This window comes from Nonomuraea sp. NPDC049646 (assembly GCF_044465525.1).
Taxonomy (GTDB): domain Bacteria; phylum Actinomycetota; class Actinomycetes; order Streptosporangiales; family Streptosporangiaceae; genus Nonomuraea.
In genome coordinates this window covers 500,623-555,320 of the sequence record NZ_JBITLU010000005.1, presented here as the reverse complement: position 1 = coordinate 555,320, position 54,698 = coordinate 500,623, and the positions used below count along the sequence as shown (strand labels likewise).

Annotated in this window: 54 protein-coding genes (2 of these 54 only partly in view); 21 read left to right on the top strand and 33 right to left on the bottom strand. The window is 71.9% G+C overall.

What is annotated here, in order from left to right:
- On the top strand, positions 1-1,320 hold the 3' portion of the coding sequence (locus ACIBQ8_RS18215) for a GTPase family protein (protein ID WP_397192493.1). It extends 288 nt beyond the left edge of the window; only the last 1,320 of its 1,608 coding nucleotides appear in the window; its start codon lies beyond the left edge, outside the window; it ends in the stop codon at positions 1,318-1,320.
- Positions 1,321-1,355: 35 nt separating this feature from the next.
- On the opposite strand, the gene ACIBQ8_RS18210 is transcribed toward ACIBQ8_RS18215, so the two are convergent.
- The 3 genes from ACIBQ8_RS18210 to tdh are packed head-to-tail and all read right to left on the bottom strand — an operon-like array spanning position 1,356 to position 4,472.
- Positions 1,356-2,258 carry a LysR family transcriptional regulator gene (locus tag ACIBQ8_RS18210; RefSeq protein ID WP_397179469.1) on the bottom strand — a complete coding sequence of 301 codons (903 nt, stop codon included), beginning with the start codon at positions 2,256-2,258 and terminating at the stop codon, positions 1,356-1,358.
- A gap of 13 nt (positions 2,259-2,271) precedes the next feature.
- Positions 2,272-3,444 (bottom strand): glycine C-acetyltransferase, encoded by a 1,173-nt coding sequence (locus ACIBQ8_RS18205; RefSeq protein ID WP_397179470.1) that lies wholly within the window; start codon positions 3,442-3,444, stop codon positions 2,272-2,274.
- Entirely contained in the window at positions 3,444-4,472 is a 1,029-nt protein-coding gene (tdh, locus tag ACIBQ8_RS18200) for an L-threonine 3-dehydrogenase (protein WP_397192492.1), read from the bottom strand. Before tdh ends, ACIBQ8_RS18205 begins: the two co-directional genes overlap by 1 nt.
- 170 nt (positions 4,473-4,642) lie before the next feature.
- On the opposite strand from tdh, the gene ACIBQ8_RS18195 reads away from it, so the two are divergent.
- The 5 genes from ACIBQ8_RS18195 to ACIBQ8_RS18175 all read left to right on the top strand — a co-directional run bounded on the left by ACIBQ8_RS18195 (position 4,643) and on the right by ACIBQ8_RS18175 (position 10,554).
- Complete coding sequence (locus ACIBQ8_RS18195; RefSeq protein WP_397192491.1) at positions 4,643-5,776, top strand: ROK family protein; 1,134 nt, start codon at positions 4,643-4,645, stop codon at positions 5,774-5,776.
- Between the two features lie 153 nt (positions 5,777-5,929).
- Complete coding sequence (locus ACIBQ8_RS18190; RefSeq protein WP_357976243.1) at positions 5,930-6,841, top strand: ABC transporter permease subunit; 912 nt, start codon at positions 5,930-5,932, stop codon at positions 6,839-6,841.
- Positions 6,838-7,719 (top strand): carbohydrate ABC transporter permease, encoded by an 882-nt coding sequence (locus ACIBQ8_RS18185; RefSeq protein WP_397179473.1) that lies wholly within the window; start codon positions 6,838-6,840, stop codon positions 7,717-7,719. Before ACIBQ8_RS18190 ends, ACIBQ8_RS18185 begins: the two co-directional genes overlap by 4 nt.
- 16 nt (positions 7,720-7,735) lie before the next feature.
- Positions 7,736-9,358 carry a hypothetical protein gene (locus ACIBQ8_RS18180; protein ID WP_397192490.1) on the top strand — a complete coding sequence of 541 codons (1,623 nt, stop codon included), beginning with the start codon at positions 7,736-7,738 and terminating at the stop codon, positions 9,356-9,358.
- A gap of 26 nt (positions 9,359-9,384) precedes the next feature.
- A complete protein-coding gene (locus ACIBQ8_RS18175) occupies positions 9,385-10,554 on the top strand; it encodes a Gfo/Idh/MocA family protein (RefSeq protein WP_397179475.1) in 1,170 nt (389 codons plus the stop codon).
- A gap of 46 nt (positions 10,555-10,600) precedes the next feature.
- On the opposite strand, the gene ACIBQ8_RS18170 is transcribed toward ACIBQ8_RS18175, so the two are convergent.
- The 7 genes from ACIBQ8_RS18170 to ACIBQ8_RS18140 form a co-directional block, all read right to left on the bottom strand.
- The gene (locus ACIBQ8_RS18170) at positions 10,601-11,686 is read right to left on the bottom strand and encodes an SPFH domain-containing protein (RefSeq protein WP_397179476.1); all 1,086 of its coding nucleotides are present in this window, start codon (positions 11,684-11,686) and stop codon (positions 10,601-10,603) included.
- Positions 11,687-11,690: 4 nt separating this feature from the next.
- Entirely contained in the window at positions 11,691-12,122 is a 432-nt protein-coding gene (locus tag ACIBQ8_RS18165; RefSeq protein ID WP_352324976.1) for an NfeD family protein, read from the bottom strand.
- A 90-nt stretch (positions 12,123-12,212) separates the two neighbouring features.
- A complete protein-coding gene (locus ACIBQ8_RS18160) occupies positions 12,213-13,364 on the bottom strand; it encodes an Ig-like domain-containing protein (protein WP_397179477.1) in 1,152 nt (383 codons plus the stop codon).
- A 78-nt stretch (positions 13,365-13,442) separates the two neighbouring features.
- Positions 13,443-14,546, bottom strand: coding sequence for a fumarylacetoacetase (gene fahA, locus ACIBQ8_RS18155; protein ID WP_397179478.1), 1,104 nt, complete (start codon positions 14,544-14,546; stop codon positions 13,443-13,445).
- Positions 14,543-15,316, bottom strand: coding sequence for a hypothetical protein (locus ACIBQ8_RS18150; protein WP_397179479.1), 774 nt, complete (start codon positions 15,314-15,316; stop codon positions 14,543-14,545). Before ACIBQ8_RS18150 ends, fahA begins: the two co-directional genes overlap by 4 nt.
- Positions 15,298-16,467, bottom strand: coding sequence for a homogentisate 1,2-dioxygenase (locus tag ACIBQ8_RS18145; RefSeq protein ID WP_397192489.1), 1,170 nt, complete (start codon positions 16,465-16,467; stop codon positions 15,298-15,300). Before ACIBQ8_RS18145 ends, ACIBQ8_RS18150 begins: the two co-directional genes overlap by 19 nt.
- A gap of 77 nt (positions 16,468-16,544) precedes the next feature.
- Positions 16,545-17,174: a helix-turn-helix domain-containing protein gene (locus tag ACIBQ8_RS18140; RefSeq protein WP_352361631.1), complete on the bottom strand. Its 630-nt coding sequence runs from the start codon at positions 17,172-17,174 to the stop codon at positions 16,545-16,547.
- A gap of 84 nt (positions 17,175-17,258) precedes the next feature.
- On the opposite strand from ACIBQ8_RS18140, the gene ACIBQ8_RS18135 reads away from it, so the two are divergent.
- From ACIBQ8_RS18135 to ACIBQ8_RS18125, 3 genes are read left to right on the top strand one after another with little or no spacing between them, the layout of a single operon-like run.
- Positions 17,259-17,897: a hypothetical protein gene (locus ACIBQ8_RS18135; RefSeq protein ID WP_397179481.1), complete on the top strand. Its 639-nt coding sequence runs from the start codon at positions 17,259-17,261 to the stop codon at positions 17,895-17,897.
- Positions 17,898-17,936: 39 nt separating this feature from the next.
- Entirely contained in the window at positions 17,937-19,091 is a 1,155-nt protein-coding gene (locus tag ACIBQ8_RS18130; RefSeq protein ID WP_397192488.1) for an NAD(P)/FAD-dependent oxidoreductase, read from the top strand.
- A 58-nt stretch (positions 19,092-19,149) separates the two neighbouring features.
- Positions 19,150-19,629 (top strand): hypothetical protein, encoded by a 480-nt coding sequence (locus ACIBQ8_RS18125; protein ID WP_397179483.1) that lies wholly within the window; start codon positions 19,150-19,152, stop codon positions 19,627-19,629.
- On the opposite strand, the gene ACIBQ8_RS18120 is transcribed toward ACIBQ8_RS18125, so the two are convergent.
- Positions 19,621-20,871 (bottom strand): MFS transporter, encoded by a 1,251-nt coding sequence (locus tag ACIBQ8_RS18120; protein ID WP_397179484.1) that lies wholly within the window; start codon positions 20,869-20,871, stop codon positions 19,621-19,623. The two genes, ACIBQ8_RS18125 and ACIBQ8_RS18120, sit on opposite strands and share 9 nt — an antisense overlap.
- A gap of 268 nt (positions 20,872-21,139) precedes the next feature.
- Here ACIBQ8_RS18120 and ACIBQ8_RS18115 point away from each other — a divergent pair, with 268 nt between their 5' ends.
- Entirely contained in the window at positions 21,140-22,426 is a 1,287-nt protein-coding gene (locus ACIBQ8_RS18115; protein WP_397179485.1) for a hypothetical protein, read from the top strand.
- 255 nt (positions 22,427-22,681) lie between these two features.
- Here ACIBQ8_RS18115 and ACIBQ8_RS18110 read toward each other — a convergent pair whose 3' ends face one another.
- A complete protein-coding gene (locus ACIBQ8_RS18110; protein WP_397179486.1) occupies positions 22,682-22,882 on the bottom strand; it encodes an EF-hand domain-containing protein in 201 nt (66 codons plus the stop codon).
- A 112-nt stretch (positions 22,883-22,994) separates the two neighbouring features.
- Complete coding sequence (locus ACIBQ8_RS18105) at positions 22,995-23,873, bottom strand: LysR family transcriptional regulator (protein WP_397192487.1); 879 nt, start codon at positions 23,871-23,873, stop codon at positions 22,995-22,997.
- 62 nt (positions 23,874-23,935) lie between these two features.
- On the opposite strand from ACIBQ8_RS18105, the gene ACIBQ8_RS18100 reads away from it, so the two are divergent.
- Positions 23,936-24,919: an aldo/keto reductase gene (locus tag ACIBQ8_RS18100; RefSeq protein ID WP_397179488.1), complete on the top strand. Its 984-nt coding sequence runs from the start codon at positions 23,936-23,938 to the stop codon at positions 24,917-24,919.
- Here the strand turns inward: ACIBQ8_RS18100 and ACIBQ8_RS18095 are convergent.
- From ACIBQ8_RS18095 to ACIBQ8_RS18085, 3 genes are all read right to left on the bottom strand, one after another.
- Positions 24,885-26,306 carry an MFS transporter gene (locus ACIBQ8_RS18095; RefSeq protein ID WP_397192486.1) on the bottom strand — a complete coding sequence of 474 codons (1,422 nt, stop codon included), beginning with the start codon at positions 26,304-26,306 and terminating at the stop codon, positions 24,885-24,887. The genes ACIBQ8_RS18100 and ACIBQ8_RS18095 overlap by 35 nt on opposite strands.
- Before the next feature lie 61 nt (positions 26,307-26,367).
- Positions 26,368-27,345 carry a sigma-70 family RNA polymerase sigma factor gene (locus tag ACIBQ8_RS18090; RefSeq protein ID WP_397192485.1) on the bottom strand — a complete coding sequence of 326 codons (978 nt, stop codon included), beginning with the start codon at positions 27,343-27,345 and terminating at the stop codon, positions 26,368-26,370.
- Between the two features lie 32 nt (positions 27,346-27,377).
- Positions 27,378-27,785 (bottom strand): SgcJ/EcaC family oxidoreductase, encoded by a 408-nt coding sequence (locus ACIBQ8_RS18085; RefSeq protein ID WP_397179491.1) that lies wholly within the window; start codon positions 27,783-27,785, stop codon positions 27,378-27,380.
- Positions 27,786-28,208: 423 nt separating this feature from the next.
- Here ACIBQ8_RS18085 and ACIBQ8_RS18080 point away from each other — a divergent pair, with 423 nt between their 5' ends.
- On the top strand, positions 28,209-28,406 hold the full coding sequence (locus ACIBQ8_RS18080; RefSeq protein WP_397179492.1) for a hypothetical protein: 198 nt from the start codon (positions 28,209-28,211) through the stop codon (positions 28,404-28,406).
- Between the two features lie 13 nt (positions 28,407-28,419).
- Here the strand turns inward: ACIBQ8_RS18080 and ACIBQ8_RS18075 are convergent, their stop codons facing one another.
- Positions 28,420-28,881, bottom strand: a complete 462-nt coding sequence (locus tag ACIBQ8_RS18075) for a MarR family winged helix-turn-helix transcriptional regulator (RefSeq protein WP_397192484.1) — start codon at positions 28,879-28,881, stop codon at positions 28,420-28,422.
- A 159-nt stretch (positions 28,882-29,040) separates the two neighbouring features.
- On the opposite strand from ACIBQ8_RS18075, the gene ACIBQ8_RS18070 reads away from it, so the two are divergent.
- Complete coding sequence (locus ACIBQ8_RS18070; protein ID WP_397192483.1) at positions 29,041-30,705, top strand: alpha-amylase family protein; 1,665 nt, start codon at positions 29,041-29,043, stop codon at positions 30,703-30,705.
- Positions 30,706-30,713: 8 nt separating this feature from the next.
- Here the strand turns inward: ACIBQ8_RS18070 and ACIBQ8_RS18065 are convergent, their stop codons facing one another.
- Complete coding sequence (locus tag ACIBQ8_RS18065; protein ID WP_397192482.1) at positions 30,714-31,307, bottom strand: TetR/AcrR family transcriptional regulator; 594 nt, start codon at positions 31,305-31,307, stop codon at positions 30,714-30,716.
- Between the two features lie 67 nt (positions 31,308-31,374).
- On the opposite strand from ACIBQ8_RS18065, the gene ACIBQ8_RS18060 reads away from it, so the two are divergent.
- Genes ACIBQ8_RS18060 through ACIBQ8_RS18050 form a run of 3 tightly spaced genes read left to right on the top strand, consistent with a single transcriptional unit; the run spans position 31,375 to position 34,657 of the window.
- The gene (locus tag ACIBQ8_RS18060; RefSeq protein ID WP_397192481.1) at positions 31,375-32,097 is read left to right on the top strand and encodes an SDR family NAD(P)-dependent oxidoreductase; all 723 of its coding nucleotides are present in this window, start codon (positions 31,375-31,377) and stop codon (positions 32,095-32,097) included.
- A 9-nt stretch (positions 32,098-32,106) separates the two neighbouring features.
- Complete coding sequence (locus ACIBQ8_RS18055; RefSeq protein ID WP_397179497.1) at positions 32,107-32,880, top strand: alpha/beta fold hydrolase; 774 nt, start codon at positions 32,107-32,109, stop codon at positions 32,878-32,880.
- 25 nt (positions 32,881-32,905) lie between these two features.
- Positions 32,906-34,657 (top strand): bifunctional metallophosphatase/5'-nucleotidase, encoded by a 1,752-nt coding sequence (locus ACIBQ8_RS18050; RefSeq protein ID WP_397179498.1) that lies wholly within the window; start codon positions 32,906-32,908, stop codon positions 34,655-34,657.
- A 117-nt stretch (positions 34,658-34,774) separates the two neighbouring features.
- Here ACIBQ8_RS18050 and ACIBQ8_RS18045 read toward each other — a convergent pair whose 3' ends face one another.
- From ACIBQ8_RS18045 to ACIBQ8_RS18030, 4 genes are all read right to left on the bottom strand, one after another.
- Entirely contained in the window at positions 34,775-35,515 is a 741-nt protein-coding gene (locus tag ACIBQ8_RS18045) for a cytochrome d ubiquinol oxidase subunit II (RefSeq protein ID WP_397192480.1), read from the bottom strand.
- An 11-nt stretch (positions 35,516-35,526) separates the two neighbouring features.
- Positions 35,527-36,777: a cytochrome ubiquinol oxidase subunit I gene (locus ACIBQ8_RS18040; RefSeq protein ID WP_397179500.1), complete on the bottom strand. Its 1,251-nt coding sequence runs from the start codon at positions 36,775-36,777 to the stop codon at positions 35,527-35,529.
- A gap of 97 nt (positions 36,778-36,874) precedes the next feature.
- On the bottom strand, positions 36,875-37,543 hold the full coding sequence (locus ACIBQ8_RS18035; RefSeq protein WP_397179501.1) for a response regulator: 669 nt from the start codon (positions 37,541-37,543) through the stop codon (positions 36,875-36,877).
- Positions 37,540-38,661 carry a sensor histidine kinase gene (locus ACIBQ8_RS18030; RefSeq protein WP_397192479.1) on the bottom strand — a complete coding sequence of 374 codons (1,122 nt, stop codon included), beginning with the start codon at positions 38,659-38,661 and terminating at the stop codon, positions 37,540-37,542. Before ACIBQ8_RS18030 ends, ACIBQ8_RS18035 begins: the two co-directional genes overlap by 4 nt.
- Before the next feature lie 47 nt (positions 38,662-38,708).
- On the opposite strand from ACIBQ8_RS18030, the gene ACIBQ8_RS18025 reads away from it, so the two are divergent.
- Positions 38,709-38,924, top strand: a complete 216-nt coding sequence (locus tag ACIBQ8_RS18025; protein WP_397179503.1) for a hypothetical protein — start codon at positions 38,709-38,711, stop codon at positions 38,922-38,924.
- A 3-nt stretch (positions 38,925-38,927) separates the two neighbouring features.
- Here ACIBQ8_RS18025 and ACIBQ8_RS18020 read toward each other — a convergent pair whose 3' ends face one another.
- The 7 genes from ACIBQ8_RS18020 to ACIBQ8_RS17990 form a co-directional block, all read right to left on the bottom strand.
- Positions 38,928-39,944 carry a fatty acid desaturase family protein gene (locus ACIBQ8_RS18020; RefSeq protein ID WP_397179504.1) on the bottom strand — a complete coding sequence of 339 codons (1,017 nt, stop codon included), beginning with the start codon at positions 39,942-39,944 and terminating at the stop codon, positions 38,928-38,930.
- 172 nt (positions 39,945-40,116) lie between these two features.
- Positions 40,117-43,053 (bottom strand): AfsR/SARP family transcriptional regulator, encoded by a 2,937-nt coding sequence (locus tag ACIBQ8_RS18015; protein WP_397192478.1) that lies wholly within the window; start codon positions 43,051-43,053, stop codon positions 40,117-40,119.
- Positions 43,054-43,252: 199 nt separating this feature from the next.
- The gene (locus ACIBQ8_RS18010) at positions 43,253-43,465 is read right to left on the bottom strand and encodes a hypothetical protein (RefSeq protein WP_352323140.1); all 213 of its coding nucleotides are present in this window, start codon (positions 43,463-43,465) and stop codon (positions 43,253-43,255) included.
- An 82-nt stretch (positions 43,466-43,547) separates the two neighbouring features.
- Positions 43,548-43,865 carry a DUF3140 domain-containing protein gene (locus ACIBQ8_RS18005; protein ID WP_352323139.1) on the bottom strand — a complete coding sequence of 106 codons (318 nt, stop codon included), beginning with the start codon at positions 43,863-43,865 and terminating at the stop codon, positions 43,548-43,550.
- 29 nt (positions 43,866-43,894) lie between these two features.
- The gene (locus tag ACIBQ8_RS18000) at positions 43,895-44,551 is read right to left on the bottom strand and encodes a response regulator (RefSeq protein ID WP_397179506.1); all 657 of its coding nucleotides are present in this window, start codon (positions 44,549-44,551) and stop codon (positions 43,895-43,897) included.
- Positions 44,548-45,717 carry a sensor histidine kinase gene (locus ACIBQ8_RS17995; RefSeq protein ID WP_397192477.1) on the bottom strand — a complete coding sequence of 390 codons (1,170 nt, stop codon included), beginning with the start codon at positions 45,715-45,717 and terminating at the stop codon, positions 44,548-44,550. The genes ACIBQ8_RS18000 and ACIBQ8_RS17995 overlap by 4 nt, the downstream gene beginning before the upstream one ends.
- Positions 45,718-45,733: 16 nt before the next feature.
- Entirely contained in the window at positions 45,734-46,321 is a 588-nt protein-coding gene (locus ACIBQ8_RS17990) for a hypothetical protein (protein WP_397192476.1), read from the bottom strand.
- A 220-nt stretch (positions 46,322-46,541) separates the two neighbouring features.
- Here ACIBQ8_RS17990 and ACIBQ8_RS17985 point away from each other — a divergent pair, with 220 nt between their 5' ends.
- Entirely contained in the window at positions 46,542-47,288 is a 747-nt protein-coding gene (locus ACIBQ8_RS17985) for an SRPBCC domain-containing protein (RefSeq protein WP_397179509.1), read from the top strand.
- A gap of 51 nt (positions 47,289-47,339) precedes the next feature.
- Here the strand turns inward: ACIBQ8_RS17985 and ACIBQ8_RS17980 are convergent, their stop codons facing one another.
- Both ACIBQ8_RS17980 and ACIBQ8_RS17975 read right to left on the bottom strand, forming a co-directional pair.
- Positions 47,340-48,128 (bottom strand): alpha/beta fold hydrolase, encoded by a 789-nt coding sequence (locus ACIBQ8_RS17980; RefSeq protein WP_397192475.1) that lies wholly within the window; start codon positions 48,126-48,128, stop codon positions 47,340-47,342.
- Positions 48,129-48,402: 274 nt separating this feature from the next.
- Positions 48,403-49,599 carry an MFS transporter gene (locus ACIBQ8_RS17975; protein ID WP_397179511.1) on the bottom strand — a complete coding sequence of 399 codons (1,197 nt, stop codon included), beginning with the start codon at positions 49,597-49,599 and terminating at the stop codon, positions 48,403-48,405.
- Positions 49,600-49,671: 72 nt separating this feature from the next.
- Here ACIBQ8_RS17975 and ACIBQ8_RS17970 point away from each other — a divergent pair, with 72 nt between their 5' ends.
- On the top strand, positions 49,672-50,643 hold the full coding sequence (locus ACIBQ8_RS17970) for a GlxA family transcriptional regulator (RefSeq protein ID WP_397192474.1): 972 nt from the start codon (positions 49,672-49,674) through the stop codon (positions 50,641-50,643).
- 16 nt (positions 50,644-50,659) lie between these two features.
- Here ACIBQ8_RS17970 and ACIBQ8_RS17965 read toward each other — a convergent pair whose 3' ends face one another.
- Positions 50,660-50,935 carry a sulfurtransferase TusA family protein gene (locus tag ACIBQ8_RS17965; RefSeq protein ID WP_357976369.1) on the bottom strand — a complete coding sequence of 92 codons (276 nt, stop codon included), beginning with the start codon at positions 50,933-50,935 and terminating at the stop codon, positions 50,660-50,662.
- Between the two features lie 162 nt (positions 50,936-51,097).
- On the opposite strand from ACIBQ8_RS17965, the gene ACIBQ8_RS17960 reads away from it, so the two are divergent.
- A complete protein-coding gene (locus tag ACIBQ8_RS17960) occupies positions 51,098-53,200 on the top strand; it encodes a histidine kinase (protein ID WP_397192473.1) in 2,103 nt (700 codons plus the stop codon).
- 104 nt (positions 53,201-53,304) lie between these two features.
- On the top strand, positions 53,305-54,111 hold the full coding sequence (locus ACIBQ8_RS17955) for a hypothetical protein (protein WP_397179514.1): 807 nt from the start codon (positions 53,305-53,307) through the stop codon (positions 54,109-54,111).
- Between the two features lie 53 nt (positions 54,112-54,164).
- Here ACIBQ8_RS17955 and ACIBQ8_RS17950 read toward each other — a convergent pair whose 3' ends face one another.
- Positions 54,165-54,698: the 3' end of a hypothetical protein gene (locus ACIBQ8_RS17950; RefSeq protein ID WP_397192472.1), read on the bottom strand. It continues 666 nt past the right edge of the window; only the last 534 of its 1,200 coding nucleotides appear in the window; its start codon lies beyond the right edge, outside the window; it ends in the stop codon at positions 54,165-54,167.

Sequence of the window (54,698 nt, the reverse complement as noted above, 5' to 3'; positions counted from 1 at the left end):
CTGTGGGACGGCGAGGGAGCCGGGCCGCTGCTGGACTGGCTGGACGTCCCGCGCCGCCACTCCGCCGCCGAGGCGCCCGGGATGTCCGGTCTCATCCTCCTCGACCTGCCCGACCACGACTCCATCCGGCTCTCCCACCGTCTGGAGGTGGACCGCCTGGTGGCGCTGGTGGACCTGCTGGTCTGGGTCGTGGACCCGCAGAAGTACGCCGACGCCGCGCTGCACGAACGCTACCTGCGCCCGCTGGCCGGGCACCGCGACGTGATGCTGGTGGTGCTCAACCAGGTGGACCGCCTGCCTCCACAGGCTGTGGACCGCTGCGTGGCCGACCTGCGCCGCCTCCTCGCCGAGGACGGGCTGGCGGGCGTGCCGGTGCTGCCGGTCTCCGCCACGACCGGGGCGGGCCTGCCGGAGCTGCGCTCGGTGCTCGCCGACCGGGTCGCCGAGCGCGAGTCGTGGGCCGCCCGCCTGGCCGCCGACGTCACCGCCGCCGCCGGTCACCTGGCCGCGGACGGCGCGCGGCCGGACCCCGGCGACCGGCGGGCGGCCGGGCTCGACCGGCGGCTCACGGGGGCGCTCTCCCAGGCCGCCGGGGTGCCGCTGGTCCTGGAGGCCGTGGCCAAGGGGCACCGGCACCGGGCCGTGGTCGCCACCGGCTGGCCGGTCACCCGCTGGCTGCGCAGGTTCCGTCCCGACCCGTTGCGCAGGCTCAGGATCGGGGTGGGGAAGCCGGGCAAGGAGATCGTGGGGCGTACGTCGGTGCCGGCTGCGTCGGCCGTACAGCGGGCGCAGGTCGAGACGGCGATCAGGGACGTCGGCGAGGCGGCCGCCGCTGACCTGCCCGGCCCGTGGGCGGCGGCGGTGCGGCAGGCCGCGCGCTCGCGCTCACCGGAGCTGGCCGACGCGGTGGACCGGGCCGTGGGCCGCACCACCGCCGGCACGACCCGCAGGCCGCGGTGGTGGCGGATGGTGAACGTGCTGCAGTGGCTGGTCTTCGCCGTCATGGTGGCGGGCGCCCTGTGGCTGGGCGTGCTGTTCGGGATGGACTACCTGCGCCTGCCGCAGCCGCCGCTCCCGACCGTGGGCGCGGTGCCGTGGCCGACCGTGCTGCTGGCCGGCGGCGCGCTGGCCGGGGTGGTGGTCGCCCTGTTGTCCAGGCTGGCCGCGTGGGCGGGCGGGCGGCGCCGGGCCAGACGTACGGCACGCGCCCTGCGCGCCGCCATCGGCGAGGTCGCCGGGAACTACGTGCTGGAGCCCGTGACGGCCGAGCTCGACCGCTACGCCCGCTTCGCCGAGGCAGTCACCACGGCCCGCTCCTGACCGCCGCCGCCCGCCGTCGGGCGCGGCAGGGGCGGTCAGTCGGAGGTGAGGGAGGCGGCGACCGTGCGCAAGGCCGACAACAGCGGCCGGAGCAGGGGGTGCGCGTCGGCCCCGCGGCGGATCGCGGCGAAGACGCGGCGGTCGGGCCCCGGCGTCTGGCGCACCACGACCCCGGACAGCGCCATGTCCCGCAGCGCGAGCCGCGGCACGAGCGCCACCCCCGCGCCCGCCCCCACCAGCGCCACCACGGCCCGGAAGTCGTCGGAGCAGTGGACGACGTTGGGCGTGAACCCCACCTGCTGGCACGCGAACGTGATGACGTCGTGCACGGGATTGCCCGGATAAGGACCGATCCAGGTGTCGGCGGCGAGCGACACCAGCGTGGCCGAGCCCGCCTCCGGATGCCCCTCGGGCAGGACCAGGTCGAACGGCTCGGCGTACAGCGGGATGCGCGACAGCCGGCGGTCGGCGGCGTCGGGGCCGCCCCGGTACTCGACCGTCACCGCCAGGTCGGCCCCGCCGTCGAGCAGCATGGCCAGGCTGTGGTCGCCCTCGGCGTCGAGCACCCGGACCTTGAGGGCGGGCGCGGTGGCGCGCAGGGCGGCGATGGCGGGGCAGAGCACGGCGCTGATGGCGGTGGCGAAGCAGGCCACGGTCACCTCGCCGGCCTCGCCCGTGGTGTACGCGGCCACCTCGGCCTCGGCGCGTTCGAGCTGGGCCAGGACCTCGTTGGCGTGCCCCAGCATGATCTTGCCCACGGCGGTGAGGTGCACGCCCCGGCCGTCACGCGTGAACAGCCGGTGGCCCACCTCGTGCTCCAGCGCCACGAGCTGCTGGGAGACCGCCGACGGGGTCAGGTGGAGCGCCGCCGCGGCGGCGGTGACCGTGCCGTGGTCGGCCACCGCCCGCAGTGTGCGCAGCCGCCGCGTGTCAATCACGCAGCGAGGATACTCAACCCTGGCGTGCTTGGACGAAAGCCGCCACGGCCCGGTCGACGTCCTCGGCGGAGTGGGCGGCCGAGAGCTGCACCCGGATCCTGGCCTGGCCGTGCGGCACCACCGGGTAGGAGAAGCCGATCACGTAGACGCCCAGGTCGAGGAGGCGTTCGGCCATGGCCCCCGCCTCGGCGGCGTCGCCGATCATCACGGGCACGATCGGGTGCTCGCCCGGCAGGATGTCGAACCCGGCCTTGGTCATCTCGCTGCGGAAGCGCGCGGTGTTCGAGCGCAACTGCTCGCGCGCCTCGCCGGACGTCTCCAGCAGGTCGAGGATGCGCAGCGAGGCCGAGGCGATGACCGGGGCCAGCGAGTTGGAGAACAGGTACGGCCGCGACCGCTGGCGCAGCAGCTCGCAGACCTCCTTGCGGGCCGAGACGTAGCCGCCGCTGGCCCCGCCGAGCGCCTTGCCCAGGGTGCCGGTGATGATGTCGACCCGGTCGGTGACGCCGTGCAGCTCGGGCGTGCCGCGGCCGGTGGGGCCGACGAAGCCGACGGCGTGGGAGTCGTCCACCATGACCATGGCGTCGTAGCGGTCGGCCAGGTCGCAGATCTCGCGCAGCGGGGCGAGGTAGCCGTCCATGGAGAAGACGCCGTCGGTGACGATCAGCCGCCGCCGGGCGTCGGACGCCTCCTTGAGCCTGGCCTCCAGCTCGGCCATGTCGCGGTTGGCGTAGCGGAAGCGCTGGGCCTTGGACAGGCGGATGCCGTCGATGATGCTGGCGTGGTTGAGGGCGTCGGAGATGACCGCGTCCTGGGCGTCGAGCAGGGTCTCGAACACGCCGCCGTTGGCGTCGAAGCACGAGCTGTAGAGGACGGTGTCCTCCATGCCCAGGAAGTCCGACAGGCGGGATTCGAGCTCCTTGTGCACCTCCTGGGTGCCGCAGATGAACCGTACGGAGGCCATGCCGAAGCCCCAGCGGTCGAGCGCCTGCTTGGCCGCCTCGACCACCTCGGGGTGGTCGGCCAGGCCCAGGTAGTTGTTGGCGCAGAAGTTCAGCACCTCGCGCCCGGCCACCCCGACCTGGGAGCTCTGCGGGGTGGTGATCACCCGCTCGGGCTTGAGCAGCCCGGCCTCGGTGATCTCGTCGAGCGTCGCACGCAGCTGCTCGCGCACGTTCGTGAACATCAAGCGCTCCAATCGAGGATGACCTTGCCCGTACGGCCGCTCGCGGCCGTGTCGAAGGCGGCGTCGAAGTCTTGGTACGGGAACCGATCGGTGATCACGGAGGAGAGGTCGAGACCCTTTTCCAGCAGGACTGACATGTTGTACCAGGTCTCGAACATCTCCCGGCCGTAAACGCCCTTGATGGTGAGCATCGAGGTCACCACGGTGGCCCAGTCGACGGCGAACTCCTCGGCGGGAAGACCGAGCATCGCGATCTTCCCTCCGTGCGTCATGTTCGCGATCATGTCTCGCATGGCCCCAGGGTTACCGGACATCTCAAGCCCGACGTCGAAGCCCTCCCGCAGGTGGAGCTGGCGCATGCCTTCGCCGATCGTCGACCTGGAGACGTTGAGCGCGAGCGAGACGCCGAGCTTGCCGGCCAGGTCGAGACGCTCGTCGCTGACGTCGGTGATCATCACGTTGCGCGCGCCGACGTGCGTGGCCACGGCCGCCGCCATCAGCCCGATCGGGCCGGCGCCGGTGATCAGCACGTCCTCGCCGACCAGGGGGAAGGACAGCGCGGTGTGCACGGCGTTGCCGAAGGGGTCGAAGATGGCCGCCACGTCGGGATGAACGGGAACCCGGTGCACCCAGACGTTCGAGGCGGGCAGCGTGACGAACTCGGCGAACGCGCCGTCCCTGTTGACGCCGAGGCCGACCGTGTTGCGGCACAGGTGACGGCGTCCGGCCATGCAGTTGCGGCACTTGCCGCAGACGATGTGGCCCTCGCCGCTCACCAGGTCGCCGACGGCGATGTCCTCCACGCCGGGCGCGACCTCGACCACGTGGCCGCAGAACTCGTGCCCGACGACGAGCGGGAGCTTCAGCGTGTGCCGCGCCCAGTCGTCATATTTGCGGATGTGCAGGTCGGTGCCACAGATGCCGGTACGCAGCACCCGGATCTTCACCTCGCCCGGTCGCACCTCGGGCTCCGGCACGTCCACCAGCCAAAGGCCGGGCTCGGCCTTCTGCTTGACCAGCGCTTTCATCGCTTCACTTCCCCCTGTTCCGAACCTAACGCACTGTGCCCGCTCCCCTCGGAACCTGTCCATCGAGGGATTCTTAAGTGCCCCCACAGCTCAGCTTCACGCGGCAGCGGGACCAGGCACAATTACGAAATAAGCTTGAAGATGACCTGCCCGGCGACTCGGAGGTATCGGTGCGACAGCAGAGCGGCGACGCCTCGCTTCTGCGCAAGCTCAACTCGGCGGCCATCCTGCGCGTGCTGCGCGAGGCCGACGTGGCCACGCTGTCGGAGCTGGCCAGGTCCGCCCGGGTGTCCAGGCCGACGGCCGAGGTCATCGTCGAGGACCTGGTCGCCGAGGGCTGGGCGGAGGAGTGCGAGGAGGAGGCCGGCGACCGCCAGCGGGGGCGTCCGGCCAAACGCTTCAGGTTCCGCGCCTCGGCGGGGCACGTGCTGGGCGTCGGCATCGGCGGTTCCAGCCTGCGCGCCATGCTGGCCGACCTGAACGGCACGATCACCGTCACCCGCCGCGCGCCCAACCACCGCGACATGCCCGCCGCCGAGCGGCTCGACCAGATCGTCGGGCTCGCCACGGACACCGCCGCCCAGGCGGGGCTGGCACTGGCGGACGTCACCGTCGTCGGCGTGGGCACCACCGGCACGGTCGACGGTTCAGGGCGGGTGGTGAAGAGCGTCGCCCTGTCCGACTGGACCGGCCTCGACCTGCAGGGCGAGCTGTCGGCCCGGATCCCCGCGCCGGTGCTCGTCGAGAACGACATGCGCCTGGCCGTCCTGGCCGAGCACTGGCGGGGGGCCGCGCAGGGCCGTGACGACGTCGTCTACCTGTTCACCGGCGACCGCATCGGCATGGGGCTGCTCATCGGCGGCCGGCCGTACCGGGGGGCGCACGCGGCGGGCGGCGAGATCGGGGCACAGCCGCACAACAACTGGACCGCCTTCCGGTACGTCCTCGACTACGCGATGGCCGTCGAGCCGGGCGAGCTGCGCTCCAGCCGGCAGTGCGCCGAGTTCGCGATCGCCAGGGCCCGCGCCGGCGACGAGCGGGCGGGCCAGGCGGTCAGGGAGTTCGCGCGCGGCCTGGCCGCCGGGCTCGTCACGGTGGTCAACCCGCTCGACCCGGACATGGTGGTCATCGGCGGGAGCCTGTCCTCGGCCGGAGACCTGCTGGTCGAGCCGGTACGCGAGCTGTTCGAGGAGTACTGCCTCTACCCGCCGGAGGTGGTGGCGTCGGGGCTGGGCAGCGAGTGCATCACGCTGGGCGCTGTCCGGTTTGCCCTCGATCAGGCAGATCGCCTGCTCTTTACGTAGCCAATTTGGGTAATTAGATAACCGTTCTGTCACGAGCATGTCGCTGTGCGACATCGATCCCACCGTCATGCTCAGATCTGCTCGGTTTAACCTAGTTATTTGCATAAATCGGTACTAGCCTCCAGCCATCCCGACCCGACTGGAGGTGAGCGTGTGGCCGCTGTCACCCTGCTTGAGCGGCTGAAGCGCGACTGGACGCTGCTGGCCCTGTGCCTGCCCGGCGTCCTGTACTTCGTGGCCTTCTTCTACGTGCCGCTGCTCGGCAACGTCATCGCCTTCAAGGACTACGCGCCGTTCCTCGGCATCGCGGGCAGCCCCTGGGTGGGCCTGGACAACTTCGTGATGCTGCTGGAGGAGCCGGAGTTCTGGAGCGCGGTCGGCAACACCCTGCAGATCACGGCGCTCCAGCTCGTCCTGTACTTCCCGGCCCCGATCGCGCTCGCGCTCCTGCTGAACTCCCTGATCGGCCACCGCGTCAAGCGGTTCATCCAGACCGTCGTCTACCTGCCGCACTTCCTGTCGTGGGTGGTCGTGGTGGCGATGTTCCAGCAGGTCATCGGCGGCGCCGGCACGGTCAGCTCGTTCCTGAACTCGCACGGCATCACCATCGGCAACCTGATGTCGAACGCGGACACGTTCAAGCTGCTCGTGACGGCCCAGGTCATCTGGAAGGACTGCGGCTGGGGCACGATCATCTTCCTGGCCGCGATCACCGCGATCGACATGAGCCAGTACGAGGCCGCCGCCATCGACGGCGCCGACTGGAAGCGCCGCCTGTGGCACGTCACGCTGCCCGGCATCCGCTCGGTCATCCTCATGATGCTCATCCTGCGCCTGGGCGACATCCTCTCCGTCGGCTTCGAGCAGATGGTCCTGCAACGGGAGGCCGTGGGCGCCGGAGCGGCCGAGGTCATCGACACCTACGTCTACTACCACGGCATCCGTGACGGCGACTGGGGCATGAGCACCGCCGCCGGCCTCATGAAGGGCCTCATCGGCGCGGCGCTCATCTACGCGGCCAACAAGCTCGCGCACCGCTTCGGAGAGCAAGGGATCTATCGATGAGGCCGCCGTGGATGGAACGCCCGACCATCGCCGGGCGCACGCTCAAGTTCGTCGTGCTGACCGCGATCACCGTGGCCGTGCTGTACCCGTTCGGGCTGGCCGTCGGCACGAGCCTGATGGGCCGCGCCGAGAGCATCGCCAACGGCGGCAGCTACGTTCTCTGGCCCTCGCACCCGACCTTCGAGGCGTACTCGCTCATCCTGTCCGGCGGCGCGGTCACCCGGTCGGTGCTGATCAGCATCGGCATCACGCTCACCGGCACCGCGCTCAGCCTGATCTGCACGGTCTTCCTCGGCTACGCGCTGTCTCGGCGCGGCATGCTCGGCGGCAAGCCGATCCTGCTCATGGTGCTGGCCACGTTCCTGTTCACGCCCGGCATGATCCCGAGCTACCTCATGGTCAAGGAACTCGGCATGATCGACACCTACCAGTCGCTCATCGTGCCGGTGCTGGTCAACGCGTTCAACGTGGTCGTGGTCAGGTCGTTCTTCCAGAACCTGCCCGAGGAGCTGTTCGAGGCGGCCCGCATGGACGGGTGCGGCGAGTTCCGGATGATGTGGCGGATCGCGATCCCGCTGTCCAAGGCGGTGATCGCCGTCGTCGGCCTGTTCTACGCGGTCTCGTACTGGAACACGTTCTTCACCGCGATCCTCTACATCAACGACCAGACCAAGCACCCCATCCAGGTCGTGCTGCGGCAGTTCATCTTCCGCGGCACCTCGGCCACGGGCTCAGACGTCGCGATCGTGCGTGACCTGCCCGCCTCGTCGGTGCAGATGGCGGTGCTCATCATCGCGCTCGTGCCGATCCTGCTCGCCTACCCCTTCCTCCAGAAGTACTTCACCAAGGGCGTCCTCACCGGCGCCATCAAGGGCTGAGAACCCGGGAGCAACCATGTCATCCATCATGTCCCGTCGTGGATTCCTCGGACTCGCGCTCGCCGGCGCCACGGTCGCCGGGCTCGCGGCCTGCGGAGGCGAGAGCGGCCCCGCAGGCGTGAAGAAGGGCGGCGCGGATCTGTCCAAGAAGCTGACGCTGCCGACGTACACCGCCGCCAAGATCCCCACGCCCGACCTGCCGATCGACGCCGGCCAGGACCCCGCGTACCTGAAGTACCCGACCGAGCTGGTCAAGTCGGTCGCCACCGCGCCGGGCGACGGCCAGAAGATCACTTCGCTCACCCAGACGTGGGACGTCGCGCCGCCCGCCCCCGGCCAGAACACCTACCTGCAGGAGCTGAGCAAGGCCCTGGGCTCCGAGTGGAGCATGAACATCGTCGTGGGCGACGGCTACCCCGACAAGTTCAACGCCATCATCGCCAGCGACGACCTGCCCGACCTGGTCTGGTTCCCGCCGAACCAGGGCCTGCAGCGGGTGCCCGAGCTGCTGGCGGCCAAGTTCCACGACCTGACGTCGTACCTGAGCGGCGACGCGATCAAGAAGTACCCGAACCTGGCCAACCTGGGCGACGTGACCTGGAAGTCCGCCGTCACCGACGGGAAGCTGTACGGCGTGGCGGTCGCCTACAGCCGCTTCGGCCAGGTGTTCCTGGTCAACCAGGACTACTGGCAGCCGGTCGGCGGCACCGGCTTCACCAGCGCCGACGACTTCCTGGCCAAGGCCAAGCAGCTCCTCGACGTGAAGAAGAACAAGTACCCGCTCGAACCGAGCTACTACAACCACGTGCACATGTTCAGCCACTGGTACGGCGCCCCCAACACCTGGAAGCTGACCGGCGGCAAGCTGATCCACCAGTTCGAGACGCCCGAGTACCAGGCGGCGCTGGAGCTGGCGGTCAAGTGCTTCAAGGCCAACCTGTTCTGGCCCGACCCCGCCCTGGCCACCATCAAGGACAAGGTCGCCAACGGCCAGATCGGCGCGTACGTCGAGTCCTTCCCCGGCTTCCTCAACGACGCCAAGACCCAGAAGTACAACCTGGGCGCGATCGTGCCGTTCGCGGCCACGCCGTCGTCCAAGCCGGTCTACAACGCCGGGCTGGGCTCGGTGGGCTTCACCTCGATCAGCAAGAAGGTGGACGCCAAGCGCATCGAGACCCTGCTCGGCGTGCTCAACTACCTGGCCGCCCCGTTCGGCACGGAGGAGTACGAGCGCGTCAACTTCGGCGTCGAGGGCACCCACTTCACCAAGAAGGACGGCGACCTCGCCTTCACCGACAAGGGCACGGCCGAGGTGCCCACCACGCAGCAGCCGCTCTCGTTCGTGATCGGCTCGCCGTCGGCGCTGTTCCTGCCCGGCCAGCCCGAGCGCACCAAGCTCATCCACGACTTCGAGACCAAGATCGCTCCTATGCTTCAGGAGCGCGTCACCACCGGCCACTTCTCCGACACCTACACCCAGAAGAACGGCGAGCTGAGCACCATGGGCAAGGACATGGTCGACGACATCGTCACCGGGCGTAAGTCGATGTCGGACTGGCCGGCCTTCGTCAAGAAGTGGCTGGGCCGGGGTGGCGAGGCGATGCGGGCCGAGTACGAGGCCTCCATCGCCAAGGGCTGATCGTTCTACCGTTTGAAAGGACACTTGTGGAAGACCTGCGCATCGGAGTCATCGGGCTCGGCCTGCGGACGAGTCTCGCCCTGGCCGCCCACCGGCCGGGCGAGGGCTCGGTCGTGGCGGCGCTGTGCGACTCCGACCCGGCAGTGCTCAAGAAGCAGTCGGAGCGGTTCGAGGCGGAGTTCCTGACCGGGGAGTACCGCGAGCTGCTCGACCGGCCGGATCTCGACGCGATCGTCGTCAACACCCCCGACGACACGCACGAGCGCATCGCCATCGACGCTCTCCAGGCCGGCAAGGCCGTCTACCTGGAGAAGCCGATGGCCATCACCGTCGAGGGCTGCGACAACATCCTGCGGGCCGCCCGCGAGACGGGCAGCCGCCTGTACGTGGGGCACAACATGCGCCACATGGGCGTGGTGCGCCTGATGCGGGACATCATCCGCAAGGGTGTGATCGGTGAGCCCAAGACCGTGTGGGTACGCCACTTCGTGTCCTACGGCGGCGACTACTACTTCAAGGACTGGCACGCCGACCGCACCCGCACCACGGGCCTGCTGCTGCAGAAGGCGGCGCACGACCTCGACGTGATCCACTGGCTGGCCGGTGGCTACGCCACCCGCGTGAACGCCCTCGGCGACCTGATGGTCTACGGCGACCTGCCGCGCCGCGAGCCCGGGACGCCCCGGCCGGAGGGCTGGCTGCGGGAGTTCGAGTGGCCGCCCACCGAGCGGCGCGACCTGAACCACGTGATCGACGTCGAGGACGTGTCGGTCATGAACATGCGCCTGGACAACGGCGTCATCGCCGCCTACCAGCAGTGCCACTTCAGCCCCGACTACGTGCGCAACTACACGGTCATCGGGACCGAGGGCCGGCTGGAGAACTTCGGCGACGGCCCGGGGGACACGGTCAAGGTGTGGAACACCGGCCCCACCTCCTACCGGGACGACTGCGACATCGCCTACCGGGTGCCGGCCGCGCAGGGCTCGCACGGCGGGGCCGACCCGCAGATCATGGCCGAGTTCTGCCGGTTCGTCCGGGAGGGCGGGGCGACCGACACCTCACCCGTGGCGGCCAGGATGAGCGTCGCCGCCGGGTACATGGCCACGATGTCGCTGCGCGACGGCGGCATGCCGTACGACGTGCCGCCGCTGGACCCGGAGCTGGCCGCGTACTTCGACAACGGCCAGCGCTGAGCGGCGCCGGGGCCGGGCGGAGGAACCCGCGCGGCCCCGGCGCACGTCAGCGGCCGGCGTCCTTGGGGTCGCGCTCGCGCTCCAGGTCGGGGAACGGTGACGGCTCGTTGACGGCCTGGGCGATCTGGCGGGGCCCCTTGGGGCTCTCGGCCTCCTGCGCGTCGGCGACCGCCTCGGCCGCCGCCTCGGAAGCCGCCGCGATCTCCCGGTCCAGCTCCTCCGACGGCCGGGGCTGCTCCTCGCGGGTGGCGGCCGACTTCGGCAGCGCCTCGGTGAACGCCTTCGAGACGCCCTGCAACGCCGAGGTGACCTCGCTCGGGATGACCCAGAACGTGTTGCCGCTGCCCTGGGCGAGCTGCGGCAGCACCTGAAGGTACTGGTAGGCCAGCAGCTTGGGGTCGGGGTCGTTGCGGTGGACGGCCTGGAAGACCTGGTCGATGGCGCGCGACTGGCCCTCGGCCTCCAGGATCGCGGCCGAGCGCTGGCCCTCGGCTCGCAGGATGCGGCTCTGCTTGTCACCCTCGGCCGTGAGGATCTGCGACTGGCGCTGGCCCTCGGCGTTGAGGATCGCGGCCCGCTTGTCGCGCTCGGCCCGCATCTGCTTCTCCATCGCGTCCTTGATGGTCTTGGGCGGGTCGATGGCCTTGACCTCGACCCGGTTGACCCGGATGCCCCACTTGCCGGTGGCCTCGTCGAGCACGCCGCGCAGCTGGCTGTTGATGGTGTCGCGCGAGGTGAGCGTCTTCTCCAGGTCCATCGAGCCGATCACGTTACGCATGGTCGTGACGGTGAGCTGCTCTATGGCCGTGATGTAGTTGGCGATCTCGTACGCCGCCGCCCGCGGGTCGGTGACCTGGAAGTACAGGACGTTGTCGATCTCGACGACCAGGTTGTCCTCGGTGATGACCGGCTGCGGGCGGAAGGTCACCACCTGCTCGCGCAGGTCGATCATCGGATAGACGCGGTCGACGTAGGGGATGACGAAGTTGAGACCCGGCTTGAGCGTGCGGTGGTAGCGGCCGAGCCGCTCGACGTTGCGGGCCCGCGCCTGTGGCACGATCCGCACGGCCTTGAGCACGGTGAACGCGGCGAAAAGGATGATCAGCAGTCCGGCTATCAGCAACGGGTCCATGTGGTCACTCCCGTGGATACACGAGGGCCGTGGCGCCCTCGATCTCGATGATGTCGACGGTTGCCCCGGTGGGGATCACCAGGGTCTCGTCATAAGCGCGTGCGGACCACTCCTCACCCCCGATGCGGACCCGCCCGTCGCGGCCCGTGACCTCGGAGACCACGTACGCGGGCTTGCCGACCAGCGCCTCCACGCCGAAACGCTGCAACGGCGGCTGCTGAAGATGGCGGACGGCCAGCGGCCGGATGACCACCATCCCCGCCGCGGACGACAGGGCGAACACGAGAATCTGCAAGGGGACGGGCAGCCCGACGGCGGCCGTCACGGCGGTCAGGAGAGCGGCCACGCCCAGGAGCCCGAGGGCCGCCGTGAGAGTGAACAGTTCGGCCACACCGAGGACGACTGCGAGGATTATCCAGATGACCCATTCATCCATGCTCCGGCCCTCCTGAACCTATAACGGGCCTGTGTGTGTGACTGGTTCCCCCTTACCACCGTAATCCCCCGTTCGTCCGCAGGGCACCCGTCACCGGCCGGTCGCCGGAGCGGCCAGAGCGCTTCCCAGGACCCACTTCTCCCACGGAAGTTGCCAGAAACCCCACCCGTTGTCCCATTCGAGCTGGCGGGCGGTGCCCGTGATCAGCACGGGGTCGCCGCGCAGCGAACCGGAATAGAACCAGGCAGCCTGGTCGGGGCGGGCGTTGATGCAGCCGTGGCTGACGTTTGCCCTTCCCTGGGCCCAGACGTTGTCCTTCGCGTGCACGTACTCGCCGCTGTTGGAGATGCGCACGGCGTGCTCGATGAGCAGGTCGTAGTAGCCGGGGTCGCCCTTGGCGCGGCCGGGGGAGATCATGCGGACCGGGTTGCCCTTGTCCATGGTCAGGTGCATGCCGCTGGTGGTGGTGTATTCGCGCGTGGTGGCCATGCCGGCGCTGATGGCCATCTGCTGCACCACCCTGCCGTCGCGGCGCACGACCATCTGGTGGGTGCGGGCGTCGACCGTGCTGGTCTGCCTGCGGCCCACCGTGAAGGCGAAGGTGGAGTCGAGGGTGCCGTAGACGCCCGGGGCCGGGCGCACCCCGGCCAGGTGGGCGCTGACCATCACCTGCTGCCCCGAGGCCCAGAAGCGGTGGGTGCGGTAGACCACCTGCGTGTCGCTGGTCCAGCGCCAGGCGCCCTCGGCCGGGGACTTCGTGGTGACCTCAAGCGACCGCTCGACGGCCGCCTTGTCCTGGATCGGGGTGTCGAAGTCGATGACGACCGGCATGCCCACGCCGACGGTCTCGCCGGGCAGCGGCGCGGTGGCGGCCACCCCGAACGTGTGCTCGGCGGCCCGGGTGCGGAAGCGGCCCATGGAGACCGTGGACGGGCCGTTCTCGCCCGCGGCCGTGGCGGTCACGGTGTACTCGGTCGCGGGCTTGAGCGTCCAGTCGGATCGCCACCTGGTGTGCGAGGCGTCGAGCCGGCCCGGGACGTGCTCGCCTCCCTCGTAGACCAGGACCTGGGTCAGCCGGCCGCCCTGCGCCGTGATGACCAGCCCCTTGTCGGGACGGGCCCGCTTGGAGTCGAAGGCGGGGGAGACGCGCACGACCGCGGGCGCGGCCGGGGAGTCGCCGACGGGACCGCAGCCGCAGCAGGCCAGGAGGAAGGCGACACACAGGATCGCGGCACGCCGCACGTCACTCTCCGAGGGCTTTCCGAGGGAAGGGGAGTTCCCAGGTTAGCGGTGAGTGACGGTCGAAGCACCTTGAGTTACTTATCCGATGGTTCCGGACACCTCGCCCAATGTCAGGCCGCCCGCGGTGGCCCGGATCGTCACCGTGTCGCCGTCCTGGAGGAAGGTGCGGGTGTCGCCGCCGGACAGCTTGATCGGTTCGGCGCCGTTCCAGGTCAGCTCGATGAGCGAGCCGCGCTCGTCGCGTTCGGGGCCGGAGATCGTGCCGCTGGCGAACAGGTCCCCGGTGCGCAGGGAGGCGCCGTTCACGGTCATGTGGGCGAGCATCTGGTCGGGCGTCCAGTACATGCTCGGGTACGGCGGGCGCGAGATCACGTCGCCGTTGAGCACGACCTCGACGGCGATGTCCAGGCCCCAGTCGCCCTGCCTGCGCAGGTAGTCCAGCGGCTCGGGGTCCTGCGGGCGGCCCGGGATCCTGGGCAGCGCCTCCAGCGGCGTGACCCACGGCGAGACCGACGTCGCGAACGACTTGCCGAGGAACGGCCCGAGCGGCACGTACTCCCACGCCTGGATGTCGCGCGCGCTCCAGTCGTTGACCAGCGTCACCCCGAACACGTGGTCCTCGAACGCCCCGGCCGGGGAGCCCAGCTCCGACGGCACGCCGACCACGAACCCCAGCTCCGCCTCGATGTCCAGCTTGGCGCACGGCCCGTAGACCCCGGCCCTGAGCTGGCCGTGCGGACGCCGGACCGGCGTGCCGGACACGACGACCGTGCCCGACCTGCCGTGGTAGCCGACCGGCAGGTGACGCCAGTTGGGCAGCAGCGGCTCGGCGTCGGGACGGAAGATCCGGCCGATGTTGCCGGCGTGGTCGAGCGAGCAGTAGAAGTCGACGTAGTCGGCCACCTCGAACGGCATGTGCAGCCGCACCTGGTCGAGCGGGATCAGGTGGCTCTCGGTGACCGAGGAGTCGCCGGTCAGCTTGTTCTGGATGAGGGTCCTGGTGTCGTGCCAGGCCGAGCGGCCCCTCGCCATGAACGGGTTGAGCGAGGGGGCGGCGAACACCTCGTCGTGCAGCGCGGCGGCCAGGTCGAGCACCTTGTCGCCGTACCTGACGCCCACTCTGGGCGATTCGCCCTGACGGGAGAACACGCCGTAGGGCAGGTTGTCCACTCCCCAGCTCACTGAATCACTCCTAGCGTCTGCAGGTCCTCGATGGGCGTGCCGGTGCTGCACGAGCCGTAGCTGACCAGCAGCCGCCGCGCCCGCTTCGCCGTCTCCTCCGTCACGGCCCCGGCCAGCCGCACGAGGTGGCCGACGTCGGTGGTGCGCAGCACGGGCGCGGGGTCGCGGCCCTCCACAGCCTCGCAGACCGACAGCAGCAGGTTGAGGAAGCCGTGCCGGTCGACGCCGAGGCTCGGGTCGAAGTGCCGTACCGCGTGGTGCAGCCCGGCCGTGGCCTTGAACGGGACGTCGGCCGCGGCGCAGGCCCGGACGAACGCCGCGAGGTGCTCCACCGACGGGAACGCCTCGGCCTTCAGCCCGCCGCAGCGCACCTTCAGCCCCACCCCGTCGGGCACGCCGGCGACGTTCCGGTCCGGCGGGACCTCGACGAACAGCCGCACGTGCGCGGGCAGGCCGAGGCGCCGGGCCAGCCCGGCGACGGACTCGTCGGCCCCGAGCGGGATCTCGACGAAGTCCACCGGCAGATCGCCGAAGCCGGGCAGCTCGGGCGTGTCCACGATCAGCCCGATGCGCCGCGGCCGGTAGGCGTGCCCGCGCAGCCGGTCGAGCCGGCTGGCCGGGCAGAGGAAGCGGTGGGTGAGCACGCTGTTGCCGCGCTCCAGGTCGCGCTGGTTGCGGGCCAGCGCCTCGTCCATGTGCAGCGACGTCGGCGGGAACAGGCCCGCGTCGTCGACCAGTTCGGCGTAGAGGTTCATCGTGCCCAGGTCCATGCGTAGCCGGGATCCTCACAGGACAGCGCGCCCGGCCCGAGGTCGAGCGGGCGGAAGGTGTCGACCATCACGGCCATCTCGCTCGTGGTGGTGACGCCGCGGGCGACCGCGTCGATCACCGCCTCGACCGCGCCGGGCTGCGGGCCGTGCGTGAACCCGGCCGGGTGCAGCGAGACCGAGCCGACGTCGATGCCCGAGCCCTTGCGCGCGGTGTAGTCGCCGCCCACGTAGAACATGAACTCGTCGGAGTCCACGTTGTGGTGGTTGTACGGGATCGGGATGGCCTCGGGGTGGTAGTCGAGCGGCCGCGGGCAGAACGAGCAGACCACGAACCCGGGCCCCTCGAACGTCTGGTGCACCGGCGGCGGCGCGTGCGTCTTCTTCACGATCGGCTCGAAGTCGTCGATGTTGAAGGCGTACGGATAGAGGTAGCCGTCCCAGCCGACCACGTCGAAGGGGTGGTTGCGGTAGACCAGCCGGGTCAGGCCGCCCCGCGTGCGGACCAGGACGGGCACCTCCTCGCCCTCGGCCAGCAGGGTCTGCGTGGGGGCGCGCAGGTCGCGTTCGCAGTACGGCGCGTGCTCCAGGAACTGCCCGTACTGCGACAGGTAGCGCTTGGGCGGCCTGATGTGCCCGGACGCCTCGATGGCCAGCACGTTGACCTGCCCGTCGGGCACCCAGCGGTGGATCGTGCCGGTCGGGACGACGACGTAGTCGCCCTCGCCGGCCTCGATGACGCCGTAGGTGGACTCGAAGCGGACCGAGCCGCGCTGCACGTAGACGCACTCGTCGCCCATGGAGTTGCGGTACAGCTCGCTGGGGCGGTCGCTGGTGGCGTACGACAACCGGACGTCGGCGTTGCCGGCGAGCAGGATGCGGCCGTTCACCAGGTCGCCCGCGCTGGACAGCTCCTGGGTGCGGAAATGGCGGGGGGAGAGCGGCAGGTTGGGCTCCAGCCGCGTCGCGGACGCGGGCGTGGCCGCCTCGGCCTTGATGATGGCGGTGGGCAGGTGGCGGTGGTAGAGCAGCGAGGAGTCGGACGAGAAGCCCTCCTCGCCCATCAGCTCCTCGGCGTAGAGGCCGCCGTCCGGCCGCCTGAACTGCGTGTGCCGTTTGCGCGGCACTTCCCCAACGACGCGGTAGTACGGCATCCGCCCTCCATGTTGTCCGCTTACCGGACGCATGTGTCCTCTATGTGTGACTACCGTCCGACATCGGTGTGGAGATGTCAACCCAGCGCGGCGGCCAGCTCGGCGGCCGCCGCCACCACGCGCGGCCCCGTCTCCTCCTCCAGCGGGCCGAACGTCACCACCCCCACCGAAGCCTCCAGCCACGGCAGCCCGGTCACGGGCGCGGCGATGCCCCGCGCCCCCACCTGCAACTGCCCCTCCGTCACGAGGTATTCGTCGCGCCCCTCGCGCAGGGCCAGGATCGCCCGGCCCGCCGCGCCTTTCGCCAGCGGATGGCGCGACCCCTCCCGGTAGGCCACGTGCAGGTCGGTCCAGGACGGCTCCACCACCGCCACCGCCAGCCCGTCGTCGCCCTCGGCCACGGTCAGGTGGGCCGTCGCGCCCACCTGCTCGGCCAGCCGCCGCAGCGTCGGCACCGCCGCCGCCCGCAGCAGCGGCTGCACGGCCTGGGCCAGCACCAGCACCCCGAACCCGAGATGCACCCGCCCTTCGGCGTCGCGGCGGACGAACCCCTCGTTCAGCAGCGTCGTGAGCAGCCGGTAGACCACCGGCCGGCTCAGCGACAGCTCGGTGCTCAGCTCGGTCGGGGTGCGCCCGCCCTTCCCGTCGGCGAGAAGTCGCAGCAGGCGCAGCCCGCGTTCGAGCGTCTGGGCGGATTCGGCGGCCATGACTTCGATTATGGAGTGGCGGCTGACCAGTGAAAGAGCACGGTGAGGGGGTACGTAGGGACGGGGGGCGTCGGGGGGGTGGAGATGCGGCAGAGGTGGCTGTTCCTGGTCGCCGGGCTGGCTCTGTGCGCCCTGCCGCCTGCCGTGCCGTCGCTCACCACGCCGATCGCGTACATGGCCAGGGAGACCCTGATCGACCCGCCGCCGCGGACGGAGGGCGACCGGCTGGTCGAGAACACCTTCTACCTCACCCAGGGCATCACGGTGAGCCAGTGGCTGCTGCCGGTCGCCAAGGGCGTGACCTTCCGCCCCGGCTACGTCGCCGTGGGGGTCAGCGTCGACGCGAGCGGGCGGCTGTCCGGCACGCCCTCGCGCGTGGGCACGTTCATCGCCCCGGTCGGGATCTGCGCCGGGCACTCGTGCGAGGAGCAGCTCCTCACCCTCGTCGTGCTCGGGAACGTTCCATGGGAGCCGCGCGAGCTGACCTTCCCGGGCCGGGTCGGCGTCCCGCTCGCCGGGGAGATCGGCATCAACGGCGGCCCCCAGGGCGTCATCCCCACCTTCAGCGTGACCGACCACGCCAAGCTGCCCGCGGGCGTGACGATCGGCCCCGACGGGCACGTGGGCGGGGTGCCCCGGGCGGCCGGCATCTCCGAGGTCCCGGTGCGGGTCTGCGTGGCGGGCAACTGCGCGGGCGTCGTGGTCCGGTTGATCATCGTCTGAGCCCTTGCGCGGGGCGGCTCCTGCGGTCACGGTGGTTCCATGAAATCGGTCATTGTGGTCGGAGCCGGTATATGGGGGTCGTCGCTGGCGTTGCGGCTGGCCGAAACCGGCTGGCAGGTGACCCTGGTCGAACAGCACAAGCCCGGACACGTCCGGCAGGCCAGCGCGGGGGAGACGCGGCTCCTGCGCTGCGCGCACGGCGCCGACGACTGGTACGCGCGCCTGGCCTGGGAGGCGCGCGAGGGCTGGCGGCGGCTGGGCGAGCGGGCCGGCGAGGAGCTGTTCCTGGAGTCGGGCATGGTGTGGTTCGCGGCCCGGCCGGACGGGTGGGAGCACGCCAGCGCCCAAGTACTGAAAAATCTGGATATCCCGGTTGAGGTGCTCGACCCGGCGGACGGGCGGCGCTTCTTCCCCGACTACCGCGGCGACGACCTGAGCTTCCTGCTCCACGAGCCGCACGCGGGCGTGCTCAGGGCGCGGCGGGCGACGCAGGTGACCGCCCGGCTGGCCCTGGCGGCCGGCGTCCGGCTGGTCAGGGGACGGGCGGCGCCCGTGCCGGGGCTGAGCGCGGTCGAGGTGGACGGCGAGGTGCGGCGGGCCGACCGCGTCGTGTGGGCGTGCGGCGCCTGGCTGCCCCGCCTGTTCTCCGTGCCGGTCACGGTGACCAGGCAGGACACGGTGCACTTCGCCGCGCCCGCCGCGTGGTCGTCCCCCGAGACGCCCGCCTGGGTGGACTACGGCTCCTCGGCCTACGGGCACGGCGACGTGGACGGGGTCGGCATGAAGGCCACCTCCGACGCCGAAGGCGAGCCGTACGAGCCGGAGGGAGGCAGCCGGGCGGTGGCCCCGGCCGCGGTCGAGCAGGCCCGCGACTACCTGCGGCGCAGGTTCCCCTCGCTGGCGGCCGCGCCGGTGCTGTTCAGCCAGGTCTGCCAGTACGCGCTCACCCCCGACGCCGAGTGGATCATCGCCGAGGACGCGCCCGGCGTGTGGCTGCTCGGCGGCGACTCGGGCCACGGGTTCAAGCACGCCCCGGCCCTGGCCGCGTACGTGGCCGCGATCCTGGACGGCGAGCGCGCCCCCGAGCCGCGCTTCGGGCTCGGCCACGAGCGCGCGGCCGCCCGCGGCCTGCGCACGAGCGGAGACCTCGGGGTAGGGCCCGCCTCACCGGGATTCGGGGGACGACGGGCATGATCGGGGCGGGCGCGCGGATCAGACTTTCCCTGTAACCGACACGAACAGGGAGCCCGCCATGACCGCCGCCCTCACCGCGCAGACCGCCGAGCCTCGCACCCCCCAGCCGCCGCCCGTCGTGCACGCCGCCGCGCTGCTGTGGATGTCCGCGGTCGCGGCGGGGGCGTTCGAGACCGTGCTCGCCGTCGGCAGGGAGCTCTACGAGGGCACCTCGGGCGTCCTGGACCTGCTGCCCGGCGCGGGGCTGCGGCTGGCCGTCTTCGCCGCGGCGGTCTTCCTGGCGCTGCGGATGCGCGCGGGGCAGAACTGGGCCCGGCTCACGCTGGCCGTCGGGCTCGGCGTGTTCGGCACGTTGTCGCTGGTCGTGGGGCCGATCCAGTGGCTGCTGCACGGCGGCTCGATCGCCGGGGCCGCCGCCGGGGCCGACGTGGTGACCTGGCTCTTCACGATCAGCCGGGTGCTGCACGTGACGGCCGTGCTCGGGGCCGTCACGCTGATGTTCCAGCCGCGGGCCAACGCCTGGTTCCGCTCAGAGTGAGACCGGTTCCGGCTCCGGCTCGGGGGCGCGCAGGTTGCGCACCCCCGGCGCGGCCAGCGCGGCGAGCGTGGACAGCACGACGAGGGCGGCGCAGCCGAGCAGCGCCCCCTCGGTGCCGAAGGCCACCGCCGCCGGCGCGGCCAGCATCAGCCCGATCGGCCCGAACATCAGTGACCCGAGGGCGTCGTACGAGCTGACCCGGGACAACGACTCCGCCGGGATCTCGCGCTGCATCGTCGTCTGCCACAGCACGCCGAAGACGTCGAAGCACACGCCCAGCACGAACGCCCCCGCCACGATCGCCCACAGCGGCGCGTCCAGCCCGAGCAGCACGTACGGCAGCGCGGTCGGCAGGCACAGCAGCGTGCCGAGCAGGATCGGCCGGCGCGGGCGCAGCCGCAACGACACCAGCACCCCGGCGATCGTCCCGACGGCCTCGCCGGCGAGGAACGCCGACCAGGCCGCCGGCCCGCCCAGCGTCTCCTTGGCCAGCAGCGGCCCCAGCACGCCGTGCCCGGCCTGGATCGCCATCACCAGTACCGAGAACTGGGCCACCACCACCCAGATCCACTGCCGCGAGCTGAACTCCCGCCACCCGTGGCGCAGGTCGGCCAGCACCGAGTGCCGCTCGGCCGCCACGCGCTCGGCGGGGGTCGGGCGCAGCAGCGCGATCAGCACGCCGGCCAGCGCGAACATCGCGCCGCTGACCAGCAGGGCCCAGCCGCCGCCGAACAGCAGCACCGTGCCGCCGCTCAGCACCACCCCGGCCACGCGCGAGGCGTTCGCGCCGAGGCCGAGCAGCGCGTTGCCGGCCTGCAGCCGCTCGGCGGGCACGATCTCGGGGATGATGCCGGTCAGCGCCGGGAACATGATCGCCGTGCCCACGCCGCAGGCCGCGGCCGCGACGCTCATCACGGGCAGCGGCGCCCAGCCGGTCAGCATCATCGCCGCCAGCGCGAAGTAGCCCAGCGCCATGAGCAGCTCGCCGGCCATCATCACCCGCTGCCGCGGCAGCCGGTCCGCGATCACCCCGCCGATCAGCATGAACACGATCATGGGCAGCGACTCGGCGGTGAGCACCACCGACAACGTCGTGGCGGTCGCGCCGGGCAGTTCCAGGATGCCGAAGGCGAGCGCCACGGGCGCGAAGGCGCTGCCGAGCATGGAGATGGTCCGCGCGGACAACAACAGGGCGAACTTGCGGTCGCGGAGCAGCCCGAGGTCGCGGAGGTAGCTGTGCACTGGGCCGGTCCCCTCGAAAACGTTCAAATCCGTCCCAGTCTGCCGTTCGTGGCGGCGCGTTGTCGTCCCAATATTCGCCAGGGGGCGGAGACCTGCCGGGGTGGAGAAGGCGGGTGATCTACCCCGGCGCCTCGACCGGGCTCGACTGCGATGCCTACTGTCCGTCGAGAGCCGCGTGAGGACTGCCGTGGATCTCATTGAAGGTTGTTGATCGTCCCGATATTGTGCTATCTGCCCACGATCGCCCCCCCATGGGAGTAAAGGCGCCATGCGACTGCGGAAGATCTTCGTCATCGGACTGGCCCTGTCGTTGCTCGGCGTCGGAGTTCCCGCCTGGTCGGAGGACGATCCACGGGGCTGCAACGACCTGATGTCCGCCGACACCCCGGCGTACGTCGTCTGCCGCTGGCTGGCCACTCCCGAGGAGGCCGCCGACATCGCCCGGTTCTGGCTGGACAACGACGGCAAGAACATGATCGACTCCGGCCCGATGCACGAGATCGTGGTCGACTGCACCGAAGCGGGCAACGAGTGCGCGACCGACTCCGAGGGCGACGGCGAGATGCACGACGTCGGCTCCCCGGACGTCGACGGCGCCGAGGACGGCGGCACCCCCGACCAGTGCCCGGACGGCCAGAAATGCCACGTCGACCCCGACGGCATCTCGGCCGCCGCCAGGACGGCCGCCGCCGAGAGCCCGGCGGGCCAGGCCGTGAAGAGCGCGGTCGGGGCCGGCCTGCGCACCTGGATCGAGACCGAGCTGGCCGACGACTACAAGGCGGGCAAGCTGGCCGAGGCCGCCAAGAAGGTCGCCGCCCTGGCGGCGCAGCCGGGGGTCGCCGGGATCAGGTTCACCTCGCAGCTCGGCTACAACCAGACCTTCGCCACGGCCGAGGAGCTGGACAAGTTCGTCACCGAGGCCACGACCGCGCTGCGCAACCTCGTGCCGGGCAAGAAGCTGGCGGCGCACACGGTGGTCCCGCTGTTCGGCTGCGGCGCCAACGACGCCTGCAAGGCCGAGATGACCAAGAAGTACCCGCTGCTCGACCCCGCCCGCATCGGCGCCTGGCTCTCCGGCGGCCAGATCGACCAGCTCACCCTGGACACCGGCCACCTGGCCACCGAGTACGCCACCTGGAAGATCGACGCCGCCGAGGCCCAGCGCAACCAGTGGATCCAGGTCCGCGCCCGCGCCTGGGACGCCTACGCCCAGATCGCCGCCGAGGACGCCGGGTTCACCGCCGCCGGCACCTCCAAGCTCACCGCCGAGCAGGCCACCCAGGCCATCACCGACCGCATCGCCGCCCCGCTCCAGGCCGACGCCGCCGAGACGGTCGTCCTGTGGAGCCGCTGGCAGGACGCGCAGGGCCAGGTCAACCGCGTGTACGGCGAGAAGTGGGCGGCCAACGCCACCTGGGACCAGCTCAAGAAGCTCGGCACCGTGCGCCCGAGGCTGGCCACCGTCTACGACTACAGCACCCCCGAGGCCGACGTCGCCACCGACATCAAGAACCTGTCCGAGGTCTTCGGCCAGGTCTACCTGCACACCGCCTGACGGGAGCCGGCCGGTCCCGGCCGGTCCCCGCCGCACGGGGGTCCGTCAGCCGCCGCCGGCAGACGCGGGCGCCGAGCCGCATGGCTGTCTGCGGCGGCTCCAGGTTGCGGCCCTCGGCCGCCTCGCCCTTGCCGATCATGCGGAACGGCTCGGGGTCGAAGGGGGCGGCCGGATATCACTCTTGATGGCCGTCGTCCCTCCTGTCGCCATTGTGGATCAGGCGACAAGAGTTGGCCTAGCAAGAGCTTGTTCCTGTCATTTCTGCAGGAATGCGCCGAACTCGTCCACGTCAATCAGGCCGTCGCCGTCCTTGTCCAGTTTCCGCACGCCTGCCTGGGCCGCGTCCAGGGTGATGGGCTGGCCGAGGATCTCCATCAGGCGGACGAGTTCGACGGCGGAGATGCGGCCGTCCTTGTCGACGTCGATGAGGTCGAAGGTGATGGCGTGGTCGTTCATAGGGGGTGCCTTCCTGTGTTACCGGTGCGTCGGGTTCAGACCTTAGTGGCGACTTCCCGAAACGCACCGATGAATTCGGGCGGCTCGCCGGAAATGCGAGCCTTTCCTGGAGTCAGACCGTGGCGGCGGCTTGTTTCAGGGCCTCGACGAAGGCGGTGACGTGGGGACGGGCGTCCTCGCGGCGCCAGGCGATGGCGAGCCGGCCCGGCTGGAGACCCGTCACCGGGCGGTAGACCATGCCGGGACGCTTGTAGAGCGCCGCGTTCCCCTCGGCCACGAGGACGACGCCCAGCCCGCTGATCACGGCCTCGAACACCTCCTCGGGCGTGTTCGCCGTGACGCCGACGACCGGGTCGTCGTCCCGGGCGTCGCGGGCGAGCCAGAAGTCGCGCAGCGGGCCGGCCGCGGCGGGCAGCGCGATGAACGGCTCGTCCCGCAGCTCGGCGAACGGGACCTCGGCCATCCCGGCCAGCCGGTGACCGGCCGGCATCGCCACCCCCCGCTCCTCGGTGACCAGCACGTACGTCGCCAGCCCCGGCGGCACCGGCAGCCAGATGAACGCCACGTCGGAGGAGCCGTCGGCGAGGCCGCCGCTCGGGTCGTCCCAGCCGACGAGCCGGAGCGACACCTCCCACCCGGGCCGGGCCTGCCGGAACAGGCGCAGCGCCTCCTGCTGCAACCCGCGGCCGACGGCCGTCTGCATGCCGATGACCAGCGTCCCGGCGGGGGCGGCGGCGCGGGCCGTCTCCACGCCGGCGGCCCAGCGTGCGAGCAGGTCGCGGGCCACCGGCAGCAGCGCCGCGCCCTGCCGGGTCAGCGTCACGCCGCCGTGCACGCGTTCCACCAGCGCGAACCCGAGCTGCCGCTCCAGCACCCTGAGCTGCTTGGACAGGGCCGGCTGCGAGACGAAGAGCCGCTCGGCGGCGCGCGTCACGTTCAGCTCCTCGGCCACCGCGACGAAGTAGCGGAACTCCCGCAGGTGCACGTCCATAACCGATGGTTATAGCAAAGGGTCTTGGACGCCGGGCGAGCCCCGGCGGCACGATCATCGTCATGAAGACACGCGAACTCGGAACACTGCAGGTCCCCGCGCTCGGCTTCGGCGCGATGGTGCTCTCGCCCGGTGTGTACGGCGACGTCGACGACACCCGTGCCGAGAAGGCGTTGCAGGCCGCCCTCGACGGCGGCGCCACCCACATCGACACCAGCGACGCCTACGGGGTGGACGGCCACAACGAGCGACTGGTCGGCCGCGCGCTCAAGGGACGCCCCCGCGACGAGGTCGTGGTGGCCACCAAGTTCGGCCTGGCGATCCCCGAAGGCGAGCCCAGCCGCCCGTACCCGGTCGGGTACGCGTTCAACGAGCTGCGCGTGAACGCCGACCCGCGCCTGGTCCGCCGCTACGCCGAACGCAGTCTGCGCAACCTCGGCACCGACGTGATCGACCTGTACTACCTGCACTACCCGGACCCCGGCGTCCCGGTGGAGGAGACGGTGGGCGCGATGGCGGACCTGGTGCGCGACGGCCTGATCAGGCACATCGGCCTGTCCAACGTGACGGCGGCCCAGCTCAGGGCCGCGCACGCGGTCCATCCGGTGACGGCCGTGCAGAACGAGTGGTCGATGTGGCGGCCGGTGGAGCCGGACCTGCTGGCCGCGGCCCGCGAGCTCGGCGTCGGCCTGGTGGCCTGGAGCCCGCTGGGCAACGGCTTCCTGACCGGCACGGTCCAGCGGCTGGAGGAAGGCGACTTCCGCCACAACGCGCCCCGGTTCTCGGCGGAGAACCTGGCCGGCAACAACGACAGGTACGCCCCCATCCGCGCCCTGGCCGCCAGCCTCGGCATCACCCCGGCCCAGCTCGCCCTGTCCTGGCTGCTGCACCAGGACGAGCACGTGGTGGCGATCCCGGGCAGCCGGACCCCCGCCCACATCGAGGAGAACCTGGCCGCCGCCGACCTCACCCTGCACCCGGACACCCTGCACAGGATCGACGAGGCGCTGGTCAGGTTCGACGTGTCGGGCGGCACCCTCCTGTGACCGCCGGGCCGTCGCCCCGCCAGGTCGCCCGGACGGCGCACAGGGTCGCGCCCCCGAGCAGGACGGCGACCGCGGCGGCGACCCGCAGGAGCCCGTCGGCCGAGGACGGCGCGGCGAAGTAGACGCTGCCGAGCCCGGCGACGGCGGTCACCCCGGCCAGCACCGGCCCGGTGGCGTTCAGCGCCGAGATCGCCGACGCCAGCCGCGGCTCGACCAGCGTGGTGACGCGCGCGATCAGCGGGCTGTACCCGGCGGCGTGCCCGGCCCCGGCCAGGAGCAGCAGCGGCACGGCCACGACCGGCCGCCACTCGTCCCGGCACAGCAGGGCCAGCAGGCCCGCCCCGGCCGCGAAGGCGACCGGGCCAGCGACCGGCAGAGCCCGCTGGAGTCCCCGCGGGTACCGGGTCCAGCTCAGGCTGAGCGCGCCGAACCCCAGCGCGTACGGGACGAAGGCCAGCCCCGCCCACAGCGGCGAGAACCCCAGCGCGGTCTGGAGGTGCAGCGTGAGGGTGAGCAGGAAGACGGTGTAGCAGCCCATGACGATCCAGCACGCCGCCAGCCCCGGCCGCACCCCGCGCGGCCGTACCGACGCCAGGTCCAGCAGGGGGTGCCGGGCCCTGGTCTCGTGCCGGACGAACACCACCGACAGCGCCGCGCCGCAGGCCAGCGAGATCCACGTCCAGAGCGGCCGGCCGAGGTCGCGGCCGAAGATCAGCGGGACGGTGATCGCGGCCATGGCCGCGGTCAGGATCGCCACGCCGCCCGGGTCGAGGCGCGCCCGGGAGTCCACGGGCGAGGGCGGCAGCAGGCGCGGCCCCACGGCCAGCGAGATCACGCCGATCGGGATGTTGAGCAGGAACACCGGCCGCCAGGACAGGCCCAGGAGGTCGGCGCTGACGACCAGCCCGCCGACGACCTGCCCCAGCGCGACGCCCAGGGCGAGCACCATGCTGTACAGGCCGATCGCCCGGCGGCGGGCGTCGCCCTGCCAGTGCGTCTGGATGAGCGCGAAGATCTGCGGCGTGAGCAGCGCCGCCCCGACGGCCTGCGCGACCCGCGCGAGCACCAGGACGCCCACGTCGGGGGCCAGCCCGCACAGCAGCGAGGCGCCGGTGAACCAGCCCAGCCCGACCAGGAACGCGCGCCGCTGCCCGACGAGGTCGCCGATCCGCGCGCAGGTGACCAGGAGCACGCCGACGGTCAGGAGGTAGCCCGACACGACGAGCTGGATCGCCGTGCCGCCGGCGTGCAGGTCCTGGCGGATGGTCTGCGCGGCGACCGACACGATCGAGCCGTCCATGGAGGCCATGACCTGACCGGTGAGCAGCACGGCGAGCATCGGGCCACGGCGCACGCCGGTCACCGGGGGAGAAACGGGAGGAATCACCCGCCCAGCATCGGCCGTCCGCATCCGTCCGGTCTTGAAGATCCTTGCGGGGGCGCCGGGGTCATCGGGGCGCGTCGAACCCGGCCGCCAGGCCGAAGGCCGCGAAGATCTCGGTCCCCTGGAACACCGAGTTCCGGCTGATGCCCCCGGCGGTGACGGTGAAGATCTGGAGCGTGTGGGGCTCGTAACGGTCGCCGGCGCGCCGGAAGGCGGCGAACCCGGGCTGGCCGTTGGCCGTGACCGCCGCCAGCCGCCAGTCGGTGCCGGCCGCCTCGAAGACCCAGTCCATGAACAGGCCGTAGTTGCCGCGCCCGGCGAACCAGTTGAGCATCGGCGGCATCTCCATGACGACGTCCTCGGTGAGCAGCCGTTTGAGCTCCTCGACGTCGGCACGCTCGAAGGCCCGCATGTAGCGGTCGACCCGGGCGCGCTGCTCGGCCAGCGGCGGCTCGCCGAGGGGTTCCCGCCGGACGCCGGCCTCCTTCACCCGGGCGCGCGCCCGCTGCAGGGAGCTGTTCACCGACACGACGGTGGTGCCGAGGATCTCCGCCGACTCCGACGCGGAGAAGCTCAGCACGTCCCGCAGGATCAGCGCGCCGCGCTGGCGCGCCGACAGGTGTTGCAGGGCGGCGGCGAACGCCAGGCGCAGGCCGCTGCGCTCGACCACGGCGCCGGCCGGGTCGCCGCCGTCCAGCATCGAGTCCGGCAGGGGCTGGAGCCAGGCCAGGTTCTCCCCCTGGACGAGCGGCGCCAGCGGGTCGGACGCGGCCACCAGCCCCGACGGCAGCGGCCGGCGCCCCCGGACCTCCAAGGCCGTCAGGCAGGCGTTGGTCGCGATCCGGTAGAGCCAGGTGCGCAGGGAGCTGCGCGTCCCGTCGTACTGCTCCCGGGCCCGCCATGCCCGCAGGTACGTGTCCTGGACCAGGTCCTCGGCGTCGTGGGGCGAGCCGAGCATCCGGTAGCAGTACGCCATCAGCTCCTTGCGGAACGGCTCGATCCGGCGATCGAAGCCCTCCTCCACCGGCGTCACCGTGTCCACGCCCCTGCCCTGCCTTCCGCCTTACGGGTACGTCAGCCTGCCACGACGGCCGGGCTGTTGTGGTAGGCCGCGAGCAGCCAGGCGCCGTCCCGCTTCTCCAGCACCCAGGTCGCGTACACCATACGCTCGGCGGGGACCTCGGTCTCGCCGGGGAAGAGGACGCCGGTCTCGCTCACCGCGATCGCGGCGCTCTCGCCCAGGAAACGGATGTTCTCCAGCTTGTCGACGGTCGTGCTGCCCTTGAGGTAGGACGCGAAGCCCTCGGCCATCTTCCCGCGGACCTCCTCCCTCGACCGGCGCACGCTGCCGGGCAGGATCGAGGTGGCGTCCTCGGTGTAGTCGGTGACGAAGGCGTCGGCGTCGCCGTCGGCCCATGCCTGGTAGAGGCGCTCAAGGACGCTCTTGATGGCGGCCACGTCGTGCGCTCGGGTCTCGGTCATGGCTGTCTCTCCTCATCGCTGGTGACAGGTTCACGGATACGTACCGGCGGGGCCGCCGGAACTCATCGCGCCGGGGCGGAGAACTTTCGGGCCGTTGCGGTTCGGGTTACGCGAGCACGCGGACGTCGCGCTCGTCGAGCCCGAGGACGCCTTCGTCCAGAACGCCGCGTCCATGCGGGCCCTCGCCCGGCCGGAATGGGCCGGGAGGATGTTCTTCCCCTATGACAGGTTGATGCGGCGTGGCCGGATCGTCCGGGAGCGGGCCGTTCGCGGTCGGGTCCACGGCGGGGGAGCTGTCGGCCGACATCTGGTTCCGCGCGTACGGCGTGCGCGTGCAGACCGGCTACCTCGGCGGTGACCTCGGTGACGCGCGCACGCCCCGCGGCCACGTACGGGTGACCGAACGGCGAGGCGCCCTCGTCGGTGTACCGGCCGTCGCCGCTGCCGTTCGTGCTGCTGCCGCTGGGGGCCGAAGGAGGCGTCGGCCAGCTGCCCTCGCCCGAGGGGCCGATCGTGCTGCCGGCCGAGTCGGTGGCCGACTACAAGGGCAGGGACCTGTTCACCGGACGCTTCGCGGAGCTGTTCGGGGTCGCCGCCGAGCCGGCGCCGGCCGGGGTGTGACGCCGGGTCGCGGTCAGGGAGTGTCGGCGCGCTCGATGAAGACGGTCGGGGCGTTGTTGTCCCGCACCAGGCGGGAGAGCAGGTCGGCGAGCGTGGCGCGCTCGGCCTCGTCGAGCCCCGACGGAAGCTCGTCGATGCGCCGGCACGCCTCGGTGTAGAACTCGTCGGCGAGCTTGGCGCCCTCCTCGGTCAGGGTGACCTGGACGGCGCGCCGGTCGGCCGGGTCGGGCTCGCGGCGCACCATGCCGCGCTGCGCGGTGCGATCGACCAGCTCGGTGAGGCTCGACTTGGCCAGGCGCAACATCGCGCCGAGCTCGCTCATCCCGTACGGCTGGGCCATCAGCACGCACAGGAGCTGGCCCTGCTGGGAGGTCAGCCCGTACGCGCGGGCGGACTCGGCGTAGACGGCGTTGACCAGGAAGGTCGAGCGCACCAGGGCGGAGACGACTCCTAGCTGCTCCTCGGGCTTGGCCATGAGATCAGGTTACCATCAGTTCGGCTACCGAACTATTGACCGCGCACGGACACCGCTCGGGGTTCGGCGATGCCCTGGTGGCCCCAGGTCACGGGATTAGAACCGGACGCAAACCACCAAAAGGACATTTCTTCTGGCCGGGTGGGTAGCAGGGCCGCCATGCGACTGACGTACACCTCCGACGTCTGGTGGAAAAATGCCGTCGTGTACTGCCTGGACGTGGAGACGTTCAAGGACGGTAACGGCGACGGCGTGGGCGACTTCCGCGGCTTGACCCAGCAGATCGACTACCTCGCGGGTCTCGGCGTGACCTGCCTCTGGCTGATGCCGTTCTTCCCCACCCCCAACCGGGACGACGGTTACGACATCACCGACTTCTACAGCATCGATCCCCGCCTGGGGACCCTGGGCGACTTCGTGGAGTTCATGCGGACCGCCAACGACCGGGGCCTGCGGGTGATCGCGGACCTGGTCGTCAACCACACCTCTGACCAGCACCCCTGGTTCAAGGAGTCGCGCAAGAGCAAGGACTCGCCGATGCGCGACTGGTACGTCTGGTCCGACACCCCCGAGCCCGACGACCCGAAACAGGTGGTCTTCCCCGACAAGGAGGACTCCATCTGGCAGTACGACAAGGGCAGCGGCCAGTACTACCTGCACAGCTTCTACCGTCACCAGCCGGACCTGAACGTCGGCAACCCCGAGGTCAGGGACGAGATCACCCGCATCCTCGGCTTCTGGATGGAGCTCGGCCTGTCGGGCTTCCGGGTGGACGCGGTGCCGTTCCTCATCGAGAACGTCAACCCCAAGCTGGCCAACCCGCACGAGTTCCTGGCCGACCTGCGGGCCTTCATGACCAGGCGCAAGGGCGGCTCGATCCTGCTGGGCGAGGTCAACCTGCCCTACAAGGAATTACTGCGGTACTTCGGTGAAGGGCTCGGTGACCAGATCACCATGTGCTTCGACTTCATCGGCATGCAGAACAGCTGGCTCTCCTTCGCCCGCAACAACGCCCGCCCCCTGATGAACGCCCTGCAGGAACGCCCCCGGGCCCCCAAGGACTGCCAATGGGCGATGTTCCTCCGCAACCACGACGAACTGACCCTCGACAAGCTCACCGACGAGGAACGTCAGGAGATCTTCGAGGCGTTCGGCCCCCGTAAGGACATGCAGATCTTCGGCCGCGGGCTGCGGCGGCGGCTGCCCACGATGTTCGGCGGCGACCTGCGGCGCATCAAGATGGCCTACAGCCTGCTGTTCTCCCTTCCCGGCACCCCCGTGATCTTCTACGGCGAGGAGATCGGCATGGGGGAGAACCTGGACGAAGAGGGCCGGATGGCCGTCCGCATCCCCATGCAGTGGTCCGAGGACGGCGGCTTCAGCCAGACGGAGGAGACGGTCCGCGAGATCCCCGAGGGCGCCTTCGCGCCCGACCGGGTCAACGTGGCCGACCAGAAACGCGACACCGACTCGCTGCTGCGCTGGTTCCAGCTCCTCATCGAGCGGTACCGCGAGTGCCCTGAGCTGGCGTGGGGGCAGTACACGGTGCTGGACGCCGGCGACGACGCGATCTTCTCCCACCGCTGCGACGCCGACGGCGCGACGGTCGTGGTCGCCCACAACCTGTGCGACACGGCCAAGGACGTCGAGCTGCGGCTGGACGGCCTGGAGAACTGCGACCTCACGGACCTGCTGGTGGACGGCACGATCAAGGTGTCGGCCGACGGCACGGCCAAGCTCGCGCTGGGACCGCACGGCTGCCGCTGGCTGCGCGCCTCGCCCCCCGAGCTGCCCCCGGAGGACGCGGGCGTCATGTCGCAGTAGTTCGGACGTCAGGACGGTGGAGGCGGGTAGGCCGTCATGGCGAGTTCGGCGACGCTCAGCAGGCCGGCGTAGGAGGCGCCGTCGCGGGACTGCGTGGACATGCCCTGGATCACCGACGCGAAGAAGGTGGCCAGGGCTTCCGTGTCGGTGCCGGGGGCCAGGCGGCCGGCCGCGACGTCGTCGTCCACCCGCTTCCTGATCGCCGCCTTCGCCGCCTGCCTGAACCCCCGCAGCAACTCCTCCACGTCGGCGGACTCCGGCCCGCAGTTGACCGCGGCGGTGATGATCAGGCAGCCGGGCGGGTGGTCGGCGTTCGTGTACTCGGCGGCCGACTCGCGCAGCACGCGTTCGACGGCCTGGCGGCCGGTGGGCTCCTCGGCGAGCGCCCGGGTGGTGAACGCGCCGTGGGTGAGCTGGTAGCGGCGCACCGCCTCCTCGAACAGCCGCCGCTTGTCGCCGAAGGCCGCGTACAGGCTGGGCGGTCTGATGCCCATGGCGGCGGTCAGCGCGGCGATCGAGGTCGCCTCGTAGCCGTGCTCCCAGAACGCGCGCAGCGCGCTCTCCAGCGCCGCGTCCCTGTCGAATGCCCGTTGCCTCGCCATGCCCTCATTCTATAGCGATCGCTATGTTATGGTTTCTGTATCGATCGCTAAAGAAAGGATTCGAGCGATGAGGACTGCCCTGGTGACGGGCGCCGGAAGGGGCATCGGCCGGGCCGTCGCGCTGCGCCTGGCCAAGGACGGGTTCCGCGTGATCGTGAACTACGCCCGGGACGCCGCCGCGGCCGAGGAGGTCGTCCGGCTGATCGGGGCGGACGCCGTGGCCGTGCGGGCCGACCTGGGCGTGCCGGAGGAGGCCGAGCGGCTCGCCCGCCGGGTCGCCGAGGAGACCGACGTGCTGGACGTGCTGGTCAACAACGCCGGCATCGGCCTGTCCAAGCCCCTCGCGCAGGAGACGGAGGAGGGCTACGACCGGCTGTTCGCGGTCAACGTCAAGGGCCTGTTCTTCCTCACCCGGCAGGTGCTGCCGTTGATCCCCGACGGCGGCCGCATCGTGAACATCACCTCCGGGGTGACCCGCATCGCCTACCCCGAGGGCATCGCGTACGCGATGACCAAGGGCGCGGTGCAGGTGTTCACGCTGGCTCTGGCCAAGGAGCTGGGGCCGCGCGGCATCACGGTCAACAACGTCGCGCCCGGCATCGTCGACACCGACGTCAACGCGGGCTGGCTGGGCGACCCCGGGGCCCGCGCGTACGCCGCGAGCAGGCACGCGCTCAACCGCATCGGCGAGCCCGGCGAGATCGCGGACGTGGTCGCGTTCGCCGCCTCGCCCGCGGCGAGCTTCGTCACCGGCACCACCCTCGACGCCACCGGCGGCGGAAACCTCTAGGAGACACCCATGCCCACGGTCATCCACGACGGCGGACCCGTGCACTTCAACCGGGCGGGCAGCGGCCCCGGCCTGGTCATGGTGCACGGCACCGGCGGCGACGCCGCCACCAACTACGGCCACCTCGTCCAGAACTTCACCGACATCCGCACGGTGATCACCCCCGACTACGCGGGCAGCGGCCAGACCGCCGACCCCGGCGGCGACCTCACCCTCGACCTGCTGATCGAGCAGGTCGCGGCGACCTTCCCGGACGGCGGCCCGTCCGACCTGGTCGGCTTCTCGCTGGGCGCGGTGGTGGCGGCGGGGGTCGCCGCCCGGCATCCCGAGCTGGTCAGGCGGCTGGTGCTGATCGCGGGCTGGACGCACGCCGGCGACCCCCGGCTCCGGCTCGGCCTGCGCACCTGGGCCCGGCTGGCGGCCACCGACCCCGAGAGCTTCGCGGCGTACGGCCCGCTGGTCGGCTTCAGCCCGGCCTTCGTGAGCGGCCTGGGCGAGGACGGCCTGAAGGCCATGACGGCCGGCGACCCGCCCCCCGGCACGGTACGCCAGATCGAGCTGGACCTCAGGACCGACATCAGGGACCTGCTCCCGAGCATCACCGCGCCCACGCTGGTCGTCGGCTGCACGCAGGACCACCTCGTCCCGGTCGGGCACGCCCGCGCCCTGCACGCCGCGCTGCCCGGCAGCCGTTACGCCGAGCTGGACAGCGGGCATGTGGTGCTACACGAACGTCCCGAAGAGGTGACAGCCTTGATCCGCGATTTCGTAACCAACGAGTAATTTGTCCTGGTTACCCTCCAGGCACATGCAGACCAAGAAGCTCGCCGCCACAGGGGCCGCCGCGCTGACCGCGCTGGCCCTGGTGGCGCTCCCCGCCCACGCGAGCGGGGACAAGAGCGTCACCGTCACCGTGATGGGGACGTCGGACATCCACAGCAACGCCCTCAACTGGGACTACTTCAAGGACGCCGCCTACGCCGACAAGCAGGGCAACACCATCGGCCTGGCCCAGGTGTCGTCGCTGGTCAACAAGGTCAGGGCCGAGCGCGGGGCGGACCACACGCTGCTGTTCGACTCGGGTGACACGATCCAGGGCACGCCCCTGGCCTACTACTACGCCAAGGTCGAGCCGATCACCGAGACCGGGCAGACCCACCCGATGGCCAAGGCCATGAACGCCATCGGCTACGACGCCGTCACCCTCGGGAACCACGAGTTCAACTACGGTCTGCCGCTGCTGGCCACCTGGATCAGGCAGATGCGGGCGCCGGTGCTGGGCGCCAACGCCGTGCACGCCGGGAGCGGGCTGCCGGCGTACCGGCCGTTCGTGATCAAGACCATGAAGGTCAAGGGCGACAAGCCGATCAAGGTCGGCGTGCTCGGCCTGACCAACCCCGGGGTGGCCATCTGGGACAAGGCGAACGTCGAGGGCAAGCTGCGCTTCACCGACCTGGTCGAGTCGGCCAGGAAGTGGGTGCCGGTCATCCGCGGCCTCGGCGCGGACGTGGTCGTGGTGACCGCGCACGCCGGCGACAGCGGCATGTCCTCCTACGGCACCGACCTGCCCGTGGAGAACGCCTCGGCGATGGTCGCCGAGCAGGTGCCGGGCATCGACGCGGTGCTGTTCGGGCACGCCCACAACGAGGTCGCCCAGCGCTTCGTGACCAACAGGACCACCGGGCAGCAGGTGCTGCTCACCGAGCCGGGCAAGTGGGGCCAGCGCCTGTCGCGGCTCGACTTCACCCTCACCAAGCAGCGCGGGAAGTGGGTCGTGACCGGCAAGAGCTCGGCCACGCTCAACACCAACACGGTGACGGAGGACCCGAAGATCGTCTCGCTGCTCAAGCCGCAGCACGACACCACGGTCGGCTACGTCAACAAGGTCGTCGCCAAGTCGGCCGAGGAGCTGTCGGCGGCCGAGTCGCCGTACAAGGACACGCCGATCCTGGACTACATCCAGCAGGTGCAGACCGAGACCGTGAAGGCCGCCCTGCCGGGCAACACGCTGCCGGTGCTGTCGATCGCCGCGCCGTTCAGCCGCACCGCCGTCTTCCCCGCCGGTGACGTGCGGGTCAGGGACGTGGCCGGGCTCTACGTCTACGACAACACGCTGCTGGCGATCAAGCTGACCGGCGCCCAGATCAAGGACTACCTGGAGTACTCGGCCCGGTACTTCAACCAGCTCAACCCGGGCGACCCGGTGGACGTCGCCAAGCTGACCAACGCCGGCAACACCCCGGACTACAACTACGACCAGCTCTCGGGCGTCTCCTACGACATCGACGTGGCCAAGCCCGCCGGGCAGCGCATCGCCAACCTCACCTTCGAGGGCGCGCCGATCCCGGCTGGCAAGGAGTTCGTGGTCGCGATCAACAACTACCGCCAGTCGGGCGGCGGCGGCTTCCCGCACGTCACCACCGCTCCCGTGCTGTACAACGCGCAGGTGGAGATCCGCCAGGCGCTGATCGAGTACGCCACCGCCAAGGGCACGATCAACCCCGCCGACTTCGCCTCCGCCAACTGGCGGCTGACCCGAGACGGCGCCCCGCTGTTCTGACCCCGACGCCAGGCGGGTGCCCGCCCCGGCCACCCGCCTGGCCCCAGGCCGGACGGGCCCGCGCTGCTCACAGGTACGAGGGCCCGCCTGGCCCCAGGCCGGACGGACCCGCGCTGCTCACAGGTACGAGGGCCCGCTCACCCGGTGCCGGAACGTCCACCACACCCATCCCTGCGAGGCGACCAGCAGCGGGATCAGGGCGAGGATCACCGGCGTCAGCAGCGCCCCCGACGACCCCGCCACCAGCGGCAGCCGCAGCCCGGCCAGCACCCCGACCACCAGCAGCGCCCCGGCCGTCAGCGCGTACGTGCGGCCCTCGCCCGCCTCGCCGGACAACACCCCGGCCCGCTCCCGCAGCGATCCGCGCAGCCGCAGCGCCGCGAACGCCAGCCCGTGCACCGCGAACAGCGCCGCCACCACCAGCGCGGCCAGCAGCACGAGCGGCCCCTGGATGCCGAGCAGCACCTCGGCGAGCAGCAGCCCCCAGCTCAGCGCCAGCCCCCAGCTCCCGGCCACGATCCCGCCGTCCCAGAACGCCTGCCAGCGCGCCCCGGGCACCCGCCCCCGCAGCCACAGGCCCATGTCCCTGACCACCCACGTGACGAGCAGCGCGACGATCACCGCGTAGTTGTCGCTCAGCAGGTGGCCCTCCAGGTCGGGGAAGAGCCCCGCGAGCACCCCGGCCGAGGCCACCAGCCACACTTCGTTGCCGAGGAAGAACGGCGCGATCGCGGCGATCACCTCGCGCCGCTCGCCCGCCGACCGCCCGAGGTACGGCAGCGCCATGCCGACCCCGATGTCGGCCCCGCCCAGCACGAGGTAGCCGAGGGCGAAGAAGGCCAGGACGAAGATCTCCATGATCGGCTCCCTCAGAACGCCGGGACGGGGACGGGGGTCTCGGCCGGAAGGGCGCCGAGCGCGACCGCGCCGGGCCCGCGCCGGGCCGTCCGGGCCAGCAGCCAGTAGTTGACCGCGATCAGCACCGTGAACACCGACACGAACGCCGTCAGCGACAGCCGCATCTGGCCCGCCGTCACCGGCGACATGGCCTCGGACGTCCGCAGCAGCCCGTAGACCACCCACGGCTGGCGGCCCATCTCGCGGAAGGTCCACCCGGCGAGCATGGTGACGAACGGCACGGGGATCATCAGCGTCAGCAGCAGGTGCCAGGCCCGGAAGCCGCGCACGACCGGCCGGAAGAACGTCAGCGGCAGGCTCAGCCCCGCCACGACGGTCATCACCACCCAGAGGATCATCATCGTGATGCCGGCTCCCTGCACCCAGCCGGTCGCAGGCAGGTAGTCGCCCGGCCCGAACCTGGCCGCCATGTCCGCCTGCACGGCGGCCAGCCGCTCGGCCTTCCCCGTCCAGGCCGCCGCCTTGGACGGCTGGAGGGTCTGGAACCCGAGCCCGCCGAACGTCACCGTGAAGAACGAGGCCGGCAGCGCGACGCCGACGCCGATCCGCAGCGACTTCCTGAACAGGTCGTGCTCGGCGGTGCGTCTGCGCAGGTGGTAGGCGCTCACCCCGGCCATGAAGAACCCGCCGACGATCATCGCGCCGCCCATGACGTGCCCGAACGCGATCTGCGCGGCCGGATTGGCGATCATCGCCCCGAAGTCGGTGAGCCGCAGCCGGCCGCCCTCGACGGCATGGCCCACCGGGTTCTGCAGGAAGCCGTTGGAGATCATGATCCAGAACGCCGACGCGTACGCGGTGAGCGTGACGACCCAGATCAGCGCCAGGTGCGCCCAGCGGTTCAGCCGGTGCCAGCCGAAGATCCACAGGCCCAGGAACGTGGCCTCGACGAAGAAGGCCACCAGCGTCTCGATCGCCAGCGAGGCGCCGAAGACGTTGCCCGCGTAGTCGGTCAGCCCGCTCCACGACAGGCCGAGCTGGAACTCCATGACCAGCCCGGTGACGATGCCCATGGCGTAGTTGATGATGTAGAGCTGCCCCCAGAACCTCGTCATCCGCAGGTGGACGGGGTCGCCGCTGAACGTGGCCCGGGTCTGGACGACGGCCACCAGCGTCGCCAGGCCGAGCGTCAGCGCGACGAAGAGGAAGTGCGCGCCCGCGGTGAACGCGAACTGCAGCCGGGCGAGGTCGACGGTGTCCATGCCGAGAGCCTGGCGGCACGGCATGATCCACCGCGTCATGCCCGGGTCTGCAATCGGGCGTACAACCACGGGCCGAAGATCACCGCAGACGTACGACTCAGGTTGTAAGCCAGCCCGGCGTGATCATCCCGGCCTCGTAGGCGACCACCACGAGCTGGGCCCTGTCGCGCACGCCGAGCTTGGTCATGATGCGGCTGACGTGCGTCTTCGCCGTGGCGGGGCTGAGCACCAGCCGGGCGGCGATCTCGTCGTTGGACAGCCCGGCCGCCACCAGCCCCATCACCTCGCGCTCGCGCTCGGTGAGCGCGTTGAGCGCGGGACCCGGCTCCGGCCGCTTGACCCGGCCGGCGAACTCGGCGATCAGCCGCCGCGTCACCGACGGCGAGATCAGCGCGTCGCCCCTGGCCACGACCCGGACCGCGTGGATCAGCTCGGCCGGCTCGGTGTCCTTGACCAGGAACCCGCCCGCCCCCGCGCGCAGCGCGCCGTAGACGTAGTCGTCCAGGTCGAAGGTGGTCAGGATGATGACCTTGACGCCATCGAGCCGCGGGTCGCCCGCGATGCGCCGGGTGGCCTCCAGGCCGTCGAGCTCGGGCATGCGGATGTCCATGAGCACGACGTCGGGCCGGTGCTCGTGGGCGCCCGCCACGGCCGCCGCGCCGGTGCCGGCCTCGCCGACGACCTCGATGTCGTCCTCGTCGGAGAGAATCGACCGGAACCCGGCGCGGACCAGGGTCTGGTCGTCGGCGAGCAGTACGCGGATCATCGGACTCCGTTCAGTGGCAGGCGGGCGACGACGCGGAAGCCGCCCTCGGGGCGCGGGCCGGCCTCCAGGTCGCCGCCGAGCGCGGCGGCGCGCTCGCGCATGCCCTGCAGGCCGAAGCCGCTGCCTTCGGTGTACGTGGCGCCCGGGCCGTCGTCCTCGACCCGGATCAGGAGGTTCCCGGACGCGTTGCTGACGGAGAGGGTGGCCTTCGTCGTGCCGGAATGGCGGGCGACGTTGGTCAGCGACTCCTTGATGATGCGGGCGGCGGCCAGGTCGACCTCGGTCGGCACGGCGTCCAGCGGCCCGGACGGCTCGACGGCCACCTCCAGCCCCGACGCCGCGACCAGGTCCGGCAGCCGCGCCAGGCTGTCAGCGGGCCTGGTCGGCGCGTCCTCGTCCACCTGGCGCAGCACCCCCAGCGTGGTGCGCAGCTCGCGCAGCGTGTCCTTGCTGGTCTCCTTGATGGTCCGCAGCGCGGCCTCGGCCTTCTCGGGACGCCTGGCCAGCCCGTGCAGCGCGGCCGACGCCTGCACGTTGATCATGGAGATGTTGTGCCCGAGCACGTCGTGCAGCTCCCTGGCGATGCGCAGGCGTTCCTCGCTCGCGCGCCGCCTGGCCTCCTCCTCCTTGGAGTGCTCGGCGTCCAGCGCGCGCCGCTGCGCCTCCTGAAGGTACGCCCGGCGGTTCCTGGTGACCCCGCCGAACGCGATCGCGGCCACCACCCAGCCGGTGATCGCGCCGAACGTGCCGTTGTCCACGTGCCTGGACCCGTGGGCCTCGCCGAACCCCATCGCCAGCAGCACGGCGGCCCCAGTGGCGATCGCGGCGGCCAGCCGTCCCTGGTCGGCGGCGGTGTAGAGGGCCACGAACAGCAGCACGACCAGCGGCCCGTCGAACCGGGCGAGCGGATAGTAGGCGGACACCGCCACGACGATCACGATCAGCGACGTGACGGGAAGGCGCCGCCGCAGCAGCAGCGCGCCGCACGACACGATCGGCAGCACCACGTCCAGCACGCCGGAGGACTGCTCGCTCCTGAGCCCGGCGACCAGAGTGCCGGCGAGCGTGACGGCGACCACCGCGAGGGACACCGCGGTGCTCGCCGACAATCTACGCATGTGCTCCATTTTGTATGGTCTTGCGAGTGCCGGGGTAGTTGACCGAGATGAGTACCAAGGATGAGCTCCGGCAGGTCGAAGAGGACCTGGCCCGGCTGAAGGCGGAGAACCAGGACCTGCGCGACCAGGTGGGCACCATGGGCGCGACCGACCAGATCGAGACCTCGGCCATGATCGCCCAGGCCGACGAGCAGTCCGAGCTGATCGCCGACCTCGAACGACGCCGTGCCGACCTGGAGAGGCGGGCGCAGGAGGAGGGCTGAGGCTCAGCGGCGCAGCGGAGCGCCCACCTCGTGCAGGTGGCGCAGGGCCTGGCCGTAGGAGGCGAGAAGCCCGGTCTGCAGGTAGCTGACGCCGACCTCGGCGCAGTAGCTCTCGACGATGGGCTGCGCCTTGCGCAGGTTGGGCGCGGGCATGTTCGGGAACAGGTGGTGCTCGATCTGGTAGTTGAGCTGGCCGAGCGCCACGTCGGTGAACAGGCCGCCCCTGACGTTGCGGGAGGTCAGCACCTGCTTGCGGAGGAAGTCCAGCTTGTCGTTCTTGGTCAGGACGGGCATGCCCTTGTGGTTGGGCGCGAACGTGGAGCCCAGGTAGAGGCCGAACAGCCCCTGATGCACGATCAGGAACACCAGCGCCTTGCCGAACGGCAGCACGGCGAAGACCGCGCCGAAGTAGAGCACGACGTGGGCGGTCAGCAGCGCCAGCTCCGCCCACGGCCGCTTGGCCGACGGCGCGAGCAGCGCCTTGAAACTGGCGATGTGCAGGTGCCAGGCCTCAAGGGTGAGCAGCGGGAAGAACAGGAACGCCTGGTACTTCGCGACGGCACGCGGCAGGCCCGCGCTGCGCGCCACCTGGTCGTCCGACCAGACGATGACCGCGGGTGAGACGTCGGGGTCGTGGTCCTCGTGGTTGGGGTTGGAGTGGTGGCGGTTGTGCTTGCTGGTCCACCATCCCCAGCCCAGGCCGATGCCGAGGTTCCCCAGCAGGAGACCCGTCACGTCGCTCGGCCGCCGCTTCCTGAACACCTGGCGGTGGCCGAGGTCGTGGGAGACGAAGCCGATCTGCGCGAAGACCACGGCCAGCGCGACCGCGACGAGCAGTTGCCACCACGAGTCGCCCACCCAGGCGAACAACGCCCAGCAGCCGAGGTACGCGGCGACCACGATGGTCAGCCGCACCGCGTAATAGACCGGACGCCGGTCGAGGAGACCGGCGTCAGAGATTCGGCGGGCTAGCCGGGCGAAGTCACTGCCCCGGGTGTCGACCACACTTGGACTGGCCACAGATCTCCTCACATTGCGGTGGAAAGTTGCCACAACCCTCGCGTATCCGCCGCGAAACCGGAAGGTTTTCCATGGTCGTCCCGGGAGCGGCGGAGAAGGGGTTCGTCGTCGGTTTCCGTGGCCTCTTCCCCGACCATATGGCCCGGCGGCGGATGCCGCGTACGCGACGGGCTCAGCCGAGCAGCGACAATGCGTGCCGCTCCGGGTTCGGCAGGGCCGCGCCGCTGGTCAGAGCCTCGTGGAAGGCGTCGGTGCCGAGGGCGGAGCGGCACCGTCCGTCCAGGGCGACCAGGGCGGGGTCGGCTGAGCCGGCGACGCCGCGCAGCGCGCGGGCCGCGCCCAGCAGCTCGGCCGCCGGCCGGGGCGGCAGGTGCTCGGCCGCGCCCTCCAGCACGGTCGCGCGGGCCGTCCGGTCGCCGCAGGTCTCCATCAGCTCCAGCGCCGTGCGCAGCGGCGGGCCGGGCTCCGCCACGCGGGCCAGCTCGACCTGCATGAACGCCCTGAACTGCGCGGGCCCCTCCCCGTTGTCGAGCGTCAGCGCGCGGTCGAGCAGCCGGGCCGCCTCCGGCCGGTCGCCGCTGCGCCGGGCCAGCTCGGCGCGGGCGTGCAGGACCCTGGCCTGGGTCACCGCGTCCTCGGCCCGCAGCGCCGACCGCCACGCCTGCGCCAGCGTGGCGGCGGCCCCCTCGTGGTCGCCCGCCCGCGCCTTGAGCTGCCCGAGCCGGAGCAGGAACGTCATCGGGCCGAACGGCGCGTCCAGCCCCGACAGCTCCGCGGCCAGCCGTCCCGGCTCCTCGGCGCGGGCGAGCGCGGCGGCGAAGTCGCCCCGGTTCTCGGCGACCAGCGACAACCAGTAGAGGCAGGCCCACTGGCCCCAGCGGTCGCCGGTGCGGCGGAAGCCGTCGAGGGCCGGGCCGAGCAGGTCCTGCGCGCCCGCGACCGTGCCGTACTCGAACCGGACGATGCCGCCGACCAGCAGCGCGGCCGAGCGCGTCCACAGGTCGGGGGAGTCGCGCAGGCGCTCGACGACGTCCTCGGTGAGCTCGACGACGTCGGCGGGCGGGCGCTGCGCGCCGCTCATGGCCCAGAAGTTCAGCGCGGCGGGATGGTCGGAGCCGAGCACCGCCGGGGTCGGCTCGCCGCCCGTGAGCACCCGGCACAGCCCGTGCGCCAGCTCGCGTCCCGGCGGCGGCACGTCCCCGACCCGGCGCAGCACGGCCGCCGCCCGCTCGCTCATCTCGCGCCGCCGTCCGCGCATGATCCAGGGCCAGAACCGGGGCAGGATCAGCCTGAGCGGGTCGTCGGAGTGGCGCAGGGCGGCGTCGAGGTTGTCCTGCTCGGCGTCCAGCACCGCCAGCCAGGCGAGCTGCTCGCCGGTACGCAGGAGCGGGTCGGCGGTCTCGGCCAGCCGGGTGTAGTAGCGGGCGTGGGCCTGCCGGAGGGCGGGCAGGTCGGCGGCGGCGTACTGCCTGATGGTGGCCAGCATCGAGTAGCGGTCGCCGGAGACCGAGACGAGCGACTTGTCCACGAGCGAGGCGAGATCGTCCGGGTCGCCGCCGCACACCTCCGCGACGGCCTCGTACGTCGCGCCGCCGGAGAAGACGGTCAGCCCGCGCAGCAGCTCCCGCTCCGGCGCCGACAGCAGGTTCCAGCTCCAGTCGATGACGTCGCGCAACGTACGATGACGCGGCTCGGACGTACGTCCCCCGCGAAAGGCCAGCCGGTCGCCGAGCTGCCGGACCAGCACGGACACCGGCATCGTGCGCAGCCGGGCGGCGGCCAGCTCGATCGCCAGCGGGATGCCGTCGAGCTCCCGGCAGATGCGCCCGGCCTCGGCCGCGCTCACCGCCAGGCCGGGCCTGGCCGCCGCGGCCCGCGCCAGGAACAGCTCCGCGGCCTCGGGCAGCGGCAGGACGGGATGCAGCACCTCGCCGGGGATGTCGAGCGGCTCCCTGCTGGTGGCCAGGAGGCGCAGCCCGGCGACCTCCGACAGCAGCCACCGCGCGACCGTGGCGGCCTCCTCCACGACGTGCTCGCAGTTGTCCAGCACGATGAGCGGCGACGTGCCGCGCAGCGCCCGGACCACGTCGGTCGTCCGCAGGACGCTCTCGACCGCGGCCCGCACCCCGGTGGCGGAGGCCAGCTCGACCAGCCACACGCCGTCGGGCACGTCGAGGCCGCCGGCCGCCTCCAGCGCCAGGCGGGTCTTGCCCACGCCGCCGGGGCCGACCAGCGTGACCAGCCGCTCGTCCGGGCCGCCCAGCAGGGCGTGCAGCCGGGCGACGTCGCCGGCCCGGCCGACGAAACCGGTGAGCCGGGCGGGCAGGTTGCCCCTCGGCGCGGGAGCCGGGTCGCGCAACGCCGCCATGTGGGCCGCGCGCAGCTCGGGGCCGGGATCGACGCCCAGCTCGTCGGCGAGGTCGGCCCTGATCCGCTCGAAGACCTCCAGCGCCTCGCCGCGCCGTCCGCGCGCCACCAGCGCGCGCATGAGCAGGGCGTGGAACGGCTCCCGCAGCCGGTGCGCCGCGACCAGCTCCTCCAGCTCGGCCACGACCCCCGGCCCGCCCCCACGTCCGCCCCGCGCCTGCTCGGACGCCGGCTCGGGCGCGAGGACGGAGTCGGGCGCGGAGTCGGGCGCGGAGGCGGGGGCGGGCGCCGGCTCGGACGCCAGGTCGGCGGTGATCGCGGCGGCCAGGGCCGTGAGGCGCAGTTCCTCCAGCCGGGCCGCGGGCGCGGCGGCGAACGCCAGCCCGGCCGCGTCCGCCAGCGCGGGCCCGCGCCACAACGCCAGCGCGCCGCGCGGGTCACCGGCCCGCACCAGCAGCTCGAACGCCGACGCGTCCACCTCGCCGGGCGGCACGTCCAGCAGGTAGCCGGCCGGGTGCGAGGAGATCAGCCCGGGCGCCTGCCTGCGGGCCCGCGAGACCAGCGACTGGAGCGCCGCGGCCGGGTGGGCGGGCGGCTCGCCGGGCCACAGGTCGTCGATCAGCCGCTCGGCGGTCACCACCCGGCCCGGGTCGAGCGCCAGACGGACGAGCAGGGCGCGCACCCGGGCGCCGCCGATCTCGGCCCCAGCCACCTGGAGCGGCCCGAGGACCCCGATCCGCATGCCCCCACCGTACGGGCAGACGGCCGGTGCCGAGCGCCCGACGGCCCGCCCGCCGTCACCCGGTCCAAGCAGATCACCCGGCTTCGCCCGGTCCGAGCGGATCGCCCGCCCTCACCCGGTCCGAGCGGATCGCCAGGCTTCACCCGGTCCGAGCGGATCGCCAGGCTTCACCCGGTCCGAGCGGTCCCGAACGGTGAGGTCAGCTCTCCGAGAGGCGGTCGAACAGGGTGAGCGCCGCCTGGCGCACCTCCTCCGGGGTCAACCCGTCGAGGGCCTGCCGCGCGTCGGCGATGTCACGCGTCGTGGCCAGCGTGATGGCCACGGACGAGGCGGCGGCGCGGTCGATCGATCCCGTCGGGGCGGCGTCGGCCAGCTGCTGGGCGCTCGCGGCGAGGTCGAGGTTGTCTCTCAACGGATCTCCTCGGACGAAGTCGGCTTCGCACATTTCATCACTTTGCGTCGCCCCACATCCACCATTTGTTGAATTCGGGACGTTATGCCCTGAGAGGGTCGTGCCCGACGGACATGAGCTCGCGCCGCGAGTCGTCGTCCGTCCGGTCGCCCATGGTCTCGACCAGCTCGACGACCTGACGCATCACGTCCAGGTCGGCCTTGGTCAGGTCGCCCTTCCGCTTGCTCAGGACGTGCAGCACGCCCCTGCCCAGCTCGTCGATGCCCATGTCGGGATCGGGAGGGAAGCCCTCCTCGTCCGAGGCGTCGGCGAGCAGGTAGCCGCGCAGCTCCTCCGAGTTCATGTTGACCGCCCGGTGGAACTCGTTCCAGAGCGTGTCCGTGTCGAAACCCTCAGTCATATGGGCCGCCTACCCGCCCGGACCTCGCGTTACGCCCCGGGAACGGTCAGCCCCGACTCGTAGGCCGCGATCACCGCCTGCACGCGGTCCCGCAGGCCCAGTTTGCTCAGCACGTTGCTGACGTGCGTCTTCACGGTGTGCTCGCTGACCACCATGGCCTGGGCGATCTCCGCGTTGGACAGGCCGCGCGCGATGAGCTGCAACGTCTCGCGCTCCCTGGCGGTCAGCGACTCCAGCGTGTGCGCGGGGGCGGCGGTCGTCGCGGGGCGTGAGGTGAACTCGGCGATCAGCCTCCTGGTCACCGTGGGCGCGAGCAGCGACTCGCCCGCGGCCACGACGCGCACCGCGGTCACCAGGTCGTCCCGCCGCACGTCCTTCAGCAGGAACCCGCTCGCGCCCGCGCGCAGCGCGTCGAACACGTAGTCGTCCAGGTCGAACGTGGTCAGCATCAGCACCCGGCAGGCGGTCTCGGCGCACACGATCCTGGCCGCCTCGATGCCGTCCATCCTGGGCATGCGGATGTCGAGCAGCAGCACGTCCGGCTCGTGGGCCCGTACGGCGGCCACGGCCTCGACCCCGTCGCCCGCCTCGGCCACCACCGAGATGTCGGGCTGGGCGTCGAGGATCATCGCGAACCCGCCTCTGACCAGCTCCTGGTCGTCGGCCACCACGACGCGCACGCTCATCGTCCGGCCTCCAGCGGCAGCCGCGCCGACACGGCGAAGCCGGGCCCGTCCGCGCGCGGGCCGACGGTCGCGCTGCCGCCGCAGGCCGCGGCCCGTTCGCGCATGCCGATCAGGCCGTTGCCGCCCGAGGGCAGCGCGGGGCCGCCGCCGCGCCCGTTGTCCGTGACGTCGATCATCAGGTGGTCGTCCTCCCAGGTGAGCCGGATCTCGGCGCGGTCGGCGCCGGAGTGCTTGACGATGTTGGTGAGCGCTTCCTGCGTGATCCGGTAGGCGGCCAGCGCGCTGTCGGGGCCGATCGGGCCGGGCTCGCCGGACTCGGCGAAGCTCACGTCCAGGCCGGTGCCCGCCACCTGGCGGGCCAGCGCGGGCAGGTCCGCGAGGGTCGGCTGCGGCGCCCGCGGCGCCTGCGGCTCGTCCTCCTTCAGTACGCCGAGCATGCGGCGCAGCTGCACCATCGCGTCCCGGCCCGCGGCGGCGATGGCGTCGAAGGCGGCCTCGGCCCTGGCCGGGTTGCTGCGCACCACGACGGGCCCCGCCTCGGCCTGGACCACCATGAGGCTGACCGCGTGGGCCAGGATGTCGTGCATGTCGCGGGCGATCCTGGCCCGCTCGCGTTCGGCCGCGCGCTCGGCTTCCAACTGACGCTCCCTTTCGAGCCGGGCCGCGCGCTCGGCCAGCTCGGCGGCGTGGGCGCGGGACGTGGCCGCCGCGCGGCCGATGGCGTAGGCGGCGGTGAACAGGGCGACCCCGCGCATCGCGGTCTCCCACGAGCCGACGGAGGTCAGGCCGCCGACGAGCGTCACGACGAGCATGACGACCCTGGGCAGGCGGGGCGAGTACGCGGCGACCGTGTAGAAGACGACGAGCGCGCCGTACCAGATGGGCTGGCGGGCGACGTTGTCGGCGAAGTCGTAGAGCGCGCCCACGGCCAGGCTGACGATCAGCATGGTCACCGGCCACCGGCGCCGCCAGACGACGGGCAGCGAGGCGCCGATCGCGATCACGTACCCCCACCAGTCCCATCGGCCGCCGTACGGGTCATGGCTGGAGATCAGCGGCCAGGTCTGGACGAGGGCGATCAACAGGGCGAGCGCCCCGTCCACCCAGAGGTGGGGGAGCGCTCGGAGCCGGCGACGAAAGACGTCGACAAGCGTCAGATCGGACACGGGGTCCCATTGTTCCTCACGCATGGACGAGCGCATGCCGGGCGCCGGCCTGGTCCTGGCGGCGGGCCAGCGGCCAGAACGACACCAGCATGCACACGGCGCCGAGCGGGATCAGGTCCTTCTCCAGGATCGGGAGGGCGAAGTCGAGCAGGACGAGGACGGGGGTCCAGAGCTTGACCTGCCGCCGCGCGGCGAGCTGGACGACCAGGGCCAGCTGGGCGAGGTAGAACAGGACCGGACCGGCGGCGTAGACCGCGAGCGACACCCCCGGCACCGCCTGGACCTGGTCGAACAGCGGGGACATCGCGTCGTGGTCGGCGGCCATGAACCCGACGACGATGTCGATCAGGAACTGCGCGGCCGCGCACGCGATGCCCACCAGGCCGACCACGAGGCTGGTGGTGGCGATGCGGTTGCGACCCAGCATCCGCCACATTTCCCGAAATATCACGACGAACAGGGCGAGAGCGGCAAGAAAGGCGAGATGGCCGGCCGTCCAGGCCAACCCCGGCCCTCGGCTCCCGTCCAGGCCGTCGACGATCCGGATCACGCCGTACGACAGGACGAGCAGCGGGGCGGCCACGAAGGCGGCGCGGGTGTTCATCAGGGGTTCTCCTCAAGCGGCGGGGCGATGCACTTATCCTGCGGTTTTCCGCTCCGGATGTGATCGCCGGGACGGGCGATCCCGCGCCTCGCTCTCAAGAGGGATGCCCCTCGCTCGCACGCCCCAGAGGCATGCCGACAACAGTAGTCGGCTTGACAAGCGATATTGTCGGTGCGATCGTCGGCCGCACACCGCGCCGGGTCGTGACAGGGAGACCGCCATGCCGCACGAGTTCGAGATCCGCCACGAGATCCCGCTGGACGCCGCCCCCGACGTCGTCTGGCAGGCCATCGCGGAGGGCCCGGGCATCGACTCGTGGTTCATGGGCCGTACCGAACTGGAACCGCGCGAAGGCGGCCGGGGCACGCAGACCTTCGGCGCCGACGTCGCCACCGAGTCGGTGGTGACCGCCTGGGAGCCGGGCAGGCGCCTGGCCCACCGCGGCGTGGAGAACCCCGACGGCACGTTCATGGCCTTCGAGTACCTGCTGGAGGCCCGCGGCTCGGGCAGCACGGTGCTCCGCTTCGTCCACAGCGGCTTCCTCGGCGACGACTGGGAGTCGGAGTACGACGACCTTGAGCGCGGCGACCTCCAGTACCTGTACAAGCTGGCCGTATACCTCAGGCACTTCCCCGGCAGGATCTCCACCCACAACCTGTTCCTGGCCGGGCCGTGCGCGTCGGAGGAGCGGTTCTGGGCCGAGCTCGGGGCCGCGCTCGGCGTCGCCGGACGTCCGGTGGCGGGGGAGAAGGTGACGGTCGCGGTCGAGGGGCGGGCGCCGGAGCGGGGCGTCGTGGAGTGGGTGACCGTCCCTGGCACGTTCGTGGCGGTCCGTACGGACGACGGCCTGTACATGTTCGTCCAGGGACGCGGCATGGCGGTGGTGGAGCACCACGCCTACGCCCCGGTGGACGGCGAGGCCCTGGAAACCGCCTGGACCCGCTGGCTCGACGCCGTCTCGGCCTGACCGGCGGCCCTCAGGCGAAGAACCCGACCGTCTCCGCCTGACCGGCGGCCCTCAGGCGAAGAACTCCCGCAACACCGGCGCGAGGGCCGCCGGCTTGACGATGTGGGTCTGCCCGTCGAGCGTGCGGTGGTCGGCCGCGGGCAGCGCCTCGGCCAGCGCGGCGACGGAGTCGCGCATCCACCGCGGGCTCTTCCCGCCGTCGGCGACGAGCGTCGGGACGGTCACCGACGCCCACGCGCCCGCCGGGTACGCCACCCCCCGCTGGTACGGGAAGACGATCGCGGTGTCGTACGGCAGGGTGTGCGCCACGGCCTTGAGCGTGGCCCACGCGGGCATGAACCGCATCATCGCCACCACGATCGCCGGCAGGCCGACCCCCTCGCGCATGAACAGCCTGACCGCCTCGGCCCGGCGGCCGGCGGCCACCAGCGCCTCCAGCCGTCGCGGGTAGTCGTCCTTGATCGGGGGACGGGAGCCGTCCACGATGAACGGGGGCTCGTACAGGGCCAGGCGCTCGACCGGCAGGCCGCTCTGGACCGCCGCCAGGGCGAGGGCGGCGCCGGAGGAGGTGCCGTACAGGCGGACCGGGTCGCCGGCCTCCTTGACCAGCGCGGCCAGGTCCTCGACCTCCCGTTCGAGGGCGTAGGGCTGGGTGTCGCCGCTCTCGCCCCGTCCGCGCCGGTCGTAGGTGTAGACCGTGAAGTCAGGGGCGAGCGCTTCCGCCAGGCCGCCGTTGATGCTGGAGCCGCGGAAGCTGAGTGCGCCGTCCACGAGGATGACCGCCGGGCCCTGGCCTGCGCGTTCGTACGCGATGGGGGTGCCGTCCGCGGAGTTGATCATGCTGCTCATGGTGTTCCTCCCGTTTCGTGGTGCCCACGCTAGCTACCGACAAATAAAATTGTCAAGAAATCTTTTGGTGGAGGACGTACTGATACGGGTACCTCTGCGCTCTTACCTGATGGAGTCGTCCCGAGCGCGGGGGACGCTGGGACGGCTCCCACATCGCGTGCCGCGAAAAGGAGGGGACGGCACGTGCCGCAGACGGGGGCGGGCGGTCTGCCAGCCGCACGCCCCGGCCGCGGCACGTGCCATGGGCACCGCCCCTCGGCGCCGGCTACGTCGCCGGGACCGTGACCGGCCCGCTCGCGGACGCCTGCGACCTGCGGCCGAGCCGCCGTACCGGCCCGATCACCAGCAGCGCCGTCACCACGCCGACCGTCACCAGGGCCGAGCCGAGCATGAAGACGCGCGGCTCGACCAGCGCGGTGACCGGGCCGGCCAGCGCCTGCCCGACCGCCATGCCCGCGACCGACCCGGCCACCTGGTAGGCGTTGACCCGGTTCAGCACGTCCGGCGCGATCTGGGTCTGCACGGTCGTCGACCACATCACCGACCAGAACGCCATCGCGCACCCCCCGGCCAGGTGCCCGGCCATCAGCAGCGGCAGCGGCGCGCCGAGCGCGACCGACAGCGGCACGGCGACGTACCCGATCAGCGCCACCGCCCCCGCCGCCAGCGGCCTGCGCGGCTTGAGCCGGATCGCCACCAGCCCGCCCAGGACGGTCCCGAGGCCGAGCGCCGCCATCACCCAGCCGTAGTCGGCCCCGATGACCTGGGACGACAGCGGCACGTACGGCCCCACCACCAGCACGCCCCAGAACACCCATACCAGGATGACCGACCACATCCAGCTCCTGGCCTTGAACTCCTCCCAGCCCCTGCGCAGGTCGCTCAGCACGTCGGACGGCTCCGGCCTGGGCACGGCGACCCGCACCAGCACCAGGCACACCGCGCTGACCAGGAACGTCGCGGCGTCCACGGTGTAGACGAAGACCGGCCCGGTGGCCACGATGAGGATCCCGGCCAGCGCGGGCCCGGCGAGCTGGGTGACCGCCTCGGCGATCTTCAGGGTCGCGTTGGCCCGCTGCGGATCCTCGGCGACCAGCGGCACCATCCCGTTGACGCACGGTTCGAACACCCCGGCGGCCATGCCCGACAGGAACGCCATCGCCAGCAGCAGGGCGAACGGCGGGGCCCCGTCGAGGAAGGCGACGGCCACGACCGCCTGGGTGACCACCCTGACCACGTCCGCGCCGATCATCAGGCGCCGGGGCCCGATCCGGTCGGCCACGACCCCGCCGAACAACATGACCAGCACGGCCGACGCGGTCCAGAGCGCGAGCACGAAGCCGACGCCGGCGATCCCGTAGACTTTGCCGATCGCCAGCGCCGAGGCGACGGGCATCATCGCGTCGCCGAGCAGCGAGATCGTGCGGGCCCCGAAGTAGAGGGCGAAACTTCTCGTCCACATGAGCCCCAATTCTGGATTTCTCCAGATCAAAGCACCGGTGTCCCAAATGACATCATTGGGTACATTTGCGCCATGGCCCTGGACTGCCCCGAGACCCCACCGGCCCCCGTGCGCCCCCACCGCGTGGTCGCCCTGGTCGCGCCCAACCAGGAGCTCTATCCCGTCACCTCGGCCTCGGCCGTCTTCGGCTACCACGGGCCCGACATCCCCCAGCACTACGGCTTCACCCTGTGCGCCGAGCGGCCGGGCTCGCTGCCCACCACCCTCGGCGTCCCCATGCGGGTGGACAGCGGTCTCGAAGCCATCGACGAGGCCGACACCGTGATCGTCGCGGGCTGGACCCTGGTCCCCTCGCCGGCCGTGCTCGACGCGGTGTCCCGGGCCCATGCACGCGGGGCGCGGATCGTCGCCGTCTGCGCGGGCATCTTCATCCCCGCCGCCCTGGGCCTGCTGGACGGCCGCCGCGCGTCCGTCCACTGGGAGCTGTCCGGGGAGCTGGCCGCCCGGCACCCGCGGGTCATCCCCGACGACACCGTCATCTACGTGGACCACGGCGACGTCGCCACCGCGGGAGCCTCGGCCGCCACCCTCGACCTGTGCCTGCACCAGGTGCTCCAGGACCACGGCGCGGCCCACGCCATGCGCATCGGCCGTCAGCTCGCCGCCGGGCCGCACCGCGAGGGCTGCCAGCGCCAGTACCCGCCGCTGCCCACCGCGGGGCCCATGCCGGACTCGCTGGCCCCGCTGCTCGAATGGCTGTTCGGCCGGTTGCCCGACCACGTCACCGTCGAGGACATGGCCGCCTACTCGGGCGTCTCCACGCGGACCCTGACCCGCCAGTTCGCCGACCAGCTCGGCGTGCCGCCCGCCCGCTGGCTGCTGGAACGCCGGCTGGCCGCCACCCGCGCGCTGCTGGAGGAGACCGACCTGCCGGTCGAGACCATCGCCGCCCGCGTCGGACTCTCCTCGGCGGTCAACCTCCGCCGCCGCTTCCACACCGCGCTGCGCACCACCCCGGCCGCCTACCGCCGCTCCTTCCGCTGACGGACGGCGGCCGCCGTCAGGCCGCGTGCCAGGGACGGGCGGGCTCGGTCTCCTTGGCGGCGTCCGCGACGCGCACCGCGTACGTCGGCCGCCCGGCGCCGGGCACCGGCCCGAGGTAGGAGTGGCCGGTCAGGTGGCACCACGCGGGCAGGTCGACGGGCGCGGCGGGGTCGGTGGCGATCAGGTGGATCACGGCGCCCGGACCGGCGCGCAGCACGTGCCCGCGCAGCTCTATGAGCAGTTGGACGCACATCTTGTCGCCGCCGTCGATCACGAGATCAGGTTCGGGCATGCGTACAGGAAACCACGCGTCGCCGTCGAGTAGGTTGAGGCCTGTCCCGGCCCGGTGAGGGCCGGATCAGGCGTCGGACGGTAACGGCCCGGACACAACGGGCGGATTATCCCAGTAAAAGGGTCATAATCCTGTTCAAGTGTTGGGGAAGGCGGTGATGAGATGACCGGGTTCGCCGAGATCGCCGAAGAGGCCGCGCCGGCGGAGAGCCGCGGGACCGGGCGGGGCTCGCCCGGCCGGGGCGTGCGGCTCGCGCGCGTCACGGCCGTCGCCCTGGCGGTGGCCTCGCCGGTCCTCACGGTCGCCGCGCTGCTCGTCTACGCCCGCCTGCCGGCGGCGTGGACCCCGCTGCGGACCGCCTCGCCCCAGACGGCCGCCGCCCTGACCTTCCCCGCGGTCGGCGCGTTCCTGATCTTCCACCGGCCGCGGCTGAACATGGCGTGGCTGATGGTCGCGGGCGGCATCGCCGCCGCCGTCAGCGACCTGTCCAGCGCGATGATGTTCCGGCTGGCCGCCGACGGCGACCTGGTCGCGGCCGGGCTCGTACGCTTCCCCGCACAGGTCGGCTGGGCGGTGTGCGGCCTGGCGCTCACCATGCTGCTGCCGCTCTACTCGCCCGACGGGCGGCTGCCCTCGCCGCGCTGGCGGTGGGTGCTGCTGCTGGGCGCGTTCTCGCTCGGGCTCGACCTGGCCCGCTCGGTGTTCCGGCCCGACCCGCCCCCCGGCAGCTACCCCTACCCGGCCGTCATCCCCAACCCGCTGCAGATCCGCGCGCTCGGGCCGTACGTGGAGGCCGTCTCCGCCGTCGCCTGGACCGGCATCTACGTCGCCATGGCTTTGACCGCGATCTCCCTGGCGCTGCGGCTGCGCCGGGCCGACCCGGTGGGCAGGCGGCAGATCGGGTGGCCGCTGTTCGCGTTCGCCGGTTACGTCGTGTTCCTGATCACGGCCGCGTTCGTGCCCGCCCTGCTGTGGCCGAGCGTCGTGTGGGCGGCGCTCATCCCGGTCGCCGTCGCGTTCTCGGTGACCCGCTACCGGCTCTACGGCATCGACACGGTGATCAGCCGGGCCTTCGTCGCTGCCGGGCTGGTGGCCGTGGTGAGCGCGGTCTACTTCGGCGCGGGCGCGCTGTCCAGCCTCGTGGTCTCCGGCTACGACGAGATCGCGGGCATCGCCGCCGCGCTGTTCGCGGGCGCGTTCTTCCAGCCGCTGCGGCACGTGCTGCAACGCGCCGTCGACCGCCTCCTGTACGGCAGCGTCGGCGACCCCGCCGTGCTGGCCGAACGCCTGACCCAGGCCGTCCGGCGCGGCGACCCGGCCAAGGCGCTGACCTCCGTGGTCAGCGTGCTGCGCGACGGGCTCGCGGTCGAGGGCGTGGCCGTGGAGGTCGCCGACGGCGAGCCGCGTTACGTCGAGAGCGGCCGGGTGGGCGCGGAGCCCCGCCAGGTGCCGCTGGTGTGGCACGGCGAGCGCGTCGGCCGCCTGTTCGTCGGGCCGCCCGGCCCGCGCCGCTTCCCCGCCGCCCACAACGAGCGCGTGCTCACCACGCTCACGCCGTACGCCGCCGACGTGGCGCACGCCGTGCGCATGGCCGCCGACCTGCAGCGTTCCAGGGAACGCATCCTGACGGCCAGGGAGGAGGAGCGCCGCCGCCTGCGCCGCGACCTGCACGACGGGCTCGGCCAGACCCTCTCGGCCATGGCCATGACCATCAACATGGCCAGGATGAGCCTGAAGAAGTCGCCCGACGCCGCCGACGAGCTGCTGCGCGAGCTGCACACCGGCATGGGCGCGGTCACCGACGACATCCGCGAGCTGGTGTACGGCCTGCGCCCGCCCGCGCTCGACGACCTCGGGCTGGCCAGAGCCGTCCGCGAGCTGGCCGGGCAGTCCTCGCCGGACACCGAGATCGAGGTGGAGGTCGAGGGCAGCCTGACCGACCTGCCCGCCGCCGTCGAGGTGGCCGTCTACCGGATCGTCCAGGAGGCGCTGACCAACATCCGGCGGCACGCCAGGGCCTCCCGCGCCCGCATCGTGCTCCAGCGGGACTCGGTGCTGCGCGTGCTGGTCGCCGACGACGGCCGCGGGCTGCCCGCCGCGTACAGCGCGGGGGTGGGCCTCGGCTCGATGCGGGAACGGGCGGCCGAGCTCGGCGGCATCTGCGTCGTCAACAGCGGGCCGGGGGCCGGGACGCGGGTCGAGGTCATGCTGCCCCTGGGGTCGGCCGCGAAGGAGCCGGTCAGGCCGCCGCGCGCAGGCCGCTGAGCGCCGTGGGCCGTCCTCGGCAAAATTGACCGAGGGTAGTTTTGATCTCACTCTTGGTGTGGAACATGGTGAAGTATCACCTCATTCCTCACGGAGGACGTGCCTTGCCCCAGCACACACCCCGCCTGGTGATGTACTACCGGACCCACGTCGACTGCGGTCTCTACGTCTCCCCGCTGCCCCTGATCGAACGGCGTACCGGCCTCACCCACCTGGTCGTCGCCACCGTGGAGATCGGCGCGGACGGCGACGTCCGGCTCAACGGCGCCCCGCCCGACTGCCCCGACCTGGCCCAGATGTGGGACGACGTGCAGGTCACCCAGGTGTACGGCGCCCGCGCCCTGGCCAGGATCGACGGGCTGGACCGCCTCGACCACGACTTCGACGCCTGCTACCCGCCGCTGCGCCGCCTGCTCGCCCGCCGCCGCCTCGACGGCGTGGACCTCCACCTGACCGAGCCCGTCTCGCCGCCCGGCCTCGGACGCCTGATCGACCGGCTGCGCGCCGACTTCGGCCCGGCCTTCCTGCTCGCGCTCACCCCGTCCGCCGCCGTGGACCACGACGAGGTCTTCCGCGACAGGGGTGGCGACCTCGCCTGGCTCAACCTGCCGATGTACGGCGGCCCGCGGAGCCTGGCCGACCCGTGCGACTACGACGCCGTGCTCGCCGGGGGAGTGGTGCCGGCGGGCAAGCTGGTGGCCGGGGCGGTCACCAGCCCCGACAACGGGGGCGGCGGCTACGTCGAGGTCGACCGCCTGGCCGCCACCGTCGCCGAGCTGCTGCGCCGGCATCCCGGGATGGGCGGGGTGAGCGGCTGGGAGTACTACAACGCCCTGCCCGGCGGCACGGACGCCCCCTGGCAGTGGGCCGAACGCGTCGGCGCCGCCCTCAGACTGACCCGCAAGCCCTGACCTTTCGGGCCCTCGCCCTACAGGGTCTTGCGGGCCCCGCCCTACAGGCCCGGTCAGCGTCGCCGGCGCTTCTGGGCGCCTGCCGTCTTGCCCGGTTTGCGGGGCTTCCTGGGCAGGCGGCCGCGCTCGCCCGGCGGCCGTACGTGCACCCCGCGCCACCGCTGCAACGCCACGCGCGCGGCCGAGGCCACCCGGGGCGCCGGATGGTGCTCGATGAGGAAGCGCAGCATCGGCGTCGTGTAGGGGTGGTCGCTGCACGTCATCATGCCGAGCATGCTGAGCACGTCGTCGACGTCGAGGTTGCCGGAGAGCTGGAGTATCGACTCGGCCGGCCCGCCGATCTCCATCGCGGCCACGGTCATGTCGGCGTACACCCAGGCCACGTCGACGGGCGCGGGCGGGACGTCGTGGTCCTCCTTCTCCCTGGCCCGGATGAGCGCCCCCAGCCGGGGCACCTCGCGCAACGCGGCGGCGATCTCCCGGCCCGGCCGGCCGAGGTCCTCCAGCAGCACGGTCAGCCCGACGGCCCGGCTCAGCGGGCTGACGTCGAGCAGCACGTCGGCGATCTCCTCGGCGGCCCGCGCCGG

What these genes read in the sequence shown, in the direction of transcription:
- ACIBQ8_RS18180 (WP_397192490.1), top strand. Translation starts at nt 7,736, where the DNA reads ATGTCATCCATCATGTCCCGTCGTGGATTCCTCGGACTCGCGCTCGCC.
- ACIBQ8_RS18030 (WP_397192479.1), bottom strand. Translation starts at nt 38,661, where the DNA reads ATGCGTAGATTGTCGGCGAGCACCGCGGTGTCCCTCGCGGTGGTCGCC.
- ACIBQ8_RS18035 (WP_397179501.1), bottom strand. Translation starts at nt 37,543, where the DNA reads ATGATCCGCGTACTGCTCGCCGACGACCAGACCCTGGTCCGCGCCGGG.
- ACIBQ8_RS18015 (WP_397192478.1), bottom strand. Translation starts at nt 43,053, where the DNA reads ATGCGGATCGGGGTCCTCGGGCCGCTCCAGGTGGCTGGGGCCGAGATC.
- ACIBQ8_RS18115 (WP_397179485.1), top strand. Translation starts at nt 21,140, where the DNA reads ATGCGACTGCGGAAGATCTTCGTCATCGGACTGGCCCTGTCGTTGCTC.
- ACIBQ8_RS17985 (WP_397179509.1), top strand. Translation starts at nt 46,542, where the DNA reads ATGCCGCACGAGTTCGAGATCCGCCACGAGATCCCGCTGGACGCCGCC.
- ACIBQ8_RS18025 (WP_397179503.1), top strand. Translation starts at nt 38,709, where the DNA reads ATGAGTACCAAGGATGAGCTCCGGCAGGTCGAAGAGGACCTGGCCCGG.
- ACIBQ8_RS18070 (WP_397192483.1), top strand. Translation starts at nt 29,041, where the DNA reads ATGCGACTGACGTACACCTCCGACGTCTGGTGGAAAAATGCCGTCGTG.
- ACIBQ8_RS17975 (WP_397179511.1), bottom strand. Translation starts at nt 49,599, where the DNA reads ATGTGGACGAGAAGTTTCGCCCTCTACTTCGGGGCCCGCACGATCTCG.
- ACIBQ8_RS18125 (WP_397179483.1), top strand. Translation starts at nt 19,150, where the DNA reads ATGACCGCCGCCCTCACCGCGCAGACCGCCGAGCCTCGCACCCCCCAG.
- ACIBQ8_RS18135 (WP_397179481.1), top strand. Translation starts at nt 17,259, where the DNA reads ATGCGGCAGAGGTGGCTGTTCCTGGTCGCCGGGCTGGCTCTGTGCGCC.
- ACIBQ8_RS18165 (WP_352324976.1), bottom strand. Translation starts at nt 12,122, where the DNA reads ATGGATGAATGGGTCATCTGGATAATCCTCGCAGTCGTCCTCGGTGTG.
- ACIBQ8_RS17960 (WP_397192473.1), top strand. Translation starts at nt 51,098, where the DNA reads ATGACCGGGTTCGCCGAGATCGCCGAAGAGGCCGCGCCGGCGGAGAGC.
- ACIBQ8_RS18060 (WP_397192481.1), top strand. Translation starts at nt 31,375, where the DNA reads ATGAGGACTGCCCTGGTGACGGGCGCCGGAAGGGGCATCGGCCGGGCC.
- ACIBQ8_RS17980 (WP_397192475.1), bottom strand. Translation starts at nt 48,128, where the DNA reads ATGATCAACTCCGCGGACGGCACCCCCATCGCGTACGAACGCGCAGGC.
- ACIBQ8_RS18185 (WP_397179473.1), top strand. Translation starts at nt 6,838, where the DNA reads ATGAGGCCGCCGTGGATGGAACGCCCGACCATCGCCGGGCGCACGCTC.
- tdh (WP_397192492.1), bottom strand. Translation starts at nt 4,472, where the DNA reads ATGAAAGCGCTGGTCAAGCAGAAGGCCGAGCCCGGCCTTTGGCTGGTG.
- ACIBQ8_RS18055 (WP_397179497.1), top strand. Translation starts at nt 32,107, where the DNA reads ATGCCCACGGTCATCCACGACGGCGGACCCGTGCACTTCAACCGGGCG.
- ACIBQ8_RS18150 (WP_397179479.1), bottom strand. Translation starts at nt 15,316, where the DNA reads ATGGACCTGGGCACGATGAACCTCTACGCCGAACTGGTCGACGACGCG.
- ACIBQ8_RS18040 (WP_397179500.1), bottom strand. Translation starts at nt 36,777, where the DNA reads ATGGACACCGTCGACCTCGCCCGGCTGCAGTTCGCGTTCACCGCGGGC.
- ACIBQ8_RS18085 (WP_397179491.1), bottom strand. Translation starts at nt 27,785, where the DNA reads ATGACCGAGACCCGAGCGCACGACGTGGCCGCCATCAAGAGCGTCCTT.
- ACIBQ8_RS18045 (WP_397192480.1), bottom strand. Translation starts at nt 35,515, where the DNA reads ATGGAGATCTTCGTCCTGGCCTTCTTCGCCCTCGGCTACCTCGTGCTG.
- ACIBQ8_RS18130 (WP_397192488.1), top strand. Translation starts at nt 17,937, where the DNA reads ATGAAATCGGTCATTGTGGTCGGAGCCGGTATATGGGGGTCGTCGCTG.
- ACIBQ8_RS18110 (WP_397179486.1), bottom strand. Translation starts at nt 22,882, where the DNA reads ATGAACGACCACGCCATCACCTTCGACCTCATCGACGTCGACAAGGAC.
- ACIBQ8_RS18005 (WP_352323139.1), bottom strand. Translation starts at nt 43,865, where the DNA reads ATGACTGAGGGTTTCGACACGGACACGCTCTGGAACGAGTTCCACCGG.
- ACIBQ8_RS17965 (WP_357976369.1), bottom strand. Translation starts at nt 50,935, where the DNA reads ATGCCCGAACCTGATCTCGTGATCGACGGCGGCGACAAGATGTGCGTC.
- ACIBQ8_RS18205 (WP_397179470.1), bottom strand. Translation starts at nt 3,444, where the DNA reads ATGTTCACGAACGTGCGCGAGCAGCTGCGTGCGACGCTCGACGAGATC.
- ACIBQ8_RS18065 (WP_397192482.1), bottom strand. Translation starts at nt 31,307, where the DNA reads ATGGCGAGGCAACGGGCATTCGACAGGGACGCGGCGCTGGAGAGCGCG.
- ACIBQ8_RS18050 (WP_397179498.1), top strand. Translation starts at nt 32,906, where the DNA reads ATGCAGACCAAGAAGCTCGCCGCCACAGGGGCCGCCGCGCTGACCGCG.
- ACIBQ8_RS18000 (WP_397179506.1), bottom strand. Translation starts at nt 44,551, where the DNA reads ATGAGCGTGCGCGTCGTGGTGGCCGACGACCAGGAGCTGGTCAGAGGC.
- ACIBQ8_RS18075 (WP_397192484.1), bottom strand. Translation starts at nt 28,881, where the DNA reads ATGGCCAAGCCCGAGGAGCAGCTAGGAGTCGTCTCCGCCCTGGTGCGC.
- ACIBQ8_RS18145 (WP_397192489.1), bottom strand. Translation starts at nt 16,467, where the DNA reads ATGCCGTACTACCGCGTCGTTGGGGAAGTGCCGCGCAAACGGCACACG.
- ACIBQ8_RS18170 (WP_397179476.1), bottom strand. Translation starts at nt 11,686, where the DNA reads ATGGACCCGTTGCTGATAGCCGGACTGCTGATCATCCTTTTCGCCGCG.
- ACIBQ8_RS18100 (WP_397179488.1), top strand. Translation starts at nt 23,936, where the DNA reads ATGAAGACACGCGAACTCGGAACACTGCAGGTCCCCGCGCTCGGCTTC.
- ACIBQ8_RS18140 (WP_352361631.1), bottom strand. Translation starts at nt 17,174, where the DNA reads ATGGCCGCCGAATCCGCCCAGACGCTCGAACGCGGGCTGCGCCTGCTG.
- ACIBQ8_RS17990 (WP_397192476.1), bottom strand. Translation starts at nt 46,321, where the DNA reads ATGAACACCCGCGCCGCCTTCGTGGCCGCCCCGCTGCTCGTCCTGTCG.
- ACIBQ8_RS18105 (WP_397192487.1), bottom strand. Translation starts at nt 23,873, where the DNA reads ATGGACGTGCACCTGCGGGAGTTCCGCTACTTCGTCGCGGTGGCCGAG.
- ACIBQ8_RS17970 (WP_397192474.1), top strand. Translation starts at nt 49,672, where the DNA reads ATGGCCCTGGACTGCCCCGAGACCCCACCGGCCCCCGTGCGCCCCCAC.